This window comes from Hungatella sp. SB206 (assembly GCF_051132295.1).
Lineage (GTDB): Bacteria > Bacillota > Clostridia > Lachnospirales > Lachnospiraceae > Hungatella > Hungatella effluvii.
Genome location: NZ_CP096603.1, coordinates 1,408,186 through 1,465,856, shown reverse-complemented (window position 1 = coordinate 1,465,856; position 57,671 = coordinate 1,408,186). Strand labels below are relative to the sequence as shown.

Annotated in this window: 58 protein-coding genes (2 of these 58 only partly in view); 7 read left to right on the top strand and 51 right to left on the bottom strand. The window is 44.2% G+C overall.

Translation table 11 applies throughout. The features are described from left to right. The 17 genes from M1L66_RS06465 to M1L66_RS06385 form a co-directional block, all read right to left on the bottom strand. Positions 1 to 3,392, bottom strand: partial view of a bacterial Ig-like domain-containing protein gene (locus tag M1L66_RS06465; protein WP_434691602.1) — the 5' end (the start) only. It extends 3,823 nt beyond the left edge of the window; only the first 3,392 of its 7,215 coding nucleotides appear in the window; its start codon is at positions 3,390 to 3,392; its stop codon lies off the left edge, out of view. A 504-nt stretch (positions 3,393 to 3,896) separates the two neighbouring features. Continuing rightward, complete coding sequence (locus tag M1L66_RS06460) at positions 3,897 to 4,211, bottom strand: iron transporter (protein WP_434691600.1); 315 nt, start codon at positions 4,209 to 4,211, stop codon at positions 3,897 to 3,899. A 19-nt stretch (positions 4,212 to 4,230) separates the two neighbouring features. Continuing rightward, a complete protein-coding gene (locus tag M1L66_RS06455; RefSeq protein WP_006772941.1) occupies positions 4,231 to 5,748 on the bottom strand; it encodes a recombinase family protein in 1,518 nt (505 codons plus the stop codon). Further along, positions 5,745 to 7,424, bottom strand: coding sequence for a recombinase family protein (locus M1L66_RS06450; protein ID WP_006772940.1), 1,680 nt, complete (start codon positions 7,422 to 7,424; stop codon positions 5,745 to 5,747). Before M1L66_RS06450 ends, M1L66_RS06455 begins: the two co-directional genes overlap by 4 nt. A gap of 1 nt (position 7,425) precedes the next feature. Further along, positions 7,426 to 9,063: a recombinase family protein gene (locus tag M1L66_RS06445; protein WP_006772939.1), complete on the bottom strand. Its 1,638-nt coding sequence runs from the start codon at positions 9,061 to 9,063 to the stop codon at positions 7,426 to 7,428. 137 nt (positions 9,064 to 9,200) lie between these two features. After that, the gene (locus M1L66_RS06440; RefSeq protein ID WP_006772938.1) at positions 9,201 to 9,458 is read right to left on the bottom strand and encodes a DUF6870 family protein; all 258 of its coding nucleotides are present in this window, start codon (positions 9,456 to 9,458) and stop codon (positions 9,201 to 9,203) included. A 93-nt stretch (positions 9,459 to 9,551) separates the two neighbouring features. Beyond that, complete coding sequence (locus M1L66_RS06435) at positions 9,552 to 10,019, bottom strand: recombinase family protein (RefSeq protein WP_006772937.1); 468 nt, start codon at positions 10,017 to 10,019, stop codon at positions 9,552 to 9,554. Positions 10,020 to 10,060: 41 nt separating this feature from the next. Beyond that, positions 10,061 to 12,358, bottom strand: a complete 2,298-nt coding sequence (locus M1L66_RS06430; protein WP_006772936.1) for an ATP-dependent DNA helicase — start codon at positions 12,356 to 12,358, stop codon at positions 10,061 to 10,063. Between the two features lie 580 nt (positions 12,359 to 12,938). After that, on the bottom strand, positions 12,939 to 13,316 hold the full coding sequence (locus M1L66_RS06425) for an RNA polymerase sigma factor (protein WP_006772933.1): 378 nt from the start codon (positions 13,314 to 13,316) through the stop codon (positions 12,939 to 12,941). A gap of 334 nt (positions 13,317 to 13,650) precedes the next feature. Further along, positions 13,651 to 14,355, bottom strand: coding sequence for a response regulator transcription factor (locus M1L66_RS06420; RefSeq protein WP_039891402.1), 705 nt, complete (start codon positions 14,353 to 14,355; stop codon positions 13,651 to 13,653). 163 nt (positions 14,356 to 14,518) lie between these two features. Next, positions 14,519 to 15,343, bottom strand: coding sequence for a glycerophosphodiester phosphodiesterase family protein (locus M1L66_RS06415; protein ID WP_006772930.1), 825 nt, complete (start codon positions 15,341 to 15,343; stop codon positions 14,519 to 14,521). A gap of 5 nt (positions 15,344 to 15,348) precedes the next feature. Then, the gene (locus tag M1L66_RS06410; protein WP_025529845.1) at positions 15,349 to 16,020 is read right to left on the bottom strand and encodes a PHP domain-containing protein; all 672 of its coding nucleotides are present in this window, start codon (positions 16,018 to 16,020) and stop codon (positions 15,349 to 15,351) included. Next, entirely contained in the window at positions 15,956 to 16,732 is a 777-nt protein-coding gene (locus M1L66_RS06405) for an MBL fold metallo-hydrolase (RefSeq protein WP_006772928.1), read from the bottom strand. The genes M1L66_RS06410 and M1L66_RS06405 overlap by 65 nt, the downstream gene beginning before the upstream one ends. 19 nt (positions 16,733 to 16,751) lie before the next feature. Beyond that, positions 16,752 to 17,414 (bottom strand): MgtC/SapB family protein, encoded by a 663-nt coding sequence (locus M1L66_RS06400; protein ID WP_006772927.1) that lies wholly within the window; start codon positions 17,412 to 17,414, stop codon positions 16,752 to 16,754. Next, positions 17,414 to 18,256: a carbohydrate ABC transporter permease gene (locus tag M1L66_RS06395; protein ID WP_006772926.1), complete on the bottom strand. Its 843-nt coding sequence runs from the start codon at positions 18,254 to 18,256 to the stop codon at positions 17,414 to 17,416. Before M1L66_RS06395 ends, M1L66_RS06400 begins: the two co-directional genes overlap by 1 nt. A 12-nt stretch (positions 18,257 to 18,268) precedes the next feature. After that, complete coding sequence (locus tag M1L66_RS06390) at positions 18,269 to 19,159, bottom strand: carbohydrate ABC transporter permease (RefSeq protein WP_006772925.1); 891 nt, start codon at positions 19,157 to 19,159, stop codon at positions 18,269 to 18,271. 105 nt (positions 19,160 to 19,264) lie between these two features. After that, entirely contained in the window at positions 19,265 to 20,632 is a 1,368-nt protein-coding gene (locus M1L66_RS06385) for an ABC transporter substrate-binding protein (protein WP_025529843.1), read from the bottom strand. Between the two features lie 306 nt (positions 20,633 to 20,938). On the opposite strand from M1L66_RS06385, the gene M1L66_RS06380 reads away from it, so the two are divergent. Continuing rightward, positions 20,939 to 21,757, top strand: a complete 819-nt coding sequence (locus M1L66_RS06380; RefSeq protein ID WP_025529841.1) for an MBL fold metallo-hydrolase — start codon at positions 20,939 to 20,941, stop codon at positions 21,755 to 21,757. A gap of 70 nt (positions 21,758 to 21,827) precedes the next feature. On the opposite strand, the gene M1L66_RS06375 is transcribed toward M1L66_RS06380, so the two are convergent. The 4 genes from M1L66_RS06375 to M1L66_RS06360 form a co-directional block, all read right to left on the bottom strand. Then, entirely contained in the window at positions 21,828 to 24,008 is a 2,181-nt protein-coding gene (locus M1L66_RS06375) for an extracellular solute-binding protein (RefSeq protein WP_006772922.1), read from the bottom strand. 671 nt (positions 24,009 to 24,679) lie between these two features. Next, positions 24,680 to 24,889, bottom strand: a complete 210-nt coding sequence (locus M1L66_RS06370; protein WP_003503778.1) for a hypothetical protein — start codon at positions 24,887 to 24,889, stop codon at positions 24,680 to 24,682. A 79-nt stretch (positions 24,890 to 24,968) separates the two neighbouring features. After that, entirely contained in the window at positions 24,969 to 25,769 is an 801-nt protein-coding gene (locus M1L66_RS06365; protein ID WP_006772920.1) for a helix-turn-helix domain-containing protein, read from the bottom strand. A gap of 13 nt (positions 25,770 to 25,782) precedes the next feature. Beyond that, complete coding sequence (locus M1L66_RS06360) at positions 25,783 to 26,280, bottom strand: hypothetical protein (protein ID WP_006772919.1); 498 nt, start codon at positions 26,278 to 26,280, stop codon at positions 25,783 to 25,785. Positions 26,281 to 26,609: 329 nt separating this feature from the next. On the opposite strand from M1L66_RS06360, the gene M1L66_RS06355 reads away from it, so the two are divergent. The 5 genes from M1L66_RS06355 (at position 26,610) to M1L66_RS06335 (ending at position 30,467) form a co-directional block, all read left to right on the top strand. Continuing rightward, the gene (locus M1L66_RS06355) at positions 26,610 to 27,023 is read left to right on the top strand and encodes a cysteine-rich VLP domain-containing protein (protein WP_009256047.1); all 414 of its coding nucleotides are present in this window, start codon (positions 26,610 to 26,612) and stop codon (positions 27,021 to 27,023) included. A 111-nt stretch (positions 27,024 to 27,134) separates the two neighbouring features. Continuing rightward, complete coding sequence (locus tag M1L66_RS06350) at positions 27,135 to 27,530, top strand: replication initiator protein A (protein WP_006772917.1); 396 nt, start codon at positions 27,135 to 27,137, stop codon at positions 27,528 to 27,530. A gap of 187 nt (positions 27,531 to 27,717) precedes the next feature. Then, entirely contained in the window at positions 27,718 to 28,662 is a 945-nt protein-coding gene (gene mobV / locus M1L66_RS06345) for a MobV family relaxase (protein ID WP_006772916.1), read from the top strand. A 43-nt stretch (positions 28,663 to 28,705) separates the two neighbouring features. After that, the gene (locus M1L66_RS06340) at positions 28,706 to 28,861 is read left to right on the top strand and encodes a hypothetical protein (protein WP_187383133.1); all 156 of its coding nucleotides are present in this window, start codon (positions 28,706 to 28,708) and stop codon (positions 28,859 to 28,861) included. Between the two features lie 94 nt (positions 28,862 to 28,955). Further along, a complete protein-coding gene (locus M1L66_RS06335) occupies positions 28,956 to 30,467 on the top strand; it encodes a recombinase family protein (protein WP_006772914.1) in 1,512 nt (503 codons plus the stop codon). A gap of 112 nt (positions 30,468 to 30,579) precedes the next feature. Here M1L66_RS06335 and M1L66_RS06330 read toward each other — a convergent pair whose 3' ends face one another. From M1L66_RS06330 to M1L66_RS06205, 26 genes are all read right to left on the bottom strand, one after another. Further along, positions 30,580 to 31,068 (bottom strand): helix-turn-helix domain-containing protein, encoded by a 489-nt coding sequence (locus M1L66_RS06330; RefSeq protein ID WP_006772913.1) that lies wholly within the window; start codon positions 31,066 to 31,068, stop codon positions 30,580 to 30,582. Between the two features lie 25 nt (positions 31,069 to 31,093). After that, a complete protein-coding gene (locus M1L66_RS06325) occupies positions 31,094 to 32,080 on the bottom strand; it encodes a hypothetical protein (protein WP_025532133.1) in 987 nt (328 codons plus the stop codon). Between the two features lie 2 nt (positions 32,081 to 32,082). Then, positions 32,083 to 32,913 (bottom strand): C39 family peptidase, encoded by an 831-nt coding sequence (locus tag M1L66_RS06320; protein ID WP_006772911.1) that lies wholly within the window; start codon positions 32,911 to 32,913, stop codon positions 32,083 to 32,085. Continuing rightward, on the bottom strand, positions 32,913 to 34,739 hold the full coding sequence (locus M1L66_RS06315) for a VirB4 family type IV secretion system protein (protein ID WP_006772910.1): 1,827 nt from the start codon (positions 34,737 to 34,739) through the stop codon (positions 32,913 to 32,915). Before M1L66_RS06315 ends, M1L66_RS06320 begins: the two co-directional genes overlap by 1 nt. Beyond that, positions 34,736 to 35,419 carry a hypothetical protein gene (locus tag M1L66_RS06310; protein ID WP_006772909.1) on the bottom strand — a complete coding sequence of 228 codons (684 nt, stop codon included), beginning with the start codon at positions 35,417 to 35,419 and terminating at the stop codon, positions 34,736 to 34,738. Before M1L66_RS06310 ends, M1L66_RS06315 begins: the two co-directional genes overlap by 4 nt. Before the next feature lie 26 nt (positions 35,420 to 35,445). Beyond that, positions 35,446 to 37,164: a hypothetical protein gene (locus M1L66_RS06305; RefSeq protein WP_025532131.1), complete on the bottom strand. Its 1,719-nt coding sequence runs from the start codon at positions 37,162 to 37,164 to the stop codon at positions 35,446 to 35,448. Between the two features lie 66 nt (positions 37,165 to 37,230). Beyond that, positions 37,231 to 37,809: a DUF6550 family protein gene (locus M1L66_RS06300; RefSeq protein WP_006772907.1), complete on the bottom strand. Its 579-nt coding sequence runs from the start codon at positions 37,807 to 37,809 to the stop codon at positions 37,231 to 37,233. Between the two features lie 132 nt (positions 37,810 to 37,941). After that, positions 37,942 to 38,484, bottom strand: a complete 543-nt coding sequence (locus M1L66_RS06295) for a hypothetical protein (protein WP_006772906.1) — start codon at positions 38,482 to 38,484, stop codon at positions 37,942 to 37,944. 10 nt (positions 38,485 to 38,494) lie between these two features. Then, on the bottom strand, positions 38,495 to 38,893 hold the full coding sequence (locus M1L66_RS06290) for a DUF4320 family protein (RefSeq protein ID WP_006772905.1): 399 nt from the start codon (positions 38,891 to 38,893) through the stop codon (positions 38,495 to 38,497). 10 nt (positions 38,894 to 38,903) lie between these two features. Next, positions 38,904 to 39,662 (bottom strand): secretion protein F, encoded by a 759-nt coding sequence (locus M1L66_RS06285; protein ID WP_320959168.1) that lies wholly within the window; start codon positions 39,660 to 39,662, stop codon positions 38,904 to 38,906. 126 nt (positions 39,663 to 39,788) lie between these two features. Then, positions 39,789 to 40,721 carry a type II secretion system F family protein gene (locus M1L66_RS06280; protein WP_006772903.1) on the bottom strand — a complete coding sequence of 311 codons (933 nt, stop codon included), beginning with the start codon at positions 40,719 to 40,721 and terminating at the stop codon, positions 39,789 to 39,791. Further along, entirely contained in the window at positions 40,718 to 42,088 is a 1,371-nt protein-coding gene (locus M1L66_RS06275) for a CpaF/VirB11 family protein (protein WP_117502196.1), read from the bottom strand. The genes M1L66_RS06280 and M1L66_RS06275 overlap by 4 nt, the downstream gene beginning before the upstream one ends. Positions 42,089 to 42,102: 14 nt before the next feature. Next, positions 42,103 to 43,062, bottom strand: coding sequence for an AAA family ATPase (locus M1L66_RS06270; protein WP_117502194.1), 960 nt, complete (start codon positions 43,060 to 43,062; stop codon positions 42,103 to 42,105). Next, positions 43,049 to 43,900 (bottom strand): Flp pilus assembly protein CpaB, encoded by an 852-nt coding sequence (gene cpaB / locus M1L66_RS06265; RefSeq protein WP_006771455.1) that lies wholly within the window; start codon positions 43,898 to 43,900, stop codon positions 43,049 to 43,051. Before cpaB ends, M1L66_RS06270 begins: the two co-directional genes overlap by 14 nt. 14 nt (positions 43,901 to 43,914) lie before the next feature. Further along, on the bottom strand, positions 43,915 to 44,307 hold the full coding sequence (locus M1L66_RS06260) for a prepilin peptidase (protein WP_006771456.1): 393 nt from the start codon (positions 44,305 to 44,307) through the stop codon (positions 43,915 to 43,917). Positions 44,308 to 44,331: 24 nt separating this feature from the next. Then, positions 44,332 to 44,655 carry a hypothetical protein gene (locus M1L66_RS06255; RefSeq protein WP_006771457.1) on the bottom strand — a complete coding sequence of 108 codons (324 nt, stop codon included), beginning with the start codon at positions 44,653 to 44,655 and terminating at the stop codon, positions 44,332 to 44,334. A gap of 13 nt (positions 44,656 to 44,668) precedes the next feature. Beyond that, the gene (locus M1L66_RS06250) at positions 44,669 to 44,881 is read right to left on the bottom strand and encodes a hypothetical protein (RefSeq protein ID WP_006771458.1); all 213 of its coding nucleotides are present in this window, start codon (positions 44,879 to 44,881) and stop codon (positions 44,669 to 44,671) included. Between the two features lie 9 nt (positions 44,882 to 44,890). Further along, complete coding sequence (locus tag M1L66_RS06245; RefSeq protein WP_006771459.1) at positions 44,891 to 45,733, bottom strand: conjugal transfer protein TrbL family protein; 843 nt, start codon at positions 45,731 to 45,733, stop codon at positions 44,891 to 44,893. 30 nt (positions 45,734 to 45,763) lie between these two features. Further along, a complete protein-coding gene (locus M1L66_RS06240; protein WP_006771460.1) occupies positions 45,764 to 46,048 on the bottom strand; it encodes a SpoVG family protein in 285 nt (94 codons plus the stop codon). Between the two features lie 13 nt (positions 46,049 to 46,061). Continuing rightward, positions 46,062 to 46,313, bottom strand: coding sequence for a DUF6133 family protein (locus tag M1L66_RS06235; protein ID WP_006771461.1), 252 nt, complete (start codon positions 46,311 to 46,313; stop codon positions 46,062 to 46,064). Positions 46,314 to 46,573: 260 nt separating this feature from the next. After that, positions 46,574 to 48,445, bottom strand: a complete 1,872-nt coding sequence (gene ltrA, locus M1L66_RS06230) for a group II intron reverse transcriptase/maturase (protein ID WP_006771462.1) — start codon at positions 48,443 to 48,445, stop codon at positions 46,574 to 46,576. Between the two features lie 754 nt (positions 48,446 to 49,199). Continuing rightward, complete coding sequence (locus tag M1L66_RS06225; RefSeq protein WP_006771463.1) at positions 49,200 to 49,472, bottom strand: hypothetical protein; 273 nt, start codon at positions 49,470 to 49,472, stop codon at positions 49,200 to 49,202. After that, a complete protein-coding gene (locus tag M1L66_RS06220; protein WP_006771464.1) occupies positions 49,456 to 51,708 on the bottom strand; it encodes a VirD4-like conjugal transfer protein, CD1115 family in 2,253 nt (750 codons plus the stop codon). The genes M1L66_RS06225 and M1L66_RS06220 overlap by 17 nt, the downstream gene beginning before the upstream one ends. After that, positions 51,705 to 52,382: a DUF7768 domain-containing protein gene (locus M1L66_RS06215; protein WP_006771465.1), complete on the bottom strand. Its 678-nt coding sequence runs from the start codon at positions 52,380 to 52,382 to the stop codon at positions 51,705 to 51,707. The genes M1L66_RS06220 and M1L66_RS06215 overlap by 4 nt, the downstream gene beginning before the upstream one ends. A 6-nt stretch (positions 52,383 to 52,388) precedes the next feature. Beyond that, entirely contained in the window at positions 52,389 to 53,021 is a 633-nt protein-coding gene (locus M1L66_RS06210) for a hypothetical protein (RefSeq protein ID WP_006771466.1), read from the bottom strand. Continuing rightward, positions 53,005 to 53,814, bottom strand: coding sequence for a hypothetical protein (locus tag M1L66_RS06205; RefSeq protein ID WP_025531006.1), 810 nt, complete (start codon positions 53,812 to 53,814; stop codon positions 53,005 to 53,007). Before M1L66_RS06205 ends, M1L66_RS06210 begins: the two co-directional genes overlap by 17 nt. Positions 53,815 to 53,942: 128 nt before the next feature. On the opposite strand from M1L66_RS06205, the gene M1L66_RS06200 reads away from it, so the two are divergent. Further along, positions 53,943 to 54,269 carry a helix-turn-helix domain-containing protein gene (locus M1L66_RS06200; protein ID WP_025531005.1) on the top strand — a complete coding sequence of 109 codons (327 nt, stop codon included), beginning with the start codon at positions 53,943 to 53,945 and terminating at the stop codon, positions 54,267 to 54,269. A 109-nt stretch (positions 54,270 to 54,378) separates the two neighbouring features. Here the strand turns inward: M1L66_RS06200 and mobP3 are convergent, their stop codons facing one another. The 4 genes from mobP3 to M1L66_RS06180 form a co-directional block, all read right to left on the bottom strand. Then, positions 54,379 to 55,578, bottom strand: a complete 1,200-nt coding sequence (gene mobP3 / locus M1L66_RS06195) for a MobP3 family relaxase (protein WP_278321480.1) — start codon at positions 55,576 to 55,578, stop codon at positions 54,379 to 54,381. Between the two features lie 62 nt (positions 55,579 to 55,640). Next, positions 55,641 to 56,675, bottom strand: coding sequence for a DUF5688 family protein (locus M1L66_RS06190; protein WP_006771470.1), 1,035 nt, complete (start codon positions 56,673 to 56,675; stop codon positions 55,641 to 55,643). Positions 56,676 to 56,706: 31 nt separating this feature from the next. Beyond that, a complete protein-coding gene (locus tag M1L66_RS06185; protein WP_006771471.1) occupies positions 56,707 to 57,177 on the bottom strand; it encodes a ribbon-helix-helix protein, CopG family in 471 nt (156 codons plus the stop codon). Beyond that, positions 57,174 to 57,671: the 3' portion of a phosphoadenosine phosphosulfate reductase family protein gene (locus M1L66_RS06180; RefSeq protein ID WP_167594004.1), read on the bottom strand. It continues 294 nt past the right edge of the window; 498 of the gene's 792 nt are visible here — the last part of the coding sequence; its start codon lies off the right edge, out of view — the gene reads right to left on this strand; it ends in the stop codon at positions 57,174 to 57,176. The genes M1L66_RS06185 and M1L66_RS06180 overlap by 4 nt, the downstream gene beginning before the upstream one ends.

The following is a 57,671-nucleotide window of genomic DNA, read 5'->3' as shown; positions in this document are numbered from 1 at the left end:
TCCCACACAACTTCCGCTTCGGCCGCTTTTCCGTCGAGACGGATTATGGAAACCTTTTCAGGCAGCTTTGGTACACCGCCTTTCACGGTCACATAGATCTGATCGAGCCCTGTGACTTCTGTAATCGTTCCCGTCTTACCAAGCTTCTCCATGGCATTGCGAAGCGCTAAATACGCCTGGTTTAAAGTTTCCTGACTTCCGTCTGCAAGCGCAGCTTCTGCGGAAATGACAGCATTCTGGAAGTCCTCCCAATCCTCTTTAAGATAAGTCTCATCCTCATTGGTCAGCTTCTTTGCTGCATCGATGAGAGCCTGGAGCTTGGCTGTACTCACGGTAACGCCTTCAGCTGCCGTACCGATTACATCAATACCATCTACGTAATAAGTACCACCTTCCACAGTAATCTTTACTGTATGCGTTCCTTCCGGCAGATTCTGCAGGGAATATGTAGTCTGTCGGTTTCCGGCCTCAGGAGTCTCATAGGCTGTCTCCATGACCTCTCCATCCACCTCTACCTTTATTACTGCTGCGCCGGAATTTCCGAATACATTGATTCCTGTTCCGTCAAAGGTAAGGCTGAAGGAATTATCTCTCGACTCACCGCCGTCATCCGGCTCTCCGATAACCTTCAGTTTTTTGAGGCTGATAAAGGAGCTGGTAGCTACCACCTTTAAGGTATGGAGCCGGGCCGGATCCAGATCGAGATCAAATACATCGCTGCCGTTTCCGCCGTTTGTGGAATTGTAGTTTACTGTTCCCACCAGTTCTCCATCAATGTAAACATTGCCGGTGCCGTTGCTGCCATTGGCCTCTCCGAAAATTTCAATTCCCGTTCCATAGAAATCGAATTCGTAATGGGCCTCATCGCCTGCGCTTCCCCAGGCATTGCTGTCATTGGATCCCCATGCCAGTGGGTTGCCTCCTTTGTAATAACGGATCTGGCCGCTGTTATGGGCATAAACGCCCTTTTCGATAGCTCCGCCGTACGTTCTTGTACGGTTGTAATGGCTATATCCCTCGTTCAGTACGTGATTCCAGTTTCCATTCCATGTAATCAGTTCGCTGGTATCATCGAGCTTCTGATCAGCTGCCGCTGCCTTTCCTTCGACAGGCATGATTTCCAGGTTATCAAACTGAGTATTGTAAAAACCGCTGGTCAGCGTCACACGGCCGCTCATAGAGGTATGGTTGTCATCCACCAGCACCGCCACCTTTTGACCATCCACATAAGCGGTCAGGACGTTCTCATCTGCAGCCAGCTGCATATTGTGCCAGACTGCGCTGTCGAAATTCTCCAGCGTTCCCTTACTGGTCTGTCCAGAACGGCAACTCAGTTTATAGGTGCCGTCTTTAAATACCTGAAAAGTATAGGTGGATACATCGTTGGCACCCGTTCCTTCATGAACCACTTCCCTGACGCCGATACCCGCGTAATTTTCAAAGCATTCCGAGCTTGTTAAATCCAGTTTGAAATCGATGCCCGCAACATAATTAGTCCACCGGTGATCTCCCAAAACGGTTCTTGGCCTGCCGCTGGTCTGGCTGTTTTCATCCGTTCCGTTTCCCCATACATTCCAGTCATACGGACGGTTATTATCATTGATCACCTGTGTCAGAACGTGATTGCCGAAGCTTCCCTCCTGCACCTCGAATGCACCATTTAAATCCGTGGTATATCTCGGAGTTCCGCCTCTGCGTTCCAGATACGTTCTTCCTTTCTCATCGGCCTCATACTGCGCATACTCAAAATCATCTGTATACGGAAGAGCCAGCACCTCCCGCTCAGCTTCGGAATCATTCTGCCCCGGCTCATATTCCCGGCCTCTGTCCAGTAAACTGGTGACTGTCGCAATGGAGTATGGCTTAACGGTCAGGTTAAAGCTGTAGATACCGTAGCCTTCCTTATTAGGAGTAAAAGAATCCACCATCTGCATCCAATTGGCATCATACTCCTCATCTCCGTCGGGTCCTCTCGTTTCCCAGACATTTAGCGGACTGGAAGCCTTCTTCATATTTTTAACCGTTACTTTATACTTTCTGGTCTGAGACGTATTGTTCGCAAAAACCATAGAATAATCATCTGTCTCGGGATCCTTTAAGGTTAGATAATTGCTGGTTCCAGTATCAGCCAGAACACCGCCGTCGCTGTAGGAACCATCCCCGTAGCAGGCATCCGGAAGGTAATTCCAGCCCAGATCAGCAAATTCCATGAAATGTCCCACCATCTGAAGACCACCGTCCGCATCGTAATAACCGGACCATGGATCAAATGCACCGATCAGTTGCTTCGGGCTGTAAGCGCTTCCCTCATAGAAGGCACCGATTGCCGGCTGAAATTCAAACCGGGTCATGCACGGCTGGTTCTCCCCCGCGTCCTCGTAGCTGTAGCTGTTGATAAAGCGGGTTGCCAGATCTGCCATTCCCACCTTGCCGCCAACTCCGCCGCGCTCAGGATCTACATTAATTCGGTACTTTGCGTTAATCATTGGAGCAATTGCTTCACTATACCAGACTTCCTTCCCATATTCCTGATTTACTTTTGTTAAGTTGGCGTTGCCGTATAAGGTATAGTGATCTGAGACCACATCGACAAGATCCATCAGTTCAGAGTCATTTAACATACGACCGGCTATATCATTGCTGTTTGAGTGAGTATCTGCCGCCACAATCTGAATCTGATCATAGTCGTACCGTGCGTCCTCTTTCGCCGAATCTTCTTTCAACCGGTTTGCACAGTACTTAATCCACTCCGTGTTGTCAGCGTAGTCCCTGCGCCGCTCGTTCTGTCCGGGACTTACGTAGTTAATCTCATAACCGTATTCATCGTATACCGCATCAATCGTCTTTTTATACCATTGATATCTCGCTTCATACTTTGGGTTTTCAAAAGCTTCATACCCGATCCCCTCCTGGGTCCATTTTGGTTCACCCCAGCGGAGAATCTCTACTGTTATATCCGAATTAATGGTCTTTGCATCTGCTGCAAAATGCCATCCTGCCCCGCGCAGGACATTTGCTTCCTCCCCGGGGGAACGCATGGTAGCCGGTTCCGTACCAGAAGAAGAATTAATATCTCCTCCCATTTCTACTTTAATGTGGTTTAGTCCGGCTCCCTTTTCCGGATTAAACAGAAGTTCCATCATCTCCCAATACTTGTCCGGATGCTCTTCCTTATAATCCATAAGCAGTCTGGATGTATTATTGCACGTAACTGCTCCAAACCCTTTAAAGGTATTGACCGGATCAATCATATCCCCATCCACAGTGATCTCTTGAACATTCGTCTCTGTTGCAGCATATACCGGAGGACTGAACACCATTCCATTGTTCAGAACCATACCGGCGCTGAGCAGAAAACAAAGCGATTGTTTAGCCAAATGCTTCATCTTCATATTCCTTGCCTCCCTAAATTTCATCATTCGGTTACGAAGCTCAGCTTAAAACATAGCTTTTACTGATATAACACATCATTCAGCAACAAATGCTTTTATAACATGTTGGTATCTGATATAATATGTAATAAGCTTATTGCCTTCTGCATACAGGAAAGTGTCTGTGCCACCAGATTTTTGCTAATTGTGCTGAGACAATAAGCTCTTTTCCTGTAAATTTTATTCACATACCCCCTCCTTTTCGTAAAGATTAACTTATTTTAACAACTTTATTAGGACATTTGAATGTAATTAATTATTCCATTTCTATTTTTATTGTGAAAAATTACATGTTTTTATTATCAATTACATTTATTCAAAAAAAATATGTAAAATATTACGATTTAACCTGTAATATTTTACGATTTCTGAAATTATACCCTTCATCGTTCAAAAACCGGATTGCCATCAGATATTATATCTGCGGCAGTCCGGTTTCTAATAACAAAAATATAAAATTAAATCCTATAAAAACGCCCTCGCCACCGTCGTAAATAAAAAGCAAACGACAATCCCCGTGACCGTAGGAACCAGGAAGGAAGCAACCGTCCACTTCACACTCTGGGTCTCTTTTTTTATTGTAAGGCAGGTGGTGGAGCAGGGCCAGTGCATCAGGGAGAACAGCATGGTGCTGACAGCGGTGATCCAGGTCCAGCCGTGGCTCACCAGAAGATCTCTTAGTACTGACAGATCGCTGATATCCAGCAGACTTCCCTCTGCCATATAGGCCATGATGATGATCGGCACTACGATCTCATTTGCTTGTGTCAAGACATACATAAAAAAATTATCTTCCTAATTAACGGAAGTTCCAATTTATTTCAATTACATGGTCAGATTGAATCCGTATCTCCTGGATCAGTGCTACCAGCAACTCTCTTGACAGTGTTTCCACGAAGGCATACCGTCCCAAGTCATGTTCCTCCACTTGCGCCAATTGTTCAACGTTTTGTAATTGCCGAAACAATTCTTCTTTCTCCGCTTGAAGTGCTGATATCTGTTCAGCAATTTTCTTCTTTTCCATAATAAACTGTTCGCGGTCAATCAAGCCACCTGCAAATCGTTCAAACTGTATCATCTGATTAGATTTATATTTACCCATTTGTCCATCTATTTTTTCAAGGTTCTGTCTGATCGTTGTTTCCGATCCGCTCTTATCAGATGGCTTATTTTCCTGCATAAGCTGAATTTGATACTTCAAAGCAGAAAGAACCGTCTGCTCTAATTCTTTTCTCTCTATACGAATTTCCGCACACAGCGAATCAGGTTCAAATCTTCCGGTGACGCATCGAAAATACGGATTTTTACAATCAATCCGGTCTAATGCTTTTCCACATATTCCACATTTCAAAAGGCCTCTGAATGGTTCCGATGGCGTTACTTTATTCCGATTTCCGCGTCGAACCAGCGCTTCCTGAGCCTGCCCAAATTCTTCTCTTGTGACAATGGCATCCATTGCATTCTCCACTCGAATCCACTCTTTACGGTCATTTAGTTTTATCTTTTTTGTAGAAATATCAATGCGCTGCTTCTTTTTGCTAACCAGAACACCGGTATACCTTTCATCACGAATGATAGCCGCTATCCTGGCCTGCGTCCAGATATTGTGTTCTGTTGCCGTAGGGCATTGAAAATGTTCGTCCATTTTTTTCTGTTTCCGGTAACTCAGCGGGGGTAAAATCCCCTCTTTGTTAAGCAGGACGGCAATCTGAAGCGTCTTAACTCCTGAAGCAGCAAGAGAAAAAATACGTTTGACTATGCCTGCGGCTTCCGGATCTATTTCCAGACCACTTTTAGAATCCTTTGACTTCTGATACCCATAAAATGCAAAACTGCCTGCATAATGGCCGCTCTTCATTTGCTCCTCTTTGACACTGCTGATCTTCTTTGATAAATCCCGGCTGTACATTTCGTAGACCATTGCTTTTAGAGATACATCCAAACCAATGGTACGTCCTGCATTATCATTACTGTCATACCCCTCATTAACTGCAATAAACCGGACGCCGAGGAAGGGGAAAATCTGATCCAGATAGTTTCCTACTTCAATCAGATTCCGGCCGAAACGTGAAAAATCCTTGACAATAATACACTGTACTTCTTTACCGGCCAGTTTCAGAAGCTTTCCAATACCCGGCCGGTCGAAGGTCGTTCCTGACCAACCATCATCCTGAAATTCCAAAACATTCCAATCTTTGAATTCCTGTTTGCTCCGGATATAATGGTATAGAAGATCACGCTGGTTTTGAATTGTGGCGCTTTCGCCCAGATTTTCGTCCTCATTTGACGCCCTGGTATATAAAGCCAATGTATTCATACCTGCACCCCCTCTGTATAGCTTATGAGGGTTTGATACTCGTCTTTAAAATTCCATGTAATATGAACGTCATTCCGTCCCTCTATTGTGATATGATGAATCAATTCCAAAACCATAGCCCGGGAAAGCTGCTTTACTCCATCATATTTGCGGCAAGCCTTTATCCATTCGTTTTCAGGAGAGAGCGTCTTTGCATAAACCACCTGCTCAGCAAGAAGCTGTTCCTGTCTTGATAGTAATTCCGCCGCCTGTACATCGTATCGCTGTTTCATATACAAATATTCTTCATCACTGACCACATTATCATTATAACTTTCAAACAGGGCAGCACGTCTTGCCATATTTTTAGAAATCGCTGTTTGAATCTCAGCCAGGGAACTTTCCAGTTTCCGCTTTGTCTTTTGGTATTCCGGCTGTGCCTTCAACCTTCTCAAAAGATTTTCCTGCTCAATTGTAGCCGCAATTTGAATACGGATACTTTTAAGAATAATGTCAAACAGCTCCTGTTCACCAATACTTTTCAAAGTGCAGCCGCTCATACCTTTGCTGGCTTTACGAATACGACAGCAATATGTATAGCGAATATGTCCTTTGCGGGAGCAATTTTTATACCGCCCCATAGTCCGGCCACAATCTTTGCAGTATACCATACCAACTAATAGATTCTCTGTTTTCGGAAGCTGCCTTTTTTCTGTATTCTTCGTCTTCGCTTCACTGTTTATTCTTTGTACACGATTCCAGGTATCCTCGTCAACAATGGGTGTATGCGTATTGCGTACAATAATCCAATCCTGTCGTTCCATTTCTTTGCGCGGAATCCCTTCACACAAGGAACGTATTTGCTTTCCCTGTGCCATATGTCCCGCGTAAACCATATTATTTGTAATATTTTTGACCGTTTGTGCCACCCACCGCGTTCCTACTGTACGGGGCGAATCTTTTTTAAATTCCCCTCTCAAAAAGCGAACCATTGTAGGACACAGGATTTTCTGCTCATTCAGCCTTTTGGCAATTTCGTCATATCCCAGTCCTTCCAGACGCCATGTGAAGATATCTCGCACGATAGGGGCGGTTTCTGGATCTATGATAAGATGGTTTTTATCCTCCGGGCTTTTTAGATAGCCATAGGGCGTCCATGAACCAATAAATTCTCCCTTTTCCTGTTTACGTCTAAGCGCAGTGCCGGACTTTTTAGAAATATCCTTAGCAAATAAAGAGTTTACAATATTCTTCAGTGAGACGACCATTTCATCACCGTCTGCACACTTCAAGGTGTCATAGCAGTCATTGACTGCCACGAATCGAACCCCAAGAAACGGAAAAATCTTTTCCAGATAATATCCTGTTTCTACATAGTTGCGTCCAAAACGCGACAAGTCCTTCACCACGATACAATCAATCTCGCGGCGGCGGACAGCTTCCATCATACGTTCAAAATCCGGGCGGTCGAAGTCCGTACCGGTCGCTCCATTATCACAGAATATACCAACTAATTTCATGTCCTGCTGTGTTTTTACATATTGTTCTAAAAGGCATTGCTGCATTTGAATAGAATCACTGGTGTGATATCCATTATCCTCTTTAGAGAGCCTCACATATAGACCGACACAGTAAACCCGCTCAACCAGTACCGGAGCAGCAGGCGATACCGTCTGTTTTCTGCTCACTCTCGCCATATCAGACCACCTCCTTTACACCAGAGGCCTGAATCATGGCAAGCGCACGCTCATAGTCGGCCTGATAACGAAATTCGATTTGCAGGCGGTAGTCCTCGTATACGAGAATTCGTTCAATCAGGGTAACGACCATACGGCGATCCAGTGTATCAATGTTCTGATATGCCCTGAAATGTTCAATCCACTGGGAATTTACAGACTGATTTTGCAGAATGCTTTCAAGCTCATCTTTTACTTTCACTTCTTCGCTCCGGGCTTCCTGCATTTTTTTATCATATACAGCCTTTAACTCCAGATATTCCGACTTATCAATCAGACCGTCTGCCAGAGCTTCATAAAGGGTAGCTTTTAATTTCTCATACCTTTTTATTTCTTCCTGTTTACTGACAAGACGGGCATCTGCTTTCTGCACCTCTGCCCTCTGTAAGGGCAATCCAGCCAAAAATTCCAGTGTCTTTTCTATCTCAAGGACAGTTGAAATATGTTCCTTTAAGGACATGAGCACCGAATCTGCAACTGCTTGCTCCGGGATTCGATGGCTGCTGCATCCTTTTTTTGCACGATTGGTACAGCACATATAGTAGCTGTAAGTTTTGCCAGCCTTGCAAACACCATTTTTAACCATGTTTTGACCACAATCACCACAGAAGATCAGACCTGAAAAAAGAGAGACAGTATTCTGATCTGGCGCAACACGGGTGTCCTGCAATAGGAGCCGCCCTACAGCAGAAAATTCTTCTATTGTCACAATAGGCTCATGATTGTTTTCGATCCTTACCCACTCGTTATTCGGCTTTTCGATTGTCTTTTTTACCTTATGATTGGGTGTTGTACGTTTCCCCTGTACTAATGTACCGATATAAAATTCATTGCGCAGAATTCGGCCAACGGCTACTGCTGTCCATTTTGCCTTCGTACTGACCTGGAAGCCGGTACGGTATGCCATACCGCAATTTTTTTTATACTCCATCGGGGAGAGGATGCCAAGCTCATTCAATCGATCCGCAATACGCTGCTGGCTTAGGCCGTCAATCTTCCATTTGAAAATATCCCGCACCACATTGGCTGCAAATTCGTCTACAATGAGTTTATGCCGATTGTCAGGATCTTTTAGATAGCCATACACGGCAAAAGAGCCAACGAAATCTCCTTTTTTTCTTTTGACTTCAAGCTGGCTTCTGACCTTGATAGAAATGTCGCGGCAAAAGGCGTCATTAACCAGATTTAAAAAGGGCAGTAAAACATTATCCGACTGGCTGCGGCCTTTAGCGCTGTCAAAGTTATCATTGATAGCAATAAAGCGAACGCCGTACTCTGGGAAAATCTGATCGATATAACGCCCTGCTTCAACAAAATTTCTTCCAAAACGGGATAAATCTTTGACAATAATACAGTTGATTTTTCCACTCTTTACATCTTCCATCATCTTTTGAAAAGAGGGCCGGTCAAATGTCGCACCGGAATATCCATCGTCAATCTGTTCGTCGACAAGCTGTATGTCCGGTTTATCTGCAAGAAAATGCCTGATCAAATCCCGTTGGTTTGCTATGCTGTCGCTTTCCACTTTATCGCCATCTTCTTTAGATAGGCGCAGGTATGCGTCCGCACGATATATTCTATTATCTGTTAAATTTTTCATAGTGAACCTCCGATTGTAAAAAATCCTCAGCCAAACTTTTCACAATGGGACTTCACCGGTATGCTTATTGGTTTAGAATATACCATTATAAAGCAATGGAGTCAAGCCCGTTTGCTTACAGCTGATCGTCTTGCTTTTCATAGTGTTTTCAGATAGTGTTCCAGCCTATCCTCCAGAGTTACCTCTGTATCGGTAAAGCCTACTTTCACCACAGCCTTCCCACAACGATAGCAATAGGGATTTTTGATTTGACGGATAAAATCCGCCATTCTTTCTTCTCGTGGCAGTTTTCGATTAATATGTACATCGTTTATATCCGCCAGTGATTCTCTGTCAACTGTCCTAATATCAACATTTTTCATTTCTTCCATGTCCATGGCTATAACTGGTTCCATATCCGCACCTCCTTTATTTCAGGATATGTTTTACCAACTTGTCTGAATGTCTGTAATTTATGTAAAAAGCGCTTTTAGCTTCGTTAATAGTATTCACCGTCCAAGTTCTTCGCTGCCATCATTCAGATCAAGCTCATAATCCTCTTCATACTTAGCCTCGTATTCTGGTCCAACACTTCTCATACATTCAGACATTGCCATTACGATATCTTTGAAAGGGCTATCGGCTGATAAATCCGTTCCGTTGACACACTCCACATTCATGGGTATCTGAGCTATATATTTTAATGAACCTAGCAATTCAACTGTTTTTCGTGACAAACGGCTTGCGGCATTGATTAGCAGGGTATCAGCAGCATATTCTTTTGCAGCCCTTTCGATCTCAGCCATATCAGGGCTGTCCGGTTCCAGACTGGAACCGTGTCCCACTGTATAGCCTGAAAGAGTGTACCCACAGGATTCAGCATATTGTTTCAATTGTTCCACCTGATTTTCAATGTCTGTCTGATCGGCTCCACCGCACCGGCAATAGCCCCAGACTCTTTTTTCTATCTGATCCATTTTATTTCTCCGGACTTTTTGCTTTGGAAATATAAAATACCTTAAAGCAAAAAGTATTCTCCAGTTTTTTTCTCTGCAATAAAACGTCTTATTTCTTCAATTCGACCAGTGACCGGCATGTCCGGCAACGCCTTCAACACATCATCACGGTATCTTCCATGTATACCAACTCTGCTGTCCAGAATCGAAAAAACCGCCGTATCCGTTTCTCTCCGAATACCACGGCCAAACCACTGTCTCAGTTTAATAATCATCCCCGGAGTGATGATTTCCTTCACATATTGCGAAAAATCATCATACTTTGTCCGCTCATATTCCAGAATCGGACTTGGCACAGGAAAAGGAAGTTTCACTATTATTACACTGGACAAAATATCTCCCGGTAAATCAATTCCTTCTCCAGCGCTGTCGCTGGCAAAAAGAACGCCATTTCCGCTTCTCCTGAATTTTTCAATCATATCCATTCTCCCTCGTTTCATGATAAAGAGCGGGAATGATTGGATTTCCTGCTTTACTTCATAAAAAATACGTTCCATCAGCCAGTATGATGAAAACAATATCAATGTATGTCCAAAAGTTGCGCAGATTAAATGAATAATCTCTCTGGATATGGCCTCAATATATTTCTCATCATGAATATCCGGGAAAGGCAGCTCCTCTGGTATATAAAGAATTGCATTCTGTGAATAGTTGAATGGGGATAACTTGGAAACCTCCATAACCCGTCTGTTTTGTGGCTGCAGCAAGTCAATTCCCGTCATACGCTTAAAATGATCGAAATTGCCTCCAACCGATATCGTGCCCGAAGTAATAATGCTGTGCACCCCCGTATGCCACAAATCATGATATAAAATGCGTTCCAATTCTCTTGGCAGCGAACAAAATTCCAGGCCCCCGCTGTCCGACTTCTCGATCCAACTGATATTCTGCTTTGCACTTAAAAATACATTGAGCCTGTCCTCTATCGACTGTGCTGTATTCCGGATCGTTTTCACACGGCCACAGGAATCCATTTTCACTGTTACAAATATACGGCCCAATTTTTCCAACATGCCAATCAGATCTCGAATCCATAATCGTGTACTCCTGTCTTCTTCGATGGTCCTGCTGATATTTTCCATTTGATTGGACTGTATGAAAGCTCCGCCAGTCTTTTGAAACAGCCGGGTATTTTTTTCTGACAAACCAGTACAAAGCTCCATCATTTGTCGCTGTGAACTCTTGTCTACAAAACGCTCTGGTGAAATTAAATGAATTAGCTTAGGGATCTCATTCTCTGATAACCGGGTACAGTAAATCTGCCTGGCTGCATCGATCAATTTATGAGCTTCATCAAATACCGCTATATTATAATAGGGAAGTAACTTTTTCTTCCCTTCCCTGCGATTAACAACATCCGCTAATATGTAATTGTGATTTGATATCTGAAAGTCATAACTCTCAGACAGCCAACGCCGACTGAAAGACGCGAACCTGCAATAGGAAGAATGCGGACAAAATTCGGAACACTGAGATACATTGATTCTTTCTTTTACATAGGGTGTTAATGGAAAACCATCCAGATCCAAATAATGTTCCTGTTCTCTCCACAGTTCCCCCAATTGTGCCAAAAGTCCCTGATCTTCCGGACGATTCTGATTTCGAATAGAGCTTTCGTAAGTCTTTAGCCTGGAATCACATACGAAATGAGATTTTCCTTTTCGTACCACAAAAGATAACGGCTTATCAATGATTCGATGCTCCAGCAATATTCGTGAAATCTGGGGAATATACTCTTTTGTAATGGCCTCCTGCAAAGCAATTGTTGACGTTGATATCATTGTCGGAGTTTTACTTTGTGAAAATAGATTATGGATGGTGACCGCCAGAATGTAGGCGTGAGTTTTTCCCGTCCCGACCTCTGCTTCACAAAGTGCAAGCTTATTTTCCTGTAAGGCTCTCAACATTGATAAGGCAAGTTCCTTCTGGCTTTTTCGCTTCGCCATGCCATACTGTGGCAGTATTACATCGAATATATAGGAAAGCAGATGCTGCGCCCTTTTATTCTCATCTAACTCCAGCTCCATATTCTCGTCCAATTCATTAATTTCCAGCTCTGATAAACGCTTGGCTACGATTTTATAACTTTCCTGTGGAAAAGGTGTTTTTCTGGCGCACAGATACCGGGTACGATAATCAAACAGATTTATGGCCCGATAGGTTGTTCTTATTTCTCCTGCATTTTCCAAAAGGGCGCACTGGCCCGCAACCATTACCACGTCTTCATTTTCTCTTAATATCCCTGCTTCATATAAATGATTCCTTATGTCAGCTGGGTAAATCATAATTTTATCCTGCATACTTTTCCGCCTCCTATTATCTCCATGTCAGAGCAGCACAGGCATAGGCTGGAAGGGAGTTTCAGTGAATTTTCTTGACAAATAGGATCCGATCCAGCCCATGGTATCTGCTGCTCTAAAAAATATGCAACAGGCATTCCGCTGGCTGTTATCGAATCAATCTCGATAGCGGACATCATAGACGCCGCCCCGCATTCTTTCTCAAATACGGGTGTGCAGTCTCTCCCGATCGGTTATTGGGAGCCTGAATGGAAGTATCATTATTAAGCCTTGGAGGTCATCGCAGATTCTACCCCGCCACAGGGTATAACAGCCACGAACAGGGATCGCTTGGGATTATGTCCCGCATGGCGCTGTTCTGGCTACGTGCTTTCGGTTATACCGCTCCTTTGGCATTGTACCTGTTACACAAATATTTGATTGTCAATGTACAGGTGAGATATGCTCTCACCTATAGGAGATGGGAAAAGGAAAAATATCGGGTTTGAGAAATCTTTTTGAATTTTTCTTTTGAATACTATAAAGGGTATGGGCAGTACCATTTTGCACTGCCCATAAACCATTGATCTTGTTTTAAGCCTTATTGTTTTAAATGGACGGCTAATCGCTTCAGACCATTTGATAAACGCTCTGATACACTGCTCTGGGAACAGCCCAATTCTCTGGCGGTCTCCTCCTGGGTGTATCCTTCCCAAAAGATCAGTTCAATGACTTCTTTTTGTTTAGTCGTGAGTAATTTTAGTGCAGCTGCTAGCCTCTCATCTCGAACTTGCTCTGTAAAATCTTCATCTTTTCCAGCATAAGATTCCTGTTCCTGGTATCTGGTCATGCTTTCCTGATAGACGAGCTCCTCACTCATCGCATCCAGAGAAGAAAAGTGATATCGCTGTTTTCTGTCTGAATTTGCTATAATCCTGTCTTCCTGTTCCAGGATTTCGATCCAATTAATTGATTCCAATTTGTTCCTCCTGATTTTGAAGTGTGAATTTCAAAATCAGGAAGGCGGCCCGCGAATCCGAAACAACCATTTACTAAAACAAAAAAGCGCAAAATTTGTCGAAAAAAAGAAGCCGTAACCCTGGCTGCGATATGCCAGGATTATGGCTTCTTTTAAACTATTATGTAATTGATTTCGCTTTTTCTCTTTCGTCAATCAGCTGCAACTCCCTTTACAGGAACCGGCCATTGTCTGGCGTCATAATATTCATGACAGGTCCCGGCAATGCTTTTGTATTTGCAGCTGATTATAAAAATTCAAAATAACATTTTCTTAGATGTAACTTAGCAATAACTTAACATTTTTTCGATTCTAATTTAAAACGATAGCCTCCTCCCCTTATGGTTTCAATAAATATTGGATCTGATTTATCCGGCTCCAACTTTTTCCGCAGGCGCATAATCAGTGTCTCTACACTATTGCTTCCCACACCTATATCTTCCTTCCATAGATGATAGTAGATCTGTTCCTTGTTAATCACCTGCCCTTGATTGGAAGCTAAATAATATAAAAGTTGAAACTCTTTTACTGTCAATTGAATTGACCTACCATTTTTCCAGACCGCCATTTTTTCTAAGTCCATGGTCAGACCATTTCGGAAAATGACATGATGATTTTGTCCGCCAATATTCAATTCTGTATATCTGCGGATCAATGCATTTGCCACTGATAAACATTCTTCCAAACGAAAGGGTGCTGCTATCCAGGCATCAGCTCCTAAATCAAGGCAGATGGTCTTATTTGTGATAGAATTTATCAACGAATAAACCAAAATCGGAACAGACTTCACCTCTCGCAGGTACTTTAACATTTCCAACAACCGATTATTTCTGCAATCAATTTCGATTATAACTAGGCAGTACTCTCGTTCCAGATATCTTTTAAAGCCATCTTTTATATCAACAGCATAGTATACATTCGTATACGAATCTTGAAGATTGTACTTAATTAATTTACAGATTAATTTATCATTGACAATTATTAGTATCTGCTTCATCATAACGGTAAACTCCTCCACTTGTTCCATTAAATAAAATTGGGGTAATAAATTCTTTTATATCAAAATGTCTGACTCCCCAACAGAAAAGTTAAAGCATGATCCGTTTATCAAAAAAGTCCGATCCGAATACCTTCCAGATATTTCTGATCGAACTTTTTAACAATCAATTTAATTTTTTAGTTTTAAGATATTCTCTCATCATTCCAGTCCAGTCTGTCTGGATAATATCAAAGCCTTTATCCATCAGCCATCCCCAGCCTTCTTCCGGATTACCTGTAACCGATATATCATCACTATGTCCAGCACTCAAAGGGACCTTGGATGAATACAGGATTCCATTGGCCCACAGCAATTTCCCCTTTTTCTTCATACAATCAATAAACTCATCACTGGCAATCTGCGCCTGTTCCGATGTAAAAGTACACTCCGCTCCAACAAACCGGAGGTTTCTGCCCTCCAGAATCTCAGTACAGTGATCTTCCTCTGATAAAATCGGCATATACATGTAATCCGGCGCCACTTCTTCCAGCATCCGAAAATACTTTTCCTCCGGATGACTTTTTAAAATAACCTGATCCCTCATCTGATGACGTTCCACACATTCCCTTACCAGTTTCCAATCCTCCCAGCAGCGGTCTAAATTAATCAGGCATCTTCCTTTCAATGCTTCCAAAACATCGTCCAGTTTATTGATGCACTGTTCTGTCTCAAAAAAATCTCCGTTCACATAATGGAGTTTTTCTACTTCTGTTGAGGACAGTGCCGTCACATCAATATCGCGGTTTAACTGCATCCGTTCCTTACCTGTATGGAAAATATACAATTGGGAATCCGTTGTCTTAAATACATCCATTTCCAGGATATCCGCCCCCTGTATGAGAGCTGCTTCAAACGCTTCAATTGTATTGCACGCAATATTACCACCTGCCACACCGCGGTGAGCGGCTATCAAAACGCCCTTCTCCTTTACTTTTTCAAATAAATCCATTTCTCTTACCTCCTTATGAGTCCGGTTATTTCCCGCCCTCTCAATTTGCGAAGAAGGTCTTCATATCCGTCTACCGGCTCTTCAAACGCGATGCCTCCCTTGGCCAGGTCTTCTGTCATATGAAAATCGGATCCGGACAACGCAATTAAACCGTATTTCTCAGCAGCCTCTTCTGCCGCACCCGCATCATAGGGCCATTGATGATTCCCGTTATACACTTCGATTCCCTCAATACACGCAGGGTCAGCCAAAACGTTTACCCCCGTTCTCATTGGATGCGCCTGTATTACCAAAGCTCCAGCTTTCTTAAAAATTTCTGACGCCTCTTCTATGGATAACCGGAACAATTCTTCTCTCTCATATAAGAACTGTTCTGTCAGGCCAAAAATCAGAAAATCGTTAATATGCTCGACAGATCGGAACTCAATACCGAGAAAAATATCCATTCCGATTTTCGCTCCTTCCGCTTTCGCCTGGCGGTATCCTTCCAGATAATGATCCACCTTCTCCTTCCACGTCTCATTCGGAAAATGATCAAAAAATTCCCTGTTATAGTGGTCAGTGATAATTAATCCCTGATATCCTTTTTCTTTGTATAAATGTACCACATCTCTAGCAGCCACTCTCGCACAATAGCTGCTTTCTTTCGTATGAATGTGTATATCCATCTGATACATATGACATTCTTCCTTCTTTCTTTGATAATTCTACCACATTAAATCCGAGTGCCTTAATCTTGTCAGAAAAATCATTGGAAAAGTGCATACAGTATACGCGTTTCCTATATTCCACTGGCACCATATCAGCCAAAAGTTCAACGGGACAGTGGGATAAGTGCGGAGTCCAGAATTCCGTTGTATCCTGATAGACAGCTTCAATCCGGCCTTCCAGCAAACGTTTCAATATCGCTGGAGGAACCTCACATGCATCGCCGCTGTAATAGACCGTCCTGCCATATGTGGTAATCAAGTAGCCATAACATTTTAAGTCTTCTACATGTTTTACAGAAAATGCTTTTACTTCAAATCCGGTGAGTTTTAACAAATCCGGTTTCTGGAATATATAAGCCTCTCTTGCAATTCCCATATGATCCAGTAAAGTGATAAGCGAGCGATTCGGATGAATGACCGTCACCTTCTTCTGTTTTACATAATAGCAATAAGAGATCAGGGACGGAAGACTTCCCACATGATCTGCATGGGTATGTGTAATCAATACATAAATCTCTTCATACTGTTCAAAAATCCCAAGTTCAAAAAGGCGTGCATATACACTCTCTCCACAGTCTAAAAGTACAAATCGTTTTCCATCTTCAATGTAAGCACTGGTATTACCCAGTTGCGGATTAAAAGCAGAGCCACAACCTATAAATTCAAGAATAACAATCACCTCATCTCCATCATTTATATCAATTTTCCAGTGAAATCGTACCTTCCCCAGATGCAGCCAGACTCATAAGCCTGATCCTGTCATATCCAGCCGGAAATAGAACAGATGCTTTAATATCATATTTTCCATTTTCCTTCTGACTCCAATCCACTGAAATAATATCTATCTGTTCTTCCGACAATACACTTCTTAATTCATCAATTCCGGCGCTTTGATTCTTAAGCACCAATTTGACAACTTCACCTTTTCGTTCTTTCCCTGTAAAAACCTCTTGATGAAGCAGGATCTGGGCCAGGACAATGAAAAATGCGGTTACTACTCCGATATAATACAAGCCTGATCCCACTGCCATACCAATTCCTGCTGTAGCCCAAACACCAGCAGCAGTCGTCAAACCGCTTATAGAATTATTTCTTACAAATATAATTCCCGCTCCCAAAAAGCCGATACCGCTGACAATCTGGGCCGCAACACGGGAAGCGTCATAGTCTGGGATATCCGAAAATCCATACTTGGATACAATCATGATCAGAGCCGCCGCAAGCGACACAATTGCATGAGTTCTGATCCCCGCTCCCTTATTCCTGCTTTCGCGTTCATAGCCGATAATGCAACCGCAAATACAAGCGACAACAATCCTGAGCAGCAGCTCTGACTGCGTCATAAAACTGTAAAAATCCATCAGCCTTTCAAACCTCCCTGCGATACTCCGGATACAATCTTGTCTGCCATAAAAATATATATAAGCAGCGTTGGCATAAATACAATCACAACAGAAGCAAACATTCCTGCGTAATCTCCCGTAGTAACCATGGACTGTATCGTAGAATAAAGACCAACGCCAATTGACTTGAGCTTCTTATCATTCGCAAATACAAGAGCCATAAAATATTCATTCCACTTTCCTATAAAGTTAAATATGGTTACAGTCACGATTGCAGGCTGAATAAGTGGAAAGATAATGCTCCAGAAAGTTCTTATCGGCCCACAGCCATCAATTGCCGCTGCTTCTTCATAAGTAACCGAAATATTGTTATAGTAAGACATCAAAAAATATGTAGTAAATGGTATGGAAGTAGCCGTATACAAGATAATCAATGTCAGCCTGGAATTCGTCATGCCAATTGCATTGACTACTGAAATCAGAGGCATAATAATCATAACACTGGGAATCCCCATACCAATTACCATGAGCTTCTGCAAAAAGCGATTTCCCCTGAAGACATAGCGCTGCAAAGCATAGGCAGCTGGAGCAGAGAACAAAATAATCAGAATACAGGATGGAACCGTATAGATCACTGAGTTTACCAGATTCAGCAAAGCATCGTTTGCAAATAATGCCTTTATGTAATTCTCAATATGGAAGCCGGAATGAAGAAGTTTATCAGTAAAAATCTCTTTTGTGGTAGAGAAGGAGGCCAGGACAATCCAGCCAATCACTACAATCGTAAACACAGACCACAAGCCAACCAGTATGTGCGCCGGCAGCGCTTTTAATATTCTTTTTCCTTTTTCTTTATTCATCTGGCTTTCCCCCTAATATTCATATTTCTTATCTTTAACAAGCAAATTGGTTGCTACAAATAAGATAATGATAATAACCGTCATCACCACTGCTGATGATGCCGCCACACCTGCATTTGATTCTACCGACACTTCGGTGCCAAACAGTGCATTATACGTATAAACCATAGGCGTAATCGTAGTAGCGCCGCCAAATACCAGTGATAATGCGAAGAATCCAATCACCTTATTGGACCAAAGAGTCAAAGATGACTTAACTGTACTGGCAATGAGCGGAAAGGTGATATAGATCATCTCATGAAGTCTGTTAGCCCCCTCCAGTCTGGCCGCCTCATAAAAGTCTTCCGGTATCCCTTCAATCGCTGCCATATATGTCAACATATAATAGCCTACCGAACTGAACACATAGGCCACGCACATAGCTGTGAATATGTATGACGGCGAAGTCCACGGAATCTCAGCCAGCCCTTTCAATCCAATGGCATGAAACACTTTTGCAAGCAGGCCAAACTTATTATTAAAAACGTACAGCAGCCACATATAGCCAATAGCAATTCCCGAGATAACATTCGGCAGGTAAATAATCGTCCTGTAAATACCTTTCCCTTTAATTCCTCCAACCAAAAGCACCGCAAACAGAAAAGCCAGTCCCAATGCCGCAATTCCACAAAACAGCCAGATCTTGGCAATATTAATCATGGATATACGAAACAATGGTGTAGAAAATAGTTTTGTAAAATTATCCAGCCCCACAAACGACCATTGGGAAATCGGAGTCGTTACATTGGACATTTGAAACAAGCTCATTGCCGTAGTTCTCACCGTAGGATAAAGAAAAACAAACATATATAGCAAAAAAGCCGGTCCCAGGAAAATAAACAGTGTACTTTTTTTTGTTTTCATAGAATATACCTCCTCCAATGGTTCGTCACATCTGTTTTTGTGAGTAACCGCAACAGTACGGCTGCCGCATTTTAGTTAAAAACGGCAGCCCATTCTGTTTTTTTATTATTTCGGTCTGCACTCGCTAATAAACTGTTCTGCAGTGATCTGCCCTGCATACAACTTGATACATGCAGTTTCTATAATTGGCTGTGTATCACTATTCATGCGGATAGCCGTCTGAGACGGATAGCGGTAGGTCAACTGATCAAACACCGTCTTTGCATCTTTTAAAGCTTCCGGCCATTGGGCATCATTTGACATCGGTATAGCCGCAGCTTCTTCCGACATCTTTTGATCCCATTCGCCTGTGGTCAGATACACAGCAAATGCGAATGCCGTATCTGGATTTTGACACTGATTATTTATAGCAATTCCATAGGAACCGTAAGCGCCTGCTTCCAGACCGTCTACACCACCCGGAACCGTGGTAAATGCAAATTCTCCCCAATTAAAATCAGAACCTGCCGTATCCTTCACCTCGTTTGGAAGCCATGTTCCATTTAAGTACATAGCTATCTTTTCTTCCAGCACCATCTCCTGCTGCCCTAAAGGAAGCGTATTGGACCCCACATTCGATGCAAAATATCCCTTCGCTACCATATCCTCGAATACTTTTGCCGTTTCAAGCACTGCCGGATCATCCCACAATTCACCTGTTGTATCGTAAGCCAGCTTCTCAACAAAATCATTTCCTTTTAATCTGGAAAGATAATAGCCAAACATATTCTCCGCATATTTGTCATCCGTAGTAATTGGCGTATACCCTGCGTCTTTCAGAGTTTGACAAACCTCCGTAAATTCCTCCCATGTAGTAGGAACTTTGGTTATTCCCGCATCCTCGAATATAGTTTTGTTGCAGAACCACATGAATGCCTGCGGACAATACGGAACGTAATACAGCTTATCATCACCGATCTGGCGGGCCAGTGAAACCATGGAGGGCATAATTACATCTATGTACTTCTCACCGTTTGTGGTGGGATACGTCTGTTCATAATAATCATCCAACGGAATAATCGTATCCATCCAGTATGCCTGAATATTATCTGCATTCGCATCGTACATATCAATCTGTTGTCCGCCCTGCAGCGCTGGATTAACCAGCTTTCGGTTATCTCTTCCATTAAATGTCAGATCAATCTTCACCTCCGGATATAATTTCATAAACTCCGCTGCCGCTGCTTCTATTACTTTAGCCTGAGGTTCTGTAGAGTTCCAGCTTGACCAGTAACTTAAAGAGCCGGAATACTGTGGACCGCCGGCTGTCTCCTCCACTCCGCTTTCCTCTTTCACCTTTTCCGTCTGCTCTGTCTTTGCCGCCGTCGTATCCGCACCTCCATTAACAGTTGACGAACTTCCACAGCCTGCCAGGGTCGATGTACAGACAGCTGCCAGAACCGCTGCTGTAGTGAGTTTTTTTAATACCTTCATCTTCATCCTCCTCAATATGTTTTTGCGTTAAAATATCTTACGATTTTGTTATATCACTTTTATTATAACGTGTCAATATATTTTTTATTATTTTTGTTAGTTTTTCTTTCTTTTATTTATTATTATTTGTGACATTCTTTATTTTAAAGCATTTATGTCAATTAAATCGTTATAAATATTAAGTTTTTAATTGTTAAGTTTTTTTGTGTTACAAAATTTTATCTTTACTTACGTAATTTTCCTTGACAATACATGGGAACGGTTCTATTATAACGTTATAAAATTTCTTTTTTAATGGAGGATACTATGAAATTACAATTAAACGGAACCGGTGCATCTGAAGCTTTTCCATCTCTATTTTGTACCTGTAAATACTGCACAGAAGCAAGAGAGCTGGGAGGTAAAAATCTTCGCCGGCGCACAAGCTCATGCATTGACGAAAAAATTCTTATCGACTTTTCTGCCGACACGTATGCACTCAGTACACAAGCACACGTTGATTTAAGCAAAATTCATCATCTTATTGTAACCCATTCTCATGCAGACCATTTTTTTCCTACAGATTTTCACTATCTACTCCCCCCTTTCTGCATTGAACCGCATCCTTTCACGATATACGGAAATTCATCTGTCCATAAAAAATTCAAAGAAGAGCATAGAGACAATGCGGCACTGCTCTCGCATGTAAAGTTCTGCGAATTGACAGGAGGCGTACCGTTTTTCATTGATGATTATAAGATTACTCCTGTGTCCACGCTGCACGATGCAAAAGAGGACTGTTTTATTTACATTGTGGAAAAAGATTCCAGAGAACTGCTCTACGCTCACGACAGCACCTTCTTTCCTGAAGAAACATGGCGCCATCTGAGTAGTCACCGTTTTTCTCTGGTCGTCTTAGATTGTACCAGTATAGAAGTCGGACACCATTTTCCAAATCACATGGGGCTCCCTGATAATATACTGGTAAAAGAACGGATGCAAAAAGAAGGCATGGCCAATGAAAATACCCGGTTTGTCATCACTCATTTCGCCCATACCTTTAATCCGCTTCACGAACATACAGATTCCCTGGCCCGTACTAACGGTTTCATCGCCGCATTTGATGGAATGGTACTGGATATCTAATATTTCTGCAAAACAAAAAAACGGAAGGCATGTAACTATACGACGTCTTCCGTTTTACTTTAAAATGATGTTAATTTAATAAATCACGTTCTATAGCCTTCTGCGCAGTATCCAGCGCCTCTCCCGGCTCCATTACACCGACGCTCACGTTCTTTACAGCAGTCCCCAGAATGCTTAAAAATTTCCGTTCATTAAATGGTTTCATCTGATCCGGCGGCCGACGCCGGGTCTCTGACATAGCGAAACAATCTTTCGATAATTCGAGCCATGGAAAAACATCAACAATATCGTATATCTCATACGTTTTATTACAGGGAGAGACGCTTCCAAGCGCCGCCAGCGCCGAGGCCACCGGTTCCCTGGTCATCCATTTGATAAACGCCAGAGCATCCTCCGGATGACGACTCTTCTTTGCAATCCCCAATGATCCTCCTCCTATCAAAGGATTCCTCCCTGGAACAAAAGCACACCCCACTTTATCAATGATTTTTGACTGATACCCCAGAATCTCGGAGGCATAATTGCTGAACATAATGGACATTGCCACATCTCCATCGGAAAAAGCCTTTGCTGAATCCGTCCACCACGGCACATTGGCTGGACCGATGCACTTCATAGACTTCATCAAATCATGCAGGGCGCGCACTCCAATTTCATTGTTGATCTCAATATGTCCATTCTCCTGGTAAAGATTTTTCTGGTAGCTGAAAAATCTGGTAAGGAATTCTGTCGCTGCCACCCCCGTATTTCCAAGAGTCAGACTGGTGCCATACCGAACCGGCGAATTGCCATTCATTTTTTTAGTAAAAAAACCTGCAATCCGATTAAATGCCTCAAAGCTTTCCGGAACCTTCAACTCTTCACGATACATCTCCTGATACTGGCGCCTCATCGCCACATTTTCAAACAAATCCTTGCGGTAAAAAAGCAACTGGGCGCTGGGCGTCACGGGAAGTGCATAGACCCTTCCATTTACTTTGGAATATTTGTCCGTAAGCGCCGGTATATATTCCGGAAATATCTCAGAAATATCAGGATCAATCTCATCAATCGGAAGCAGTATTTTATCAGCAAACCACGACAGCCATGTCACATCAATTCGAAAAACATCAAATATTCCGAAATCTTCACAATTCACAAACGCCTCATATATTTCATCATAAGAGAATACTGCTATCTTTACCTCTGTTCCCGTCTTCTCTGTGTAAAGTCTGGCAAGGCCTTTCATGGCAAGCGCTTCCGGACTCTCCAGGGCCAATACATTCAGACACTTCGTCCCGGGTTTTTTCAGTTCTATCTGGTGCCACTTTCTCTGTCCATCATTATCCATGATGTGGTTTTCCAGCTTCGGTTTGTCCTTTATGGATTTAATCAGATTCTCTGCCACCTCTCTACCGAGATAACTATAGTTCAATTCATACTTGCTATAGTCTTTTTCAGGCAATGTGAAGACCGGAGCAAGCGTGTGTATGGGCAACTCATCTTTTCCGGAAAAAGAGTTCCTTATCTGTCGTATTTTATCCGCAAAGCCGATATTCGTCGTAAAAACCGCATCAACTTTCCTTTCCCCGATCAATGCAGTCAAGACCGTATGGGAGATTCTTCCCGCATCCGTGGAAATGTGGGTTACCGTGCAATCCCCCCCTACCTTTACCATCTGCTTAAATGCTTCTGCAAACTCATTTTCATTCGAAAAACGTGTGGAACCAGTAAATACTAAAATATCCTGATACCCTCTTCTCACGGCAGATTCCGCCATCTCCCGACCTGCTGCAGAGTAGTCGAAACCATAATAATCAGCCGTAAACTGGGGCCTCCGCTCAACAAAGCAGACATTAGTAAAACCGGCCTGCCCATACTTGTTTTCAGAACCTTCCAAACACGAAAACACCGCTATCCCTTCACTCATTGCAGATTTTGCCTGCTGAATCAGAAGAAGTTCCTCCTCCGGATTATCATTAGATATAAGAATATTTGTAGTATAGCCATTTTTGATCGCATAAGCCCTCAGACTGGTATAAAAATCGCGATAATGCCTGAACTGAATATTAGGCAAAATAACCGCTATAATATTGCTGCTCCCCTTCCTCAACATCTTTGCTTTTTCGTTGATAGTAAAACCCAACTGCTTTGCAGCCTCTTCTACTACCTTTATTTTTTCACTGCTAACATTTCCCTTCCTGTTCAGAACATTTGAAACTGTCCCCTGGGAAACACCCGCCAGATTTGCTACATCTAATATTGTCGCCATACGATATCCACATCCCATCTGTTTTATAACGTTACAAACTTATAATTCTATCATAACACATTTTCTTTTCTTCTGTAAAGAAGGTAAGGACACATAAATACTTAGCAATCAAATTTACTTGTCTGATTTAGTATGGAATAAAGTTAATTACCAGGCAGATTAGGTCAGTTTACAAGGAACTACACGCAGACCACGAAACGGGGGCTGCTGACAACAAATAAAGGCTGAGTATCAAGCACCGGGAAAGTGCGGGATATTCAGCCTGTTTTGTTGTCAGGGGTTTCCAAAGGGGCTTGCCCCTTGGCACACGACTTTGCTCGCAAAGTGTAGTGTGTTATACGCTCTGTCGGCGTTGCCGTGAAAATGCCGTTGCCGCCGGAGAGGGCAAGGGCATTTGAAGCGGCAGGAAAGCAGGGCTGTGATTGCGTGGCGTGGAGCCGCAAACGCAGGACTGGTTTTATCAGCAGACAGGGCGTATATGAAAGCCCCCGTTCCTCGTCCCACGCCGGACTTCGGGACAAAATGTCCCGAACTTGTGGACACACTCACGAAAAAACAGACGGATTTTTCTCTCAAAATTGAAATGGGCGGGAAGCCGTTTTAGGGCTTTGCTATTTCCCCGATAAACTTGAAGTTGTACTTATGCACAGGCAATCAAGCATCCCGTTTAATCAAAGCGGCATCGGAGTCCGGGCAATCACAATGACTGCCAAAACAGCGCCCGCAAACGCTGCTGCGCCGATAACTGCCGCCGTTTTTTTGCTGAGGTTCTTCTTTACTGCCTTACAGATTAGCATGGCGCAAACCACGCAAACAGCCGCAACCGCAAGCGCAATAACCAGCGTCTCCCATAACCATGAAAGTTCGTATAATATTCTCATTCGCTCACCATACCTTTCTCTTGCAAACTGGAAGTTACTTTTTCATATACACGCCTTTGCCAAATCCCGATTTATCCCTTTACTTTCTCCCCCGCTGCGGTTTTGGGTTTTTCAGCAAGTCCGACTTCTGCGCAATCCTTTTCAGCCACTTTCTTTCTTCCTCCGACAGCTTCCCATAGTTCAGCTTGAGCCGTTTACAGATAAACGCCATCGCCGCCTGTTCCGGGTCGCTGCCCGGAGTGGACGCTGCTTCTGCGGCTTGCAAAAAATCTTCCAGAGGATTGTCCTCCGGGACGCTAAAAAAATCGTCCTTATGGGCTTCCCGCAGGTCAAGGGCTATGCCGTTTATGTCCTGCTGTATTACATAGCGGCAAAAGCTGTCATCGTCAATATGGGCGGCGATAAGCTGCCTTAGCTGCGGGTCGGACAAGCCGGGATTGTGCTGCTTCATAATGGTTGCGCTCATAATATCCACAATGGCATTTGCGCTCTGTACCTGCTTGACTGCCGTTCCGTTCACATAGATTTCAAGGTCAGCCATGAGCCGGGGGAAATCCGGGTGTACCGCCAGTTCACACAAGAGGAAATTATCCACCAGCCCGCTTTTCAACAGTTCAATCATATCATCACTCACACGCAGGTCTGCAAGATCGGCGTTTGGGTGATTTTTTGTTTCGGACAGCCCCAGCAGGTAATCGGCGGTCACGCTGTAAAACTTCGCCAGCTTGATAAGGGCATAGTGGCTGATGTCCTTAAAATCCTCCGCTTCATAACTGCCCAGCGCAGACTTGGAGAGGTGGGTCTGCTCCGCAAGCTGTTCCAGCGTCAGCCCACGCTCTACACGCAGGTCTTTTAGGCGCTCTTGAATGGTTAAAGCCATATTTTGTTCCTCATTATATTGCCGTTATCATATTTTCTAACTTAAATCTTTCGAGCTGCGGAATGTTCTTGGCAGAAATATTTAGGCCATATTCTGGTTTCGACTTTTTACCCTCGTATGAATGGTAAACAAAAGTATTACTACTGTCGTTATCCCATGTGGTCGCAGGAATTAAATATTCTATGGGGTGTTCGCCATCATTTAGCAAAAGCAAGAACAAGTAAAGTGATTGGTCTGAAATATCAAAATATTCCTCCCGCATAAAAACATAGCCTGTTCCTTTGCGAATGGCTTTAACTTGAAACTTCAAAAATCCTCTCTTGCTTTCTGCAATAAAATCTATTCCATGGTCATCAACCTCGGAAGTATAAATGCTCACTCCATAAGAGGCTAATGACATTTTTGCGTAGTATTCACAGAACGTCCCCAGCTTTTGCCGGGTGAGGTCACTTCTTGACCAATTTAGGTTATACATTTCATTTCCACCTCCTGCTACATTTCTCTTTTTCATTCTACCACAATTCCGAGAGCGTGGAAATAGGCAGTTTTTTTGGCGGATTTCCTACCTCTTGGATATACGGGACGAACGGTCATTTAGGTGTAGACTTAGGGTAGTTCATCGATGGACAGCACCTTGAAAACCGAATGACCGTCCGAAAAGAAATACCCCGGCCGGGGAAGCACCGCAAGGAGACGGACTTCTGGACACTTTGTCCAGAGGTCACTTCGGGACAAGTGTCCAGAAGCTGCGGGGAGCGTGCCAACGCCGGAACACGCCGCAGGAATGGGGCAGGAAGCCTTTTCGGGGCGAACGGCAAAAGCGAAAAATGGAGGGAACGCATGAGAGATAACCCCTATAAAGACTTGCCACCGCTGGAACGCAGGCCGGACGGTTCCCTTTACCGCATGACCCCAGCGCAGCGGAAACAGGCAAACGCCCTGATCCGCCGGGAGTGCTGCTGTTATGAGGACGGGAACTGTATGTTCCTTGACGATGGGGACACCTGCACCTGTCCGCAGACGGTTTCTTTCTCGGTCTGCTGTAAGTGGTTCCGCTGGGCGGTTTTGCCGCTGGACAAGACGCTGGAAGCGGAGATTTTCCGGGATAAGGACTTGAAACGCTGTGCGGTCTGCGGCGGTGTGTTCGTCCCTAAATCCAACCGGGCAAAGTACTGCCCCGACTGCGCCGCCAGAGTTCACAGGCGGCAGAAAACAGAAAGTGAACGGAAAAGGAGGTCTACTGTGGACAGTTAGGGGCTGAAAAGTCCTTGATTTTCAAGGCTTTGCAAGCACAGAACAGGGGCAGGCAATAGAAACTACCGTCTGCCCCCGGAAACAGGCTTCTAACCGTCCACAAAACACGATATGGCAAACACCATTTATATCCATCAGCCGGAAAAGGCGGTCAGCTTTACCCGGCTTCCCAATTTCCTTTTTGAAGCCCCCACATTCACACCCCTGTCCAACGAAGCAAAGGTTCTGTACGCCTTTATCCTGCGCCGGACAGACCTATCCCGAAAAAACGGCTGGGCAGATGAATACGGGCGGATTTACCTCTACTATCCCATTAACGAGGTAGTGGAGCTGCTCCACTGCGGGCGGCAGAAAGCGGTCAATACCCTGCGGGAGCTACAATATGCCGGACTGGTGGAAATCCAGAAGCAGGGCTGTGGAAAACCCAACCGCATTTATCCAAAATCCTATGAAGCGGTTTCAAACACCGACTTCAAGAAATCCGGTTATGGAACGCCGGAGGACTGAAAACCGCACTCATAGAGTACGATAATCAATCCTCTTGAAGTACGAAAACCGGACGGTATATAGAAATACAGAGATTAAAACGATTTTATTTATATCTATTCCATTCCAATCCTATCAGAGATAGTTTCGGCGGGATTTTCCCTGTGGAAAACCCGCTGGAAAAGAATGGAACGAGGAAAGGAGCAGAATGGCACAACACGCAATCTTGCGGTTTGAGAAACACAAGGGCAACCCGGCAAGGCCGCTGGAAGCCCATCACGAACGGCAAAAGGAACAGTACGCCAGCAATCCCGACATTGACACCAGCCGGAGCAAATACAACTTCCACATTGTTAAGCCGGAGAGCAGGTACTACCACTTTATACAGAACCGTATTGAACAAGCTGGCTGCCGCACCCGTAAGGATAGTACCCGGTTTGTGGATACGCTGATTACCGCCAGCCCGGAGTTTTTCAAGAAGAAGCCCCCAAAGGAGATACAGGAATTTTTCCATAGGGCGGCTGATTTCTTAATCGGGCGGGTAGGCCGGGAAAATATCGTATCGGCAGTGGTACACATGGACGAGAAAACACCCCACCTGCATTTGGTCTTTGTCCCTCTGACAGAGGACAACCGCCTGTGCGCTAAGGAGATTATCGGCAACAGAGCCAATCTCTCAAAATGGCAGGACGATTTTCACGCCTATATGGTGGAGAAATATCCCGACTTGGAGCGTGGGGAAAGTGCCAGCAAGACAGGCAGGAAGCATATCCCCACCCGTCTGTTCAAGCAGGCGGTCAATCTATCCAAACAGGCAAGAGCCATTGAAGCCACGCTGGACGGCATTAACCCGCTGAATGCCGGAAAGAAAAAAGAGGAAGCCCTCTCCATGCTGAAAAAGTGGTTCCCACAGATGGGGAATTTCTCCGGGCAGTTGAAAAAATACAAGGTCACAATCAATGACCTGTTAGCGGAAAATGAAAAGCTGGAAGCAAGGGCAAAAGCCAGTGAAAAAGGCAAGATGAAAGATGCGATGGAACGGGCAAAGCTGAAAAGCGAACTGGACAATTTACAGCGGCTGGTTGACCGTATCCCGCCGGATATACTGGCGGAACTGAAACGGCAGCAGCGGCAGCATGGAAAGGAAAGGTGATTTTATAAGTACCACTATCAGATACAAAAAGGAAACGGAAGTCGTGACTTTTCAAGGCAGGGAAATCACGCTGGAAAACCTCTCCCCGGTGTTCACGCCGGAGCAGGAAGCGGCAAAACGCCGGGAACTGGAACAGCAACTTTATGAGGTGTTCCGCAAGTATGCCGACAAACGGCAGAGTGAGGAAGCCGGGGCATAAGGTTTTCCAAAGCCATCGTTGATTTGCGGGGCTGCTGACGGTATAATAAAGGTGTCAGCAGCTCCGTTTCTTTTTTAAGAAAAGGAGCGACAATATGAATAATCGAATAGACGCAATCTATGCAAGGCAATCGGTAGACAAAAAGGACAGCATTTCCATTGAAAGCCAGATTGAATTTTGCAAATACGAGTTGAAAGGCGGTAACTGCAAGGAATACACAGACAAGGGGTACAGCGGCAAGAACACAGACCGTCCGAAGTTTCAAGAACTGGTGCGGGACATCAAGCGGGGCTTGATTGCAAAAGTCGTGGTTTACAAACTCGACCGTATCAGCCGTTCCATTCTGGACTTTGCCAACATGATGGAGCTGTTCCAGCAGTACAATGTGGAGTTTGTGTCCTCTACGGAAAAGTTTGATACCTCCACCCCGATGGGGCGGGCTATGTTGAATATCTGTATTGTGTTCGCCCAGTTGGAACGGGAAACGATACAGAAGCGGGTAACGGACGCATACTATTCCCGCAGTCAGCGGGGCTTCAAAATGGGCGGCAAGGCTCCTTACGGCTTCCACACCGAGCCTATCAAAATGGATGGTATCAATACAAAAAAGCTGGTGGTAAATCCAGACGAAGCGGCAAATATCCGGCTGATGTTTGAGATGTATGCTCAGCCCACAACCTCCTACGGGGACATTACCCGGTACTTTGCCGAACAGGGGATTTTATTCAACGGCAAAGAGCTGATACGCCCCACGCTGGCGCAGATGTTACGCAATCCTGTCTATGTGCAGGCAGACCTTGATGTGTACGAGTTTTTCAAAAGTCAAGGGACGGTCATTGTCAATGACGCTGCCGATTTTACTGGCATGAACGGCTGCTATCTGTATCAAGGGCGAGATGTGAAGCCCAGCAAAAAGAACGACTTGAAAGACCAAATGCTGGTACTGGCTCCCCATGAGGGCATTGTTCCCTCCGACATCTGGCTGACCTGCCGCAAGAAGCTGATGAACAACATGAAAATCCAGTCTGCCCGAAAAGCTACCCATACATGGCTGGCGGGAAAAATCAAGTGCGGGAACTGCGGGTATGCCCTTATGAGTATCTTCAATCCCTCCGGCAAGCAATACCTTCGCTGTACGAAACGGCTGGATAACAAGAGTTGTCCGGGGTGCGGGAAAATCATTACTTCGGAACTGGAAGCGGTTGTTTATCAGCAGATGATAAAGAAACTGGCAAGCTACAAGACGCTGACAGGCAGAAAGAAAGCGGCAAAGGCAAACCCTAAAATTGCCGCCCTGCAAGTGGAACTTCTCCATGTGGACAGCGAGATTGAAAAGCTGGTGGACAGTCTGACGGGTGCAAACAATGTTCTGCTCTCCTATGTGAATGTGAAGATAGCGGAACTGGACGGGCGCAAACAGGAACTTGTGAAGCAGATAGCCGAGTTGACGGTGGAAGCCATCAGCCCGGAACAGGTCAATCAGATTTCCGGCTACCTCGACACATGGGACAATGTATCCTTTGACGACAAGCGGCGGGTGGTGGATTTGATGATTACCACCGTTGCCGCTACAAGCGACAGCTTGAACATCACATGGAAAATCTGATGGGTGGAACCCCTCCCGTCAGATACCTACCCTGTGTAGTCCCTTGTAAACTGTACTTTACATTTGTATAAATAATATCTTTTCCGCTTTTATATAAACTTCAACTGTTTATTCATGGTGGTATCAAATTGGCCCCCTCCCCAGGCCAATAAGAAATATAATATAATGCAATAAAACTAATAATCTTAATGTTACAATAGCCAGGCCATCTTCTAAATATTGAAATAGATGTTAATGCATCTTCCATAGTATGTGGTTTATTTCTATTCTCTTTTCTTATATGCACCTTTTTCTTTGTTTCCTCATTTAATTCTTTTGATTTACTTATTCCCGCAAAACAAAGTATATAGAGATTTGATGTCTGCCCATTATTTTTCTCGCGAAAACGACTCTCTTTTTTAACAAAACCACTAACCGTTAATTCCTTTAATGCCCTCTTAACCGTAGACACACTAATATGTAATTCCTGGCTCATGGTAGAAATTGCCGGATAACAAGTTCCTTCTTTATTCGAACGATCAATTAGGTACACAAGTACTTGCAAAGCCCGGCTCTTTAACGTGGATTTATAAGCAATCTGTTTCATTTCATACTGATTCATCAAATCTCCTCCTCGCTGTTCACATCTATTTTCCCGTTATATAAGGTTTTATAATCGTCTTAAATATACTTCCATTTATCACTCCATCAAAACAATCTGGCTGATATTCCATAAACAGCACCCGATGCTTATCTGTAGAAAACGAGTCTTCATAAGCTCGTCGATGCTCCTGGACTACAAATGAAAAAAGAATAGTGGCGCACTGATCCTCATACTGTTCCAACAGCTTCAAAGTATGAGGGAGCTCATAAGGCTTTGTCCCACATACCAATAATAAGATATCTGGCATTGTTTTTGGCTCTCCAATGCCAAAATCAGTTACGACAAACGAATACTCCTGCGTAGACTGCTGCCTATAATATCCCACCTTATCCATAACAAATCCCTCATCTTTCGGCACCATTTCATAATCTATCGCTAAACATTCCATATGCCCCGATTCATTTGCCTCCACATAGCAGGAACGGCCGCCTACCTCCGTCAGCCAATTTGCAAGCCCCAGTGCTACCGTAGTCGTGCCAATCCTTCCCTGTGATCCCACCACCGCGATCTGGATCCGACTGCATGAAAAATTATAGCGCTCCCCCTCATGGTATATCTCTTGTTTCTCCCTGATCCGATATTTTCGAAGTCCCTGACTGCTAAGACACTCCTCAATTTCTTCCTGCTGTCTTTCAATCGCTCTTTCGGTAACAATATTCCCAATCCCTGCCTCCAGAAGTTTTATAAACAACGCCTCTTCCTGCCCCAATCCCTCAGCAATTACAGTCACTCTGGCCTGGTACATCGTCAAGAACTCTTCTATCGCTTGCACAAATGCATCGTCACTGTCTCTGAACGCCCCTCGATCCAATATCAACTCAGTACAATGAGAAAAATTCCGCATATCATAAATAACAAACTGCTTCAGGATAAAACTGCCGGTCATCTTCTTGACCGGCAGCGTTCCTTCCCTTTCAATATAAAAATCAAGCAGATCTGTGTGATCCTGCGTTGTCATATATAAAATCAAAATTATGCTCCTTTCTTTCCAATTGCCCAGAATGGCCCGCCAGCCCCAGCTCCCTTTCTGGCTTCATTCATAATCAGAGATAAATCCCACTCCTGATTGCTGCGTTCTATACTGGCCGGATCCGCTACCAAAATCTTTCCTTCTCGCGTAACTCCTCGCAGGACAATAAAGTGTCCGTTTTTCGTGAAATGCCCCTTTGCCATAATCGCCACTACCAATTCCCTATTTTTCAGAGCATCCACAATCTCCTGAGCCGTTAAATTACCTTTTGCAGTCAAACCATACGATTCGGCCGCTCCCGGTATCAGGCTATGGTAAGAACCGCTTCCTGAGCAATAGTAGCCATTCTGATAGGACCACCCCGCCATATGCGGCGGATCTACTGCTTGTCCGGTCAGTGTAGAAATCACAATACTCATACTCGTAGGCCCGCAGCCACTGCGTCCTATCGTACTGTCTCCATAGGACGCCCCTGCCCATCGTTTATCCAACTGACTGTAATATACAACTTCCGTTTCTCCAGCATCTCCAAATACCACTCCCTCGTAAGTCTGGCCGTTCCCCTGAAGATAGTCGTTTTCATAAATACCGAGATTCTGGTGATAGCCGTGATCAATTTGAAACTCTTCCACCAGCTCCAGCTCCTCTGCATCCAGAAACACTTTTAATACCGACAATGGATTCGTAATCAGGTAAAGAGAGAATGAAATAACGAAAAGCAGGAAAGCCACCGGAGTCACAATTAAGACAATCATCCGGTTTCTGGCCTTTTCATCTGATGCAGCTCGCGCGGCTATGCCCACGGCTGTCTTAATCACAACCGGTGAAATCATCAGCGGCCACCCGCCTTTCCCATATATTGAAACTTGTATTCCGGAATATCAAACTGAATGTGAAGCCGCTTTGCTCCGACAATAAAAAGGGCATGTCCTCTCCGTCTCGCCAGCAGCAATTCTTGTTCGGCCTCCGTAAGATCATAGAGCTGTCTGGTTTCTTTTAAGTTCGGCCCATCCGTTCCCATCAGGATTTTATAGCAGGGCACATCCAAAAGGGCCTGTCCGTACTGCCGGATTGATTCGCTTAGAAAGTCACGGACACTGTGAGAAATAATCGCCACCGCCGCCTCATACTTCCTTGCACGTTTCATCATATTGCGCAAATATACCATAGCCTGTGGAACTTTCTGGTCGATCATCAAATAAGCCTCATCCCCTGCCATTAAAATCCGTTCACTCCTATCCCAGCTCATCAACCGCCAGTTATACAGCATAATCAGGAAATACTGGGCGCGCTGCACATTTTCTCCCGTCTCCTGAAGCGCATGGGTATCCAGTACTAGGAAACGGGCGCTGCTTGCCACTGTGCTGTGCCCATTCCAGATAAAACTGTCAGCTCCGTATACCAGATCGTAGAGAAGGTTAAGCAGTTCCTTATATACAATTTCACCCGGTTGTTCTTCAGCTCGGCTCTTCAGCAGCAGATAAAGGTCTGTAAAAACAGGAAAATCCTTTGCTTCCAACTCTAAAATATCCGTATCCCAATCAATCCGAAACTGCGCATACAGTTCTACCAGACAGCGTTTCAGAGTAGCTTTCTGCATATCCGACAGGGACGGAAGATAGAGGCCAAACCAGATATCGAGATTTTTCAAGTGCATGGCGAGATCATTAATTCCGTAGCCTTCATCACGGTACAGCCGGTTCTCTTCAGGTTCCTCTTCATCATCTCTGGGAGACGGCAGTACCTGCAATGGGTTTAACCTCCCCTTAAAACCGCCTGTAGCGCTGATCCAGTCTCCGGAGAGTTTCTGACACATTTCCTTGTACTCACTTTCCGGATCGATGACAATAATTTTTGTACCTCTCATATATTCAGACAGCAGGATATGCTTCACCGCGGTAGATTTACCAACCCCTGAATTTCCCATGACACAGAAATTGCTGTTAGTCCTGTCGCCTCCCCGTTTCCATGGATCCACAATAATCAGACCGCCGCTGGTATCTTTTGCAAAATAGTAGCCGCTTCCATCGTTAAATCCGCTGCTTGCAAAAGGAAATCCACCCACAAAGGTCGAAATCGGCACTACTTTCTGCAAAATTGTTTCGATCTTACTATGATTGGGGTACGTTGGACTTAAATGCATGAAACACTCTTTCTGAAGGTTTGGAATCACCCGCATCTTGCATTTCATAACGCTGATACTGCTCTCTGCCCTCCGGCAGATTCTTTTGAAGATCTTCTCGTCACTGGAAACCGGCATAACCGACACACTCATAAGCCCCACGGTCTCACCTTCCCGGTCGATCTGTGCGATTACAGTCTCCCCGTCTTCCGCAGCTTTTTCCGCTCTTTGGCGGGAAAGTGGATCTTTCGCCGCCTCCGCAATCCCTCTCTGCTGCACAACACTGCGTGAGATACTATTGATTAATTCCGCATTATCGACGGGATTGAATCCAATGGACACGATTGTACTGGGAATATTAGTAATCTTGGACAGCCACTCAGATTCCACCGTCTGGGGATAACGGATAATCCCGTAGATTTTCCCCACATTTTCTCCTATGGAAAGTTGATTTTTTTGAAATTCCAGGCCAACCGGCGTAATGGTATTTAGCAGGGCTGGATTCTCCCTTATCACTTCCATATCTCGTTTTTTCATACAATGCCCTCCTTCAGCAATGGAATCGTTGCTTCGTAGTCTGGTTCTTCTAAATGAGAATACGCCGGATTATGGACCAGATTCAGCAGCCGGACAATCTCTTTTTCCTGCAAAATATCACACAGTACACCACCAGCACTGAATTTTTCACAGAGCAGAGCCGCCGTTTTCTGTAAATCCGCCTCACAGCCCTCAGCCTGCTTTTCCCAGATCATAAGATAAAACTGGCGTTCCACAATATCTCCGGATAAGGCATATCCACTCATCTGCACAATTTCCTGCTTTAACAGTTCTTTCTGCTTCTCCCCTGCCTCTGGAAGCAATTCAGTCATTTCCTGGATGACTGGTGAGATATCCACTGGTCTGGATACCGCCAGAAATTTAAAAGGTCTCTGAATATCTGATAGTTCTGCTGTTAAAGTCCTGATCAAAGTATTTTTCTCTGAGGTACTGTATAAATCAATGCTGATGGCGTGAATTCTCAAATAAAGAAAAACATAGCCATCCCTCGAATAAAGAAATTTATCCCGGATATCCTTCACGTTCATAAACTCCTGAGCCGTTTGCATGGCAGCTTGTTCTCCGGAAGCCGGCTGCCGTTTTTTATCTGCTCGTAAGAAGTACAAAAGAATACCGCCACCCATAAGAGTGACGGTCAGTGTAACCATCGGTATGATCATAGTCTGCAAAATAGTATCCTCCTCGGTTAGTTGGCAGGACGAATATGCCAGTCAAAAAACAAGTTGCCCCGAACGGTCAGATCATCGGTTAAGTGGATTTTCAGCATTCCCGCCGGGGTCCATGCATCCAGAACTTCTCCATATACTTCATACGGTCCATCCGGAAACCATACCGGCGAAAAATGAGATCTTCGCTGATAGGTACTGTATGGATTCTTTTGTAATTCAAAACTGGATGCATATCCTCCTGCCATTCGTTCTAACAGTCTCCAATACGTCTGATAGGCAAATTCAGGGAAATAGGTTACAACGTTTTGAGCTCCGGTTATTGCTGCAGATGAGGCATCAGAACTCACTCTGGCAGTTGCCTTCACATTAATCCCGTACCCGGATTTCATAACGCAGCCTTCCGCTGTTGGATTCCTCTCGTCGGGCTTGATTGACATGGAAGCGGATATACTGGCAAAGTATGGAATCCAGTCAAATTCATACCAGCCATGATCACAATAATACCCGGACTCATCTTCGCTCCCGTCGTGATATACCCAATGTTCCTGCCACCAGCAATCCCACTCTCCCCAGGTCAGCTCTGTCACATCTCGTTTATTTGGCACGTTTGGAAGGCGGTAGCTGTCGTTTCGATCGTTGGCCTGGGGATCCGGCGGTGGATTTTCATTCAAATCTACAACACGTACCGTCATTTGAGTCGTGCTCAAAGTTCCTTTATTGGATGATATCGTAATCTTGATATCCTGAGGTGTTGAAGGAGTATGCCATTTTACCCACACCAGCTGACTGCCGCCTTCTGGCATTACAATATCGGTCATCTGACACCTTCTCCCCTTAATGCGAAAAGTAACAGTGGCCTTGCTTCTGTTATTGATTTCCCGGTCAGAATACAGGCTTACTGCCGTAATCACATCCGTGTCGACTCGATATTCCTGATCGTATTCCATTTCTGTTACAGGAGGATCTTCTTCCGGCTGTGCCGCATAACTTACTATTCCGATTCCCAAAATCAAGATCATCTCGTTGGTTGTTCTGGCGCTTCCTTTTGGGCCGGTATAAGCCTTAAAGCCTAAATCATCACGCTCTAAAAACATGGATAAGGCAAAATTTTTCATTACAACCGTGGGAAAATGACTTCCTAAGTCTCCATTAGTTGTACGGTTATAAAGCCCGGCTTCCGTAACTGTCATAGCAAAAAATAAGTGATTGTACCAAAGATAGATTACAGGCTCTAAAATCACTTTATACTTGCCGGAAATCAAATCATTTAGCTCAATCCCTGTATAAGAAGCCACCATGGACGCAGCCCCTTCGGAACAAAAATAAGTTTTAATCGCATTCATGTCTGCTTTTCCGCTATTGGTTGTGATGATTTTGGGGATAGGGGTATCCGGATGAAAATACTCGTATTGTGTTTGTATATTCAGTGCTGCGCCATTTCGATATTGAAGTTTGCTCACTTTTCCAAAATTAAAAATATCGCTTGATACAGCCGCCACATTACTGTTGGTAAAATCAATCGGTGACGTCACCTGTTGGCCGGTTCCTGCATCTACTATCGTAATACGAATTCCTTCATAACCAGTTGGCCATTCATATCCTGCTACTCCCTGATTGACATGGCCGCCTCCTCCATCTATATTTCCATCCCCCTGTATCGCAAATGCCTTTGCAGACGGAACCAACCACAAGCATATACAAAGAATAATTGATAACAGCCTATGCTTTAATTTCATATGACTCCCTTCTTAAACGAAAAAAGAGACACCAACTTGGCATCTCTCTCTTTCTAGCGTATTCATCTACTGCATCGTTCCAACCTGTTTATTCCAATCTCCATCAGAATGAGCTGGTATCTCCGTTACTCCGCCTCCTGTCTCCACATAACCAAACCCAGGAACATACACCTGCCCCTGGTCGTTTGTCGAGCCGCCCTGCGGTTCTTCTGGTTTGGCAGTTGGCTGATCGCCCTCCTCATGGTCCGGTTCCACTTCCTGTGGCTCTCGCTCCCTGGCTGGCGGTGTCGCTTCCTCTGGAACCTGCAGCTTCGGTTCGGTCTCTTTAACGGCCTCAGTTGTCATCGTTACTGGATGCGTCTCCATTTCAACTGGACTTTCACGTTTCTCCATGTCAGCTTTCGTCGTCTGTACTTCCGTCTCCTCTGTTGACTCTTCCGTTTCAGCCTCTATAGCCGTCTCCGCCACCGTTATCTCCGGTACTGTTACCGATTCCATAACAAGTTCTGTTGTTTCTTCCAAAGCCATTGTCTCCTCTATCCTAACATCTGGCCTGGATAAATTGTATACTGCGATAATCAGACACACAACAAGAACTGCCAATCCGGCAGTAATTAATTTTCTTCGATTCATCATTTCTTTCATGATGGTCTGCACCTCCTGTTTGTTGTTTCGGATGCAGCGCCGTCTCTTCCTGTTTTATCCATTTTTATCATACAGGAGATCAGACGCTGTGTCCAGAAATAAATTATTACCATTTCCTTACACCTGTCTTGCTCATTCAAATTTGGGCATATAAGCAGATTTCACTTTTATCTGCATTTGAACTGGCGGAAACGATTCTCCGCCAAAAGATATCGGGATTTCCAGCCTTAATTTTGCAGTCACTTCCAGGTTATTTACAGCGCTTCCCGGACGTAAACGGACATTTTTGATATCCACGGACAGATTGGACAAACGGTACTCATATCCATTTTGCATTTCTTTGACATGGTATTTTCCATCACTTTCTGTATCCAGCAGTTCATCCAGCTGTTCATAGATGTCGCCATAATCTAAATTCTCCTCCCACTGATCTCCCGATAACCAGTAACCGCCGCTATATCCCTCGCGCAATCCATTATACACTTCGTCATAATTCGTTGTGGCAACGGATATAACTGCACTCTGCAGAGCATTTCTCACACCGTTTGCAATCACAGAGAGGCGGAAAAACTCTGACAAAGCGCATAAGGTGAACAGCAGCGCCAGAATCAGTGCTATTGTGAGAGGCGTAGTATTTCCATTTTTATCCTTAACAAGTTTCTTAATCTCTCGCATTTTTCCTCCATTACTTGTAATAAACTTCGCTCTTCCCGCTTGCTCTGGCCCTGATTTCAACCGGAAAGGATCCAAATTGGAAAAATCCCAGATTGATCCGGCAGGTCAACGTTACCGCAATATCACCATTAAGCTGGACTTTACTCCCCTCAAAGTAGTCACAATCCCAGGATATCTCCGGGTCTAGTCCTGTTTCCTCCCGTAACTCCTCGATCCTACGATTCACGCTGGTACTTCCCACGATCTCCGCCTGCCGGACAATCTCATCAGCAAACCGGTTCAATTGCTGTTTCACCATAAAAACAGGAAACAGACTCACCGCCAAAGCTATAACCAGCATCAGGCAGAGAATTCCAACGGCGATATCAATGTACCCCTCTCCTCTTTTCTCTCTCAAAACATTCCTCATATTTCCTCCTCTAAAACATACCAGACATGGTTCCTAAAATCTGATACGCCATAACGCCCATATAGATCATCAGCATACAAGCCAACAGCAGGAAAGAATATCTCCGAATTTTAGGCGGCCGTTCCAACGCCAGCTTCTTTAAGCGCTGGATTTCCAGTTGTTTCATATCGTGGCCCATCATTTGGAAATAAGCCACACCGTCGTCACCTCGTATTACTCCAATCAGCCCCCGAACCACATCGGAAACCATAGCGCTTGACACCCTGGATTCCATTCTGGTAAGCGCTGCCTCATAACTTCCGGTCCGCATGTCCGCAGTTGTAACAGACAGTTCTCTTTTCAGGGCAGGACCTGCATGTTTCTGATATGTCTCCAGCATTGATAGCACATCACGGCTGGCAAGCAGTTCCTGTGTGATTGTAGCCACAAACCTTGGCAATTCATATTCGATGGCCTCACGGCTGTCTCTCACAGTCTTTTCTGCTTTGCCGGTTTCTGAAAAGAGAACGCCAATCCCCATAATCAAAAACGCTGGTGCAAGTATCGGTATCACGGCCAGACACGGCAACGCTCCAAAAAATACCAGTCCGGACTTAACGTATGCCTGTGCCAGATATACTTCCGGCGTCTCCTTAATCCCTGCCGAATGCAGAACCATAACAAGTTTTCGTCTTTTATAAGCATCCATAGGCACAAAAGGAGACAGCTTCACAGCCAGTTCCATGATAGCTGCATCCGAATTTTTCGCCTTTTTCTTTTGTCTTCCCACAGATAAAATGGCTCTCCTGGCTCGAAAGGTAGAAATTTTCAATAAATGCGCCAGAATCAAATAAATTCCCATAGAAAAACTCAAGGCAAATAATAGTAAAATATAATAATGCATAGAAACCTCCTGTTAACGCTTATACTCGATGGGCTTTGTATGCTTTACAACAGCGGCAAGGGAGAAAAAGATCACGCCCCCACTAATTGCCAGAAGCATTTTTCCAAAGGCTGTAAACATCAGAGTTTTATACCACTCCTGGTTTAGAAAATATAAAAGCGGAATGCTTCCCAAAACCAGAATCACCATAGTGATGTATTCCTTCACAGGCTCATAAATCAGTAAATCAAGTTCTGCCGATACAACACGCATGTCCGACAGCTTCCCTACAATAGGAACTAACGTGGATTTTAGATTATGGTCATCCTGGCAGGCGATCACCGCCTCCACCCATTCCTGAAACACGTCGCTGTCTATGGCAAGTTTCAGCTTTTCCAGCGCCTCCTTTAAATTGGAATGAATGAGCTTTGATTCCATGAGAAAGTCACGAAAAACCTCTGACACAGGCGGATTAAGATAGGGGAGATTTTCTTCTACTGCCCTTAAAAACGTATTTTTATTTCTCATATAACTCGATGTAATCATGGAAAGCGCTGTTTCCAGTTCTCCGTTTATCTGTTTCTTCTGTTTGGATGCGGTAAATAGAACGTAATAAAAAGGCAGCAAGGGAAACCCCGCCGCCAGGACTGGAACCATAAAAATATTTTTCATGGACAGGGCCAGCAATACCCCAGCCACAAACAGCATCATAGACAGGACGCATATCATGGAGAACTTCTCCTGTCGTCCCGTAATACGTAGAATCGCCTGAACTTCCAGAACCAGCCTCTTCACTCCTTTGGGTGGCTTTTGATTCCGGCTTTCCCGGATCCGACGCTTCAAGCTGTTGTCTTTTGGCTTAATCCATTTAGTCAGTCCTTCCAGAAATTCAAACGGTGATAATCCAATCACTAGAAAACTGCCGCCAATGCATAAAAAAGCTGCTATAGTAATGATTACTGTCATACCTTCTTCTCCCCTTCCAACATCCGATCCAGAAATTTTTGCGAAAGTCCGTTTTCCCGCAGCCGTTTCTGCAATCCTTCCGACAAATTTTCCACGTTCTCATACTGCCCGATAATTTTCGTTTTTCCATCCACAACCAGACTATCTGCGATATGAAATCGGTACAGAGTACGCATACGCCTTGTCCCATTTGGCAGTGTCTCACACTCCGTAATCTCCATCATGCGTCTGGAGTTATCTTCCAACCGCTTTGCAAACGCTACAATAGGAAATGCCTTCGTAGCAAGACTCTGCAGTGTATCATCATCCATTCCCGGCTGTTCCTGTTTGCAGAGCGTCACCATTCGATAATAGGTATCTTCACAGGAATTGGCATGGATTGTGGTAATCACGGAATGACCTGTATTGGCCGCGTTAATGGCCTGCATACTCTCACCGCCTTTCATTTCCGCCACTGCTATGCAGTCCGGATTGATCGTCAGTGTGGTCTCCAACAATTTGATTAAGTCAATGTTTTGTCTCGGATCGTCCGAGGTCCGCGTTACCAGATGGACCACATTGTTTAAGACATTTCCAGATTCATCACTTACCGTAAGATCAAATTCGCGGCAGCCCTGTTCAATGGTTACAATTCGTTTGTGATAGGGGACCTGAGACAGAATCCAACTCATAAGTGTGGTTTTCCCTGACGAAGTGGCACCGGTGATACACATGGAAACACCATGGCTGTAGCATTGGGAAAGAAGCTCCAGCATCTCTTCTGTGGCTGTCCCGTACTCAACGAACTGTTTCATCGTCAGTTTTCTCGGGTTGACAATACGAATCGAAGCTGCCAGTCCCTTATCCTGGTCGATGACACCGTCTCCCATTACCGTAATCCGGACTTTATTATTTAAGTGGCCCACCACAATGGTCTGGGCGTTATCAAAAATCATACCGGATTTATGCAGCAGCCTTCGAATTACATCGACAGCATGGCCAGGGCTGTTAAACTGTTCTTTTGCCGGTAAGATTTCCCCGCTGGAATACGTTATTTTCACATCTTTCCACTGATTAATATTGATTTCCTCCACATCATCCCGATTTAAGTATTTTGTCAGGAATGAAAAACCAGTCATTTCTCCGTAAAGGAGTTCGCACAATTCGCTGCGGTCTATATCTTCCACACACACGCGTTTCTGCTCGATGTATTTTTCGATATAGGACTGAATCAATTCCCGGTTATCGTCCGGGTTGTCCTTTAACACCGACGCATAGGTACTCGATATATATTCCTGAACTTCATGCAGCACTTCCGCAAATGGTTTCTTAATAGCCTCCGGTTCCAGCGCTTTCATGGTGTCCCGGATATTGACAATCTCCTGCATCTCTTTGCTCTCCTTTAAAATTCACCCTTGCTTTTCCGAAACATCAGGGAAAATCTCCCCAATCCCCCGGCTTTTTCTTTGACTGGCTTCGTCTGCTCTTTCGGCTTTGATTTCACTTTTTCTTTCTCCGGCTTTGTGGGGCGAATCTTTTCTTTTTTCTCTGCCGCCGTCTGAGACCTTCTGCTGTTTCCTTCTTCCTGTCCCACCTGATCGGCTTCATCGATCTGATCCGCTAATTTCCTTATTGCCGCCAGGTAAGCCGCTGCCTCCTTACCTGCCAGCGACTCGAAAAGGGCCTGCTCATCGTATTGCTGTTCCAGTGCCATGAGATGCGGCAGTATCCCATCCACTCCGCCATATTGAACAGATACCGCCTCCCACTCCTGGCCGGTCTTTAGATTGCCTAAATACATTCTTTGCTTTTCCGGCTGAAATCTTCGATCCGATAACAAGCTACTCCGCGATTCAAAGTAGGATATTCCCCGTAGATTGGAAGTTCCAATCTTAATGATCTGGTCCGATAATTCCATAGCAAGCATCGACAGTACATCCGCCTCAAACACAGCGGAACAATCCATAATAATAAAATCTGCCAGGTATCGCAGACATACCAGAAAATCCACAGCCCGATCCCTCGTAATCTGTGGATATGCCATCAGGCTGTCTCCCAGTCGATACCCCAACAGACTGATATATCCGTTTTCTTTTATAGGGATGCAGGAATCCAGAATCATCTTCTGGGTGAGCGATGGGGTCGTCAAAAGTGTGCCAACACTGACCTGTTCTTCCGGACAGGAAACTACAAAAGGGATCACCGGTGTGAATGGATCACAGAAAACAAGGATCACGTTTTTCTTTTTCTCCGCCAATTCTGCGGCCAGCTTGATGCTGGCTGTGGTTTTTCCGCTACCCGGGCTTCCCATAACCGCAATAATCTTATTTTGTACCATACTTCCTCCATCATTGCTGCTCATTTTCCACTACCGCATCTCCTGCCGGTTCCAGTTCTGGGTTTGCCCATTCTCCAAGGTCGTCTGTGCCTCCTGACTCATCACGATCCTTTTTGGGGTCTTCTGTCTCTTCTGGATAAAGTTCTTTTAATACCGATGCCTGCTCATCTAAAAACTTTTGAGCCTGAGTACTCTCTCCCCGAAATACCAGGGCGGCATGGAGTTTTCCCGTTTGCTCCAGTTCCGCCAATAGTCTGGACTGCTCCGGCGAAGCTAAAACCGTAATCGTTGACGCCAGTTCCTCTTCTTCCCCGTTCCCACGCTCCTGTACATTCTGATCGCTTCCGCTGCTCCCGGTCGTCGCTATGATTTCCACATACTGCAGTTCCGGATACACAAGCGTCTCCCTCTGGCTTCCCACATCCGCCGCTATGAGAGATACGATATCTCCGGCTTCCAGTTTTCCCGACAGGCCGGAAGCAAAGGATTTAATGGATACAGATATCGCACGATTTTCTCCATTTAGTTTATTCAGATACGCATTCCGAAGCATCGGTGTATCTGACAGCTTGCTTTTTAAGATATAATCCCCTTTATAGAGATCTGCATTTGCGTATTTTCCGACTACCTCCTCTATTTTGTAAATCACATTGGAGGGCAGATTATATCCCACCGCTTCCACACTTGTCACCATTTTATCGGTAATCTGTTCTCCCGTCCTGATTTCTTTGGTCACCCGAACTAAAGTCACTTTCGACTTCAAAGCATCGTTAAACATAGGGGTAATCCCAAAACAAATCAGAAGGGATACCACAATACAAATCAATCCTAATATGATACGGTTTTTTAAAAATTTCTTCATTACCTATTCCTCCATCAATTAATTAAACTTGCCGCCATACATCCGGCTGTTAAATACGGTATCAATGCAAAGGGGGCATTCCGATTTCTCAAGAATGCCCCCTGCACTAATACAGCCAGTGTCAGTCCTATGATTGCCGCAGCAATCCCCTTTTCCATGCCCAGGAAAAAACCGCTGGCTGCCATCAGCTTAATGTCTCCGCCACCGATACTATCAGGCTTTTTCAAGGCCGCTGCCAGAAATGGAAGCGGCACAAGAAAAAATCCAAGCAGGGAAGACAGCAAGCGAATCCCTGGAATTGCTGCCAATAAGATCAGCACATGGACAGAATCAGGAACCGTATGGGTTTTATGATCCCTGACCGACGCATATAGGAGTATCGCATAAAATACTAAATTCTTAACCATACCTCACTACTCCCTTTTCCTATTCTATCCCCACTCGCGCATTGCACGGTAGGGATAGATCTGCTGACTCCTCGAAAAACGGATTATGTTAACGATTTGATCCGCCACACTCAGATTATTCTGATCCTTCGTACACATCATAACGCTGCCAAATATCCCGGTTAAAATCGTCACCACAGTTGCTGCCACATTTCTAAAAATCAACCAGACAGCTCCTGCAGCCAGAAAACCAAAAAGAGCCCCTGCCATGCTCTGCAAAAGCTCTCTTTTTCCAAACCCATTAAACAATTCATTCTCCGATTTCACGCCGCTTGGAATATACAAAATCAGCGTTTCCGTATTAACCACCTGCCTTTTTCGTTTATGTATAGTAATATAGTACTATATCTTTTAACTGCCAGATGCACTCTGCTATGATCCAGAAAACAACGGTATTTTTCGACCGTTTTCGATATTGGCCTGCCTCTTCTTCTGCTCCCGAAAGCCGCACCATACAATAGAGAAAACGCAGCGCAGCTCCCGTCCGGATAATTGATATGACAAACAAAGATAAATCGTCTATTGTTACCTCCATGACTCTCTCCTATTTTCTGATTTTCTGAACCATTCCAGCCAGGCGTACAGAATGATAGACATTGTTAATGACTCCTCCGCCACCGCTGTTTACCAGTAGGAAATCGCGTAAAAAGGATGGCGTTTTGATAGCCAGTACCAGACAGGCCAGTCCCCAAAAGATATTCATATTGATCCCAACGTTCAACATCATTCCTATTCCCAGTTTGCAGAGACTGATCTGGATTACTACAGCAAGAGTGCTTTGAAAAAACTTCATCATGTAATTGCGAAATACACCCTTGTCGTTATCCAAAAGCCCGACACAGGCTAACGGAATTCCAATCCGTAAAATCATGATTTCCAGTCCCCTCATCAGGAACTGGAAATACAGAATAAAATAACAGATAACAAAGATCAGGCCAAAAATAGCGGTTACAAGCCCCAATGACGCCATTCCATCTACCCACGCCTGCCAGCTGTAATTCGTTGCAGCACCGACTCCCGTAAGAAGCTGGTTGATCAACTCTTCTGCTATGCCTGCCAACCAGCCATATAGAAGCGGAAAACAGACGGCAACTACGATTGCTTCTACAAACCGGATCATAAGTCCGGCCGGTTCCATGTCTGGATCTCCATCAGTCCACATGATATAGCACTCAAATCCCTTTTTCAGAAATTTCAAGACAATCATGGATATCCCGAATCCCAGCATAATATCGAACAGCACAGTAACCATGCTGCCACCGGACGTGGCAACCATATAGCGGTCCGCATAGAGTGTCATGGGAATTAAGTCATTCAACATCTGGTCAATAAATGCAATCGCCCCATTTAATACGGCCACCAGCAGTGCAAGCAGGATCGCTTCCAAATAGATTCACCTCCTGCCTGTCTCCACGTTTCATTCATCACCTTCGGTTTCCTTTATAAAAGAATCGTATGCGTTTAAAACGGCTGTTTCAATTCTGGTACGGCAATCGGGTGTAATCGGAAAACATACATCGTGGTACTCTCCATCCGGATCCTTTGTGCTTGGCATAAACACCCGCAAACCGTTTTCACATTCTACCACACGCACACCGGTTACCAGAAAAGAATCTGCCAGACAAAGCGTCGCATACGCTTTTAGGTGTCCGGCCCGCTCAAATCCTTTTGATATTCTTGCAGTTACTTTCAATGAAATCACTCCAATCTTTGAATTAGCCGTTGTAGTTAAAAAGGTTTTGAATTTTAGATTGCAGGGTAGGTAAGATGGTATCTTTGAATAACGTATACAGTCCGGCCAGCAGCAAAGCTCCAACGACAACACTAATTAAAATTTTTAACGCGGTATCCACGAATCCTTCCGCCGTATTCTGTTTAAGAGTCTCAAACACCCTCTCTTTTACCCGAATTCCTCTTACATAGCCTGCAATTAACATCTGGTTCATTTTTTCATTTAATCTTCTCATAATGATTTCCTCTCTTTTCTTTTACTGATAATAACCAATAATTACATTTAACGTGGCGCTGCCTAACACAGCTCCTATGCACGAAACCACCGCAACCATGATCCGGTTGTTCCATTTTTATTGCGATAGGTAAGCCTTTGATTTTATCTCCGGCTTTTCCCCCGCACCAAACCGAGCATGACAGTTTCCCATCACTCGGCTTTCCATCGTAGACAATCCCTGTACTAACCTACACAATTTTGAACCTAAAGAAATTCGTTTTAGATGATTTCACGCCCTGCAAGAACTCTGAATTTGTTCACTTTCGTGAGTTGCTTATTGTCAAGGTTTAGCTTTTCAAGATACTTTGTAATAACATCAGCGTTGACAGCATGGATAAGCCTGTGAACGTCCACTGTTACCAACGATAAGTTCATGTAGCCATCTCCTCCGCCCAAATAGGTAGGGATTTTATGATGGCAGTGCATATCGCCGATTTCCAATGTTGCTTTTGTTACCGCACATTTACCCTTTTGCGCTGAATAAAGCGATAAACGATTGTCGTTGTACTCAATGCTTCTCCCAATGACTGGATTTCGCATGAGATACAAAAGCATGTCCATATCCACACATTCCAGATTTTTGTGTATTTCATTCCTGCCCTCTACCGTGTATTTATTGATTATCAGCTTCTTAAACATCGGATTTTTATGCTGTATAAAGCTGATTGGGGCAAGGGCAGTGTTGTGGACATATTTTAGCTGTTTGCTTTTTCCATACCGTTCTTTGATACATTCGGGAAGATGTTTCCCTGTCTGCTTTAACCCTTTCTTAATTCTTGCTTTTAAGCTCTTTTTGACCGAAAAGGCAATTTGAGAGAAATCCAACGATACATGGGTGGCACTACTGTAATAATTGTGAATACCGATAACGTAGGCGTTATAGTTTAACACTGCCTCGTACCCTGTTTTTCCACCACTTGGTCGCTGAATCTCCTTAATCAGTGCTATGGTTCTTTCTTTAATTTTCTTTGCCGCTTTTGTTCCAACGTGAGATTTTACGGTATATTTTTCTTTCCCTGACTTTTCTTTGCCATTTTTGTGGAGCTTGATTTTGAACCCCACAAATTCGGAGTAGTGACGCTTCAAGTTCATAATTTTTGACTTCTCCCTGCTTATTTCAAGACCCAATCTATCCTTTAGCCATGATTTTGTAGCAGCAAATATTTTTTCAGCGTCCTTGCGGTTACGGCAAAAGATTTTGAAGTCATCTGCATATCTGACAATGTAGCATTCTTTCAGATTTGTTTTTCGCAGTTTGGTATATAGCTTGCCTTTATCAAGTTTTCCATTATCTTTTCTGTGGTAAGCCTTATGGGTATGGGTCTTCATTTCTTCCCATTGACTCGTTATCCACCAGTCCAGTTCATTGAGCACCACATTAGACAACAGGGGCGAAATAATGCCTCCTTGCGGTGTTCCTTCGGTTGGAAAACCAATTCCTGCAACCTCTGCTTTCAACATTGCTGAAATAATACTGATTAACTTTTTGTCCCTTATTCCCAACGTCCATAGCTGTTTCAACAGTTTTCCATGCTTCACGTGGTCGAAAAATCCATGAATATCAATATCTACTACATATTGAAGTCCGTCCACTTGCATGAATTTGTAACACTGTGCCAATGCGTGTTCGGTGCTTCTGTTTGGTCTGAAGCCATTGCTCCGCTCATGAAATTTTGCTTCACAAATCGGCTCTAAAACCTGCAATATACACTGTTGTATCAGCCTGTCCATGATTGTCGGTATCCCTAATGGGCGGGTTTTTCCATTGCCTTTTGGTATTTCAACCCTGCGTACTGCCTGTGGTTCATACCATGCTAATTTCTTTCTCACAAATTGGATTAAGCGTTCGTCTTGCCATTTTGCTAAATGTTTAATGGTTTTCCCATCTGTTCCTGCGGTTTTACTTCCCTTATTTTTCTTGATATTTCTGTAAGCAAGCTTAATATTTTCTTCACTTGCAATCACTTCCACAAGGTTTTTGAATATCTGATTTACCTTGCTTTGCTGATACAGTTCATCTTGAATTTCTTGGAAATTATAGTATTCCGCATTGCGTAATTTTTGCTTTTTCGGTTTCTCTTCGGTTTTCAAAGTCGGCTAATCTCCTTGGAATAGGATTTTGCCTTTTTTAGTCATACTCGAACCTTTGCGTATTGTGTAATTAGAAATTTGAGATTGCAATACGACTACAGCCCATCCCTCCACCGCTTACTTTTTTCACGGTTTCACAGGTACTATGGCTGCTCTATCAGCCGGATAAAAGCAAGTTATACAGCACCTTTGGTGACACTGCTTTCCTTGCCAACGCTTCAATGCGTGCAACCGCTCCACGTTCCGACCTTTCCACGTTCCGATATTCCTATCTGTGCATATATCCGTAGGCTGTCCTATGAGCCTGTGTGCTTGATACCGCCTGTAACGATATAGGGAATTTCATAACCAGAATTTTTACTTTACCCCACACACATCACAATAAAGTGACTGCGACGTTTTCCATCGCCTAATGGTCTAGACCCTTACATTCGGACTTTTGTCAGTAGCTTGTCGCTACATTCTCACCATAGATATTTTATAGACCCCCGACCTAACACCCACAACCACCTCTGGTTTGCGTTTGCCTTACCGTTGTTTCTAATGTTGACCACGAGTAAAGCGAGTGTATTCAGCCGACTTCAACGAGCTGCATCAGGGTTAGGTCAATTTGCAGACCGCCCTTTTGTCGTAGTATTAGGGGAGCGTTTCAAGGCGTTACCCTCTCATTCCACTCATCGGAATATCAGTTAGAAAAGCATTTGCTTTTCCGCTGTTTTTACCTTGTGTTAGGCTTGCACCCAAAACAAGTTTGTTAGCAGCAACGTGTCGCTACACTCTGATCCATCTCGTCAGCCGCAGAACGGCGGATACAAAAGTAAATAATCAATAACCCTGTTACAATGGGGGCTATCACCATCAAAAAGGTGGTCAAGTCCTGAATTAACTGCTGCGTACCGGTCGCTAGTTTACTGTCGCTGATGCCGCCAGTCGCATACGCGGTTATGGTATTCGTCAAAAAAAGCGGCGCAGCCATGATACTGACTTTCGCCGCTTTTTCGCTCCATTCTTTAATCGTCTTCCTCATTGTTTCCTGCACTTCCTCCTCGCTTCATAAATTTTTCTGAAAACAGGGGACTTCCCGGCATAGCCTCACCAAATTGTCTCTGGCGTCCCTCCTGCATTTGTAGTTCTTTGACGTAATAAATCCAAATATTCCACAGCGGAATTTCACCTCCTGTTTCCGTCATGATCGGACGCTTCCGCTCCCGTTCTTCCCTGACTTTCCGATTGTGCTCCTGATCATCCAGCCCCAACATTCGATTAAACTGCCACTTCGATAAATCCGGCGACACCATCATGGCGGGATGGGCCCTGGATACCACAATCTGATACGGCCTCGATACCCGCCTGATTTCATCCGTAGTCAACAAATCTCTTGCAACCAAACTGATGCTGCTGGATGTAGATGGATTGACATACCTTCCATGCTGACTGGATAGCTGATACGCTGAAGTCGTATATTTTCCCAGCTTCTCACATATTTCAGATAGCGTCTCCTTGTCATCTGCCTGTAAATATACCCACGTCTGGCAGTTAGATTTCACGATAGAAGCCGTCTCCTTGCTGTATTTTTCTGTCAATTGCTCGAAACTTTGCAGGAAAAAGTGAAACCGGCATCCTCTTCCTGCCGCGACAGTTAATTTATTGGTTAGATCGTTAATCTTTGTAAAATTGCCGAATTCCTCCATAATGAAATTCACCCGATTTTTCAATCTGCCGCCGCGTTCATCGGATTGATGTACTAAGAGTTCATACAACTGTGAAACCATCAGGCTCGCAATCGGATAATACGTTGTTTTTTCATCAGGCAAAATAAAGAACAATACCTGTTTCTTTCTCCCCAAATCAGAAATATCACGATCCGATCGATGGGTAATCGAATAGATAGACTTTGACGTAAAGAGCCGCAATGTCGTGAGCGCCGAGGTATAAAAACTTCCCTTGGTTCTGCTGGGTGCCACATCAGAAATTGATAAAAGCGCCCTGGCCGGATGCCCCGGCTTTAAGCGCTTCACATACTCCTGCATGGGAGTTTTATTTCCCACAGTCTTACACATTTCAGCCAGAAACCAGTAGACGTTCGTCAGATTCTGATATTCCGGCCTCCTGGCATTGTCCATTACCACACAGAGAATCGCTGCCGCAATCGTTGATTTCTCTCCATTCTCCCAGATTTTTTCATTGCTGGTGTTATCCCCTACCAGGATATTCGTGATATCCCAGGCATACATCTGCGCATGTTCCGTGTCTCCCCGGCTTACTGCATCAATCACTGGCTGCAATAAATTATACCGACTGCTTTTTTCCGTATTCTTAAAATCAAGGCAGATCACATCGTAATTCAGTTTTTCTAAAAAGGCCGATGTATACTCATAAAGTTCTGCTTTGGGATCACTGATCACCATACTTTCTCCGGATAGCGCCATCAGGCAAATGGATTGTAGAACCAGAGTTCTTGTTTTTCCAGAACGAGTGGCTCCGATCGTCAGGGTATGGCTGTCATCCGATATATAGTGAATCTTCTCTCTTCCCCCTTCCTTTTTCATTCCAATTACTATTCCTCCCCTATCCATAAGGCAGTATGGATCCTCTTTTCTGTCCCATTCTAACTGCGGTACTTTTCGAGGTTCCGGCGCTGCCTGCCTTTCAATCGCCGTTTGAAATTGATAATCGACCAGTTCAAAACCTTCCTCTTCTCCTTTCTTTTCGATTGCCTTTTCTCTCGTCTCCTTTTTTTCTATGGGAACGACAACGGGATTCTTTCTTCTGTCCTTTAAATGAACTCCGTTCTCTGTTTCCTGCTTACCATGATTTGGCCCTTTCAAAAAATCGAGTCCTTCAAACCCAGTCCTTATCAACTGCTTCACTACCGGATGAGAGGGATCCAGCCAGAACACATCAAATATCTGATCCTTTTCTTTCTCTCTCAACCACCGGGATGACCCGTGCTGGTACTGTCCAACAGCCACCGGCGTCTCAATATCCTCCGTTACCTTTACAAGATCGCTCTGATACGACCGGCTGTTTTGAATAAAGAACAGCAAACACACCAAAAGAATCATACCTTCAAACGCCAGAAACAGAAGGCGTTGCTGTCTCTGTTCTGCAAGCCCCGAAAGGCATGTTCCTATTGGCAATAAAACCAGGGTACGGTACTGGCGAGACATAAGTCCATGCAGTGATGCGGTAAAATATAGGTTGAACAAAGAACCTATTCCAATCAATGCAGTACTTAAAATGATCCTTTCTTTCAGCTTCATAACTCTGGCCCTTCTGTTTCAAGAATTCCCCGGTTCATTTGTAATCCCGGATAAAGCTGTTGAAGCATTTCTAAAACTTCCGGCCGAATCTCCCCCAGAATCTCTCTCCTGGATACTGCCATACGATCCTCGTCAATTGGATGATACAGATGAACCGTATCACTGAACTTTGCCCCCGGCCCACAACCTGGGCCATGGCTGGCATACCAAATTTGATTGCGTGGCATACGGTATTCCGGTTTTAAACTGCTGTAAGATAGTACAACCAACCGACTTTCATAGTTTCTATTGTGGCTTTCTTCAATACAATCTCGTTCTGACAGTAGCTCATTTCCATCTATGCTGATCGGATAAGATTTTATTTCCAATGGCTTCGGCACATAAAAAACGGGAATGTTATGCTCCTTTGCAAAATTGATTTCTCCCCGCATTCCCTCACTGTGAATCTTTCCCATAACCCAGAGTTCATCTGACTTTTCCAGCATATTGAGCCCCATCTCCAGCCCAGCTTTCCTCTGCTCTGGAATCGTGTCAGGATAAAATTGTGCAAAGTAAAGGTGCGGCGCAAACGCAACCACACCCGATTCCAATGCATTTTTACAATATTGTTTTGCAAGTCTGATATTCGTTTCATAATCCCCTCGGTAGGGGCTGCATAGGTATACCAACCGCATACGGCGCTACCTCCTCTCCGGTGCATAAAAAACAAGAAGTTCCGTCCGGTCTTTTAAAAAGTCAAAATGCAGGTAGTAATCCCGGATCAAATAGTCGCTGTACCGTTTATCAATCGCGTAAAACTTTCGCTCCACGAAATCTACCATTGTTGTATCTGGGATTTCTTCTGCAATGCGATCGTTATAGATATCAAGCAACTGGCTAAGACAATTCTTGCAAAACAGTTTACCTGCCTTCTCTTCTTCCAGATTACTATTTTCCCCTGGCATAACGCTCCCTTTTCCAAATCGCCTTCTTTGATCCGTCGAAACAGCAACCGCACTCCCACCATCTCCTACCGTTATTAAATGATAACTGGAACCGTTTACTTCTTTTTCTGATTTTCCACCATCAGCATCGCTCAGAATAGGAATATCCACAATCTGGCCCGTATTCACGTTCATGAATCCTATAGAATCAAACTCACCGTAATATCCCATCAGCCCTCCATTTCCACATAGATAGCAGCTATTATCAGCTTCCCGCGAAACATCTGTGTTTGCCATTTTTCCAGAACAAGACGTTATAACCAACCAGCTAAGAACAACTACGCCTCCCACCATACCGGCATAGAATCGTCTTTTATGGCTCATATCCATAATCTATATTCTCCCCATAATCATCATCTAACTGTTCCATGGGTTCTGTATCCCGAATCGCCTTCTCTTCCTCATGCCTGTTCAAAAAATCTCCAGGCATACCATTGCTGTCTGGTATCTGCTCGGCTTCCGGCACGATTTTATTAAAGGCGTGTCGATACGCAGGATAGCATGTACATAACGTGGATATTAAATCAATCTCCGACGCAATACAGTCCTGGCATTCATGGAAGATTCCCTTTAACTCATAAAGAGGAATGGCGCATGAATCAGCGGAATAATACAGATAACCGTTTCGTTCTTCTCCATACTCATATGCCATAGGAGAGAGGAAATTCTCTGCAACTGTTTTTTCAACTGCAAATTCTATGGAATCATTTTCTGTCTGACCCTCCCGATTTACAAAGTATATCCCATTACGAACCTTACAGGCACTTTCTCCTTCTGATGGCGGTGGACATTCTCCAAAGTATTCAGGTAGGCTGATCCGTCCGTGATGTTTGATTTCTTCCATCTGTTCCACAAGCTGCGCTTCTAAGCGGCGGCTGAATTCCAATCTCTTTTGCAGTATTTCATAAAGAGGAATATCCATGGTATTATCTTTCCCATAGTAAAGATATTCTCCATCCTCATTTCCAGCTTCGACAGCCTTAGCCGATATCGTCTGTTCTGCCTTCTCTTTTCCAATTACAATTCCTTCCCCATGCTCTGCATAGATGTAATACACATTCAAGGCAATCTCGACACATGTATTGATATTGCCCCAAATAGATGCTCCCTGTGGCTGCTGCATACTTTTATACCTCCTGTTTTGATTCGATTTTACCATAATTATAAAGTTGTATCTACCACATGTGTAGATATCTTATATTTTATTCTCTCATCCCACATAATAATAGTGTGGAAAGTGAGGATCATAACATGAAATTAAACGATCATTTAAAGCAACTTCGTACCTCCAAAAATCTCAGTGTTTACAAACTGGCCCGTATGACCGATGTATCGGAAAATCACATTCGTTCCATTGAAAAAGGCAACTCTCAGCCATCTGTCTTAACATTAGAAAAGCTGCTGACTGCCCTCGGAACAAACCTTGCGGAATTCTTTAACGAAGAACAATCCGTTCTCTACCCCACTGAAATGGAGCAGGAACTGCTTCTGGCAGTTCGACGCTTAGATCCGGAACAGACCAAAGCGTTAATCCAGCTGGCAGCTTTGATGAATCGGGATGAGAAAAATCCGCTTTAACGCTCCAGCATCTGTCCCAGCCCCCAGGCCCCAAACAATTGATTGATCGCAAAAGGCCGCTCCGGTTTGTGGATTCGACCTTCGACTTCATCGAAAAACCTCCTTACTTTTAATGCTCAAATCCTTTATCCTGATTCTTCAAATACCACTCTTTTTGACCTTCTTTGGAAAGCTGGAGTGTTCCCGACCTTCGCCCTTCTGCAAACTCTTCTTTGGAATCCGTCACCCCTGCAAGTATCTCCAGACTCTCTAATACAATCTGTTCTGCATAAATCGCTTTCCGGTCCTGGATGTACTGCATTGTCCGCATTTCACCCTCCAGCCGGATCACCATGCGCACGCCGCTTAAAACTCGGTTTGCCAGTACCTTCCTGGCTTCTTTCTCATATCCTTCTGCTTTTTGAGCCAAGTATGTTGTATCTGTAGAATAGAAAGCAGCCTGGCCTTTCTTTGCTTCACAGTAGGCTTCCACCGCATCTCTCACCGGTTGACAATGGCGGATCATATCTTCTACTACCGCATCTACCTGCATTTTCGCCTCTGGTGAAAGCAATTGATAGGCAATCCTTCCATTTTCCGGCATGGCTCGCCGCAGCTTCAGCAAACGGCTTCCAAGATCATTTACTGCTTTTTCTGAAAACGCCAATTCACAGTCCAATTCCTTTTCCAGCGCTTTGCTGATCTTTTGATATCTGCCAGGCTTTAATCTGCGCAAATACCGTTCAAATTCGTCTACCATCTCATCGGTAATCTGTCTCATGGCGCGCAGGTTCTCATCTTTTTTCTGTCCATATAAGCGGATTTTATCGGCAAATGTGTCTTTTATCATCTGCCTGCGTATCGCCGCCGGAATCGCCGGCGGCACATATGGATTCTTCGCCCGAATCGAAGTGTCCCAGAATACCACATGAATATGAGGATGCGTTTTTTCTCCATGAACGGCGCAGGCCCATTGAAGGTGCTCCCTTTTCATCCTGTTTTTTTCTGCAATCGTCAGGATATGATTTTCAATATAGCGCTGCCAGCTTTTCTGATCGTATAGAAGAAGTTCTTTGGCCGTCTCCTCCGAAAAAGACACCACACTGCGGTACATGGTGATATTCTTTTTTGAATTGGCATAGACCAGCCTTGCAATCTCTTTCCAGTCTTTAAATTCCTGGATGGGCCCCGGCTGCATCTTCCCAAACAATCCGTGACACATACCTTCATTCTTCAGTACTCTGGGCCTGGTTGCAATGTAGCGGATATGAGCGTAATTTGCTTCTGGCGTATCTTTTCGGTTCGGGCTCCGGTGGCGTTGTTTGTAAATTAGTATGGAAATAATTCTTCTCCTTCTTTTACAACATTACCGCTTCAAATTCCATCTTACTCCTATCTTTCATGCTCCTCATTGGCGATAACTTCATCAGCATAAGACGCATATACATCCTCGCTCATGTTTCTCTCTTCCATACCAGAAAATCCTTGATCCATATGATCCCATGTTTCCTCTCTTTCGCTGACCTGGTAAAAACGCTCATTTTCTCTGTCATACGCATAGACCTGATCGGAAAGAATATCTCCTTCCGGCACGGACTCATCATTCACTGACCTTACCGTGGACTGTAGTTCCTCCACATTTATTTCTCCATCGTCTTTCATCAATAACACTTCGTGAATACTACTGGGTAAAATGAAGTAATTTCCCTGAAATTTATCTCCAATTGTTTTTAAGATATCCGGATAGAGAATTGTTGCAGCACCATTCACGATATTGCTATTGGTGAGATAATAAAAACGTTTTTCCTTCATTTCTTCCGGATATTGCTCAGGTACAGGTTCTGCCCTAAAAAGAAATTGACCAGCATCTGCTATGATAAACGGATATTTCTTCATATTTTGTTCCAACGCAGCCTGATACAACTGTTCCTCACGAATCCCCCAAATATCCAGCATTTTGTTTGTTACCTTTACGCTTTCAAATCCGTCCCTGTTACTTGCAACCTCAATCCGGTAAACAACTGCAAGATCTGTTTCCGGAATTTTTCTATGTGTGATTACTTGAAGCTGGCTCTGATTCCTTTCTGCATTAAGAATCTGAACAGAAAGCCGCTCCTTGATCCCTTCAAAAGAATTCAAGTTGATTGCTTCCATTTTGTTCAATTGCTTTTCCGATTTTCGCACCGTCGCCGCGATGTCTTTCATAATGGGTTCCATATCTCCCGTACCCATGTAAGCCACATATGCCTTATCCAAAAAGATATTGGTCGAGTATTCTCTATCCGGTTTACTAAGAACCAGAGCGTCCACTTCCTCAAATAATTTATTTTCGGTTTGCTCAATCTTCATGTCGATCTCTGGGTCCATTTCACCCAAATAGTCCTTGATATGACCCAATACATAACTCTTAAATTCTTCGTAATTCATATAGATCCCTCCTGGAATTCGTTTTTTCTGGTTATAATTTATCTGCCAAATGCATCAGAAAATCGGTATCATACAAAAAGCTGTTGATCTGGAAGTCTTTCTTCTGCATATAATCGACTCCCAGAACAACAGCTTCTGATACCATATGTTCCATTTCCTCCAGACTCCTCCGGTCTGCAAGATGAATCAATACCTTTACCAGCAGGAAAAACATGGCCGCATTGATTTTCCCTGTCTTCATTAACATTTTTGCCAGACGATCTGTACTGTGATCACTGATGGCTTTGATATCCTCCACATGATAGACCGCTGTGATCTCCTGCCGGATTATTCTGGCAATGAAGTCTACCTGTTCTTCATAACCATTTACCTTCAGTCCTTCTTCCACAAAGTTCCGGATTAATTCGGAAGTCGTCGTATGTTCCCTGGCAGCCAGCTTGTCCAGTGTTTTTAATGTTTCCGAGGGAAAATTCACAGAACGCTTTTGGGTTTTCTGATTCAATCTTCATCATCTCCTTCCGGAAAAAGATCAAACAGGCATAATTGATCCGAATCCATTCCCCGGCCTCCATTTACCCACCAATCGTAGAGTTCCTGTCCCGTTTTCCAGCCATGGCGGCTCGGCGGTTTGTTCTCCACACATTTCTGAAATGCATTGAGGTACATGCGTTTAAATTCCGGATTCTTCTCCAGTTCATACTTATTATCTACCATCGGACAGCCCACACAGCCAATTCTCTTGTGCCCTTCCTGATACAAAGGATTGGTAACAATCTGGTATCGGTCAATAAATTCCCACACCTCCGTTGTCGTCCAGTCAATGATCGGATTCACAATTACTTTTCCTTTCACCTGGCAGATTTCCATCAGTTTCCGTTTTGCATCGTTATCATTTTGCAGCTTAATCCGATCCTTCGTAGTCCGCTGGATCTCATAGGCCGCCCGATTCTGTTTTCTCCTGGCGCTTTCCTCCCATCGCACTCCGGTAATAATATA

What these genes read in the sequence shown, in the direction of transcription:
- M1L66_RS06360 (WP_006772919.1), bottom strand. Translation starts at nt 26,280, where the DNA reads ATGAAAAAGAGAAATGTAGCAGGAGGTGGAAATGAAATGTATAACCTA.
- M1L66_RS06395 (WP_006772926.1), bottom strand. Translation starts at nt 18,256, where the DNA reads ATGAATAAAGAAAAAGGAAAAAGAATATTAAAAGCGCTGCCGGCGCAC.
- M1L66_RS06225 (WP_006771463.1), bottom strand. Translation starts at nt 49,472, where the DNA reads ATGAGGAAGACGATTAAAGAATGGAGCGAAAAAGCGGCGAAAGTCAGT.
- M1L66_RS06315 (WP_006772910.1), bottom strand. Translation starts at nt 34,739, where the DNA reads ATGAAAAAACGAGATATGGAAGTGATAAGGGAGAATCCAGCCCTGCTA.
- M1L66_RS06350 (WP_006772917.1), top strand. Translation starts at nt 27,135, where the DNA reads ATGGCAAACACCATTTATATCCATCAGCCGGAAAAGGCGGTCAGCTTT.
- M1L66_RS06430 (WP_006772936.1), bottom strand. Translation starts at nt 12,358, where the DNA reads ATGCAGGATAAAATTATGATTTACCCAGCTGACATAAGGAATCATTTA.
- M1L66_RS06415 (WP_006772930.1), bottom strand. Translation starts at nt 15,343, where the DNA reads ATGGATTTATTTGAAAAAGTAAAGGAGAAGGGCGTTTTGATAGCCGCT.
- M1L66_RS06260 (WP_006771456.1), bottom strand. Translation starts at nt 44,307, where the DNA reads ATGGTTAAGAATTTAGTATTTTATGCGATACTCCTATATGCGTCGGTC.
- M1L66_RS06370 (WP_003503778.1), bottom strand. Translation starts at nt 24,889, where the DNA reads ATGAGAATATTATACGAACTTTCATGGTTATGGGAGACGCTGGTTATT.
- M1L66_RS06250 (WP_006771458.1), bottom strand. Translation starts at nt 44,881, where the DNA reads ATGGAGGTAACAATAGACGATTTATCTTTGTTTGTCATATCAATTATC.
- M1L66_RS06210 (WP_006771466.1), bottom strand. Translation starts at nt 53,021, where the DNA reads ATGGATATGAGCCATAAAAGACGATTCTATGCCGGTATGGTGGGAGGC.
- M1L66_RS06420 (WP_039891402.1), bottom strand. Translation starts at nt 14,355, where the DNA reads ATGATGAAGCAGATACTAATAATTGTCAATGATAAATTAATCTGTAAA.
- mobV (WP_006772916.1), top strand. Translation starts at nt 27,718, where the DNA reads ATGGCACAACACGCAATCTTGCGGTTTGAGAAACACAAGGGCAACCCG.
- M1L66_RS06460 (WP_434691600.1), bottom strand. Translation starts at nt 4,211, where the DNA reads ATGTATGTCTTGACACAAGCAAATGAGATCGTAGTGCCGATCATCATC.
- M1L66_RS06450 (WP_006772940.1), bottom strand. Translation starts at nt 7,424, where the DNA reads ATGGCGAGAGTGAGCAGAAAACAGACGGTATCGCCTGCTGCTCCGGTA.
- M1L66_RS06440 (WP_006772938.1), bottom strand. Translation starts at nt 9,458, where the DNA reads ATGGAACCAGTTATAGCCATGGACATGGAAGAAATGAAAAATGTTGAT.
- M1L66_RS06380 (WP_025529841.1), top strand. Translation starts at nt 20,939, where the DNA reads ATGAAATTACAATTAAACGGAACCGGTGCATCTGAAGCTTTTCCATCT.
- M1L66_RS06335 (WP_006772914.1), top strand. Translation starts at nt 28,956, where the DNA reads ATGAATAATCGAATAGACGCAATCTATGCAAGGCAATCGGTAGACAAA.
- M1L66_RS06400 (WP_006772927.1), bottom strand. Translation starts at nt 17,414, where the DNA reads ATGGATTTTTACAGTTTTATGACGCAGTCAGAGCTGCTGCTCAGGATT.
- M1L66_RS06435 (WP_006772937.1), bottom strand. Translation starts at nt 10,019, where the DNA reads ATGGATCAGATAGAAAAAAGAGTCTGGGGCTATTGCCGGTGCGGTGGA.
- M1L66_RS06205 (WP_025531006.1), bottom strand. Translation starts at nt 53,814, where the DNA reads ATGCAGCAGCCACAGGGAGCATCTATTTGGGGCAATATCAATACATGT.
- M1L66_RS06310 (WP_006772909.1), bottom strand. Translation starts at nt 35,419, where the DNA reads ATGATCATACCGATGGTTACACTGACCGTCACTCTTATGGGTGGCGGT.
- M1L66_RS06390 (WP_006772925.1), bottom strand. Translation starts at nt 19,159, where the DNA reads ATGAAAACAAAAAAAAGTACACTGTTTATTTTCCTGGGACCGGCTTTT.
- M1L66_RS06365 (WP_006772920.1), bottom strand. Translation starts at nt 25,769, where the DNA reads ATGGCTTTAACCATTCAAGAGCGCCTAAAAGACCTGCGTGTAGAGCGT.
- M1L66_RS06300 (WP_006772907.1), bottom strand. Translation starts at nt 37,809, where the DNA reads ATGAAAGAAATGATGAATCGAAGAAAATTAATTACTGCCGGATTGGCA.
- M1L66_RS06290 (WP_006772905.1), bottom strand. Translation starts at nt 38,893, where the DNA reads ATGAGGAATGTTTTGAGAGAGAAAAGAGGAGAGGGGTACATTGATATC.
- M1L66_RS06295 (WP_006772906.1), bottom strand. Translation starts at nt 38,484, where the DNA reads ATGCGAGAGATTAAGAAACTTGTTAAGGATAAAAATGGAAATACTACG.
- cpaB (WP_006771455.1), bottom strand. Translation starts at nt 43,900, where the DNA reads ATGAAGAAATTTTTAAAAAACCGTATCATATTAGGATTGATTTGTATT.
- M1L66_RS06385 (WP_025529843.1), bottom strand. Translation starts at nt 20,632, where the DNA reads ATGAAGGTATTAAAAAAACTCACTACAGCAGCGGTTCTGGCAGCTGTC.
- M1L66_RS06190 (WP_006771470.1), bottom strand. Translation starts at nt 56,675, where the DNA reads ATGAATTACGAAGAATTTAAGAGTTATGTATTGGGTCATATCAAGGAC.
- M1L66_RS06200 (WP_025531005.1), top strand. Translation starts at nt 53,943, where the DNA reads ATGAAATTAAACGATCATTTAAAGCAACTTCGTACCTCCAAAAATCTC.
- M1L66_RS06455 (WP_006772941.1), bottom strand. Translation starts at nt 5,748, where the DNA reads ATGAATACATTGGCTTTATATACCAGGGCGTCAAATGAGGACGAAAAT.
- M1L66_RS06355 (WP_009256047.1), top strand. Translation starts at nt 26,610, where the DNA reads ATGAGAGATAACCCCTATAAAGACTTGCCACCGCTGGAACGCAGGCCG.
- M1L66_RS06280 (WP_006772903.1), bottom strand. Translation starts at nt 40,721, where the DNA reads ATGACAGTAATCATTACTATAGCAGCTTTTTTATGCATTGGCGGCAGT.
- M1L66_RS06215 (WP_006771465.1), bottom strand. Translation starts at nt 52,382, where the DNA reads ATGCGGTTGGTATACCTATGCAGCCCCTACCGAGGGGATTATGAAACG.
- M1L66_RS06320 (WP_006772911.1), bottom strand. Translation starts at nt 32,913, where the DNA reads ATGATTTCACCGGTTGTGATTAAGACAGCCGTGGGCATAGCCGCGCGA.
- M1L66_RS06330 (WP_006772913.1), bottom strand. Translation starts at nt 31,068, where the DNA reads ATGAATCAGTATGAAATGAAACAGATTGCTTATAAATCCACGTTAAAG.
- M1L66_RS06270 (WP_117502194.1), bottom strand. Translation starts at nt 43,062, where the DNA reads ATGAGCAGCAATGATGGAGGAAGTATGGTACAAAATAAGATTATTGCG.
- M1L66_RS06275 (WP_117502196.1), bottom strand. Translation starts at nt 42,088, where the DNA reads ATGCAGGAGATTGTCAATATCCGGGACACCATGAAAGCGCTGGAACCG.
- M1L66_RS06305 (WP_025532131.1), bottom strand. Translation starts at nt 37,164, where the DNA reads ATGAAATTAAAGCATAGGCTGTTATCAATTATTCTTTGTATATGCTTG.
- M1L66_RS06220 (WP_006771464.1), bottom strand. Translation starts at nt 51,708, where the DNA reads ATGAAGCTGAAAGAAAGGATCATTTTAAGTACTGCATTGATTGGAATA.
- M1L66_RS06375 (WP_006772922.1), bottom strand. Translation starts at nt 24,008, where the DNA reads ATGGCGACAATATTAGATGTAGCAAATCTGGCGGGTGTTTCCCAGGGG.
- M1L66_RS06410 (WP_025529845.1), bottom strand. Translation starts at nt 16,020, where the DNA reads ATGTATCAGATGGATATACACATTCATACGAAAGAAAGCAGCTATTGT.
- M1L66_RS06235 (WP_006771461.1), bottom strand. Translation starts at nt 46,313, where the DNA reads ATGAGAAGATTAAATGAAAAAATGAACCAGATGTTAATTGCAGGCTAT.
- M1L66_RS06445 (WP_006772939.1), bottom strand. Translation starts at nt 9,063, where the DNA reads ATGAAAAATTTAACAGATAATAGAATATATCGTGCGGACGCATACCTG.